The 49905-nt window shown below is 74.0% G+C and carries 40 protein-coding genes; 20 read left to right on the forward strand and 20 right to left on the reverse strand.

All coding sequences use genetic code 11. The features are described from left to right. The first annotated feature begins 536 nt into the window (after positions 1-536). Both ACIRRU_RS29050 and ptsP read left to right on the forward strand, forming a co-directional pair. Positions 537-986 (forward strand): PTS glucose transporter subunit IIA, encoded by a 450-nt coding sequence (locus ACIRRU_RS29050; protein ID WP_403685342.1) that lies wholly within the window; start codon positions 537-539, stop codon positions 984-986. Between the two features lie 76 nt (positions 987-1062). Further along, positions 1063-2733 carry a phosphoenolpyruvate--protein phosphotransferase gene (gene ptsP, locus ACIRRU_RS29055; RefSeq protein ID WP_403685392.1) on the forward strand — a complete coding sequence of 557 codons (1671 nt, stop codon included), beginning with the start codon at positions 1063-1065 and terminating at the stop codon, positions 2731-2733. 70 nt (positions 2734-2803) lie between these two features. On the opposite strand, the gene ACIRRU_RS29060 is transcribed toward ptsP, so the two are convergent. After that, complete coding sequence (locus tag ACIRRU_RS29060) at positions 2804-3730, reverse strand: hypothetical protein (protein WP_403685344.1); 927 nt, start codon at positions 3728-3730, stop codon at positions 2804-2806. A gap of 76 nt (positions 3731-3806) precedes the next feature. Next, positions 3807-5786: an acetoacetate--CoA ligase gene (locus ACIRRU_RS29065; RefSeq protein ID WP_403685345.1), complete on the reverse strand. Its 1980-nt coding sequence runs from the start codon at positions 5784-5786 to the stop codon at positions 3807-3809. A gap of 212 nt (positions 5787-5998) precedes the next feature. Between ACIRRU_RS29065 and ACIRRU_RS29070 the strand changes: the two genes are divergently transcribed. Further along, positions 5999-8353, forward strand: coding sequence for a glycoside hydrolase family 31 protein (locus ACIRRU_RS29070; protein WP_403685347.1), 2355 nt, complete (start codon positions 5999-6001; stop codon positions 8351-8353). Between the two features lie 447 nt (positions 8354-8800). Here the strand turns inward: ACIRRU_RS29070 and ACIRRU_RS29075 are convergent, their stop codons facing one another. Continuing rightward, positions 8801-9364 carry an NUDIX domain-containing protein gene (locus ACIRRU_RS29075; RefSeq protein ID WP_403685349.1) on the reverse strand — a complete coding sequence of 188 codons (564 nt, stop codon included), beginning with the start codon at positions 9362-9364 and terminating at the stop codon, positions 8801-8803. Positions 9365-9425: 61 nt separating this feature from the next. On the opposite strand from ACIRRU_RS29075, the gene ACIRRU_RS29080 reads away from it, so the two are divergent. From ACIRRU_RS29080 to ACIRRU_RS29100, 5 genes are all read left to right on the forward strand, one after another. After that, entirely contained in the window at positions 9426-10226 is an 801-nt protein-coding gene (locus tag ACIRRU_RS29080; protein ID WP_403685350.1) for a M15 family metallopeptidase, read from the forward strand. Between the two features lie 138 nt (positions 10227-10364). Continuing rightward, entirely contained in the window at positions 10365-10727 is a 363-nt protein-coding gene (locus ACIRRU_RS29085) for an Mpo1-like protein (RefSeq protein WP_403685351.1), read from the forward strand. 85 nt (positions 10728-10812) lie between these two features. Then, entirely contained in the window at positions 10813-11280 is a 468-nt protein-coding gene (locus ACIRRU_RS29090) for a Zn-ribbon domain-containing OB-fold protein (RefSeq protein ID WP_403685353.1), read from the forward strand. Further along, a complete protein-coding gene (locus ACIRRU_RS29095; RefSeq protein WP_403685355.1) occupies positions 11277-12467 on the forward strand; it encodes a lipid-transfer protein in 1191 nt (396 codons plus the stop codon). Before ACIRRU_RS29090 ends, ACIRRU_RS29095 begins: the two co-directional genes overlap by 4 nt. Before the next feature lie 70 nt (positions 12468-12537). Then, positions 12538-12918, forward strand: a complete 381-nt coding sequence (locus ACIRRU_RS29100) for an STAS domain-containing protein (protein ID WP_363202536.1) — start codon at positions 12538-12540, stop codon at positions 12916-12918. A gap of 19 nt (positions 12919-12937) precedes the next feature. Here the strand turns inward: ACIRRU_RS29100 and ACIRRU_RS29105 are convergent, their stop codons facing one another. Both ACIRRU_RS29105 and ACIRRU_RS29110 read right to left on the reverse strand, forming a co-directional pair. Further along, positions 12938-13222 (reverse strand): STAS domain-containing protein, encoded by a 285-nt coding sequence (locus ACIRRU_RS29105; RefSeq protein WP_403685357.1) that lies wholly within the window; start codon positions 13220-13222, stop codon positions 12938-12940. Beyond that, entirely contained in the window at positions 13219-17454 is a 4236-nt protein-coding gene (locus ACIRRU_RS29110; RefSeq protein ID WP_403685359.1) for a SpoIIE family protein phosphatase, read from the reverse strand. The genes ACIRRU_RS29105 and ACIRRU_RS29110 overlap by 4 nt, the downstream gene beginning before the upstream one ends. A 202-nt stretch (positions 17455-17656) precedes the next feature. On the opposite strand from ACIRRU_RS29110, the gene ACIRRU_RS29115 reads away from it, so the two are divergent. Beyond that, complete coding sequence (locus ACIRRU_RS29115; RefSeq protein WP_403685360.1) at positions 17657-18043, forward strand: STAS domain-containing protein; 387 nt, start codon at positions 17657-17659, stop codon at positions 18041-18043. Positions 18044-18158: 115 nt separating this feature from the next. After that, positions 18159-18605 carry an ATP-binding protein gene (locus ACIRRU_RS29120; RefSeq protein ID WP_403685362.1) on the forward strand — a complete coding sequence of 149 codons (447 nt, stop codon included), beginning with the start codon at positions 18159-18161 and terminating at the stop codon, positions 18603-18605. Between the two features lie 139 nt (positions 18606-18744). Here the strand turns inward: ACIRRU_RS29120 and ACIRRU_RS29125 are convergent, their stop codons facing one another. Genes ACIRRU_RS29125 through ACIRRU_RS29140 form a run of 4 tightly spaced genes read right to left on the reverse strand, consistent with a single transcriptional unit; the run spans position 18745 to position 23163 of the window. After that, the gene (locus ACIRRU_RS29125) at positions 18745-19350 is read right to left on the reverse strand and encodes a GTP-binding protein (RefSeq protein ID WP_403685364.1); all 606 of its coding nucleotides are present in this window, start codon (positions 19348-19350) and stop codon (positions 18745-18747) included. Continuing rightward, on the reverse strand, positions 19331-19768 hold the full coding sequence (locus tag ACIRRU_RS29130; RefSeq protein WP_403685365.1) for a DUF742 domain-containing protein: 438 nt from the start codon (positions 19766-19768) through the stop codon (positions 19331-19333). Before ACIRRU_RS29130 ends, ACIRRU_RS29125 begins: the two co-directional genes overlap by 20 nt. Before the next feature lie 9 nt (positions 19769-19777). Further along, positions 19778-20221, reverse strand: a complete 444-nt coding sequence (locus ACIRRU_RS29135) for a roadblock/LC7 domain-containing protein (RefSeq protein ID WP_403685366.1) — start codon at positions 20219-20221, stop codon at positions 19778-19780. After that, a complete protein-coding gene (locus tag ACIRRU_RS29140; RefSeq protein WP_403685368.1) occupies positions 20218-23163 on the reverse strand; it encodes a nitrate- and nitrite sensing domain-containing protein in 2946 nt (981 codons plus the stop codon). Before ACIRRU_RS29140 ends, ACIRRU_RS29135 begins: the two co-directional genes overlap by 4 nt. Positions 23164-23668: 505 nt before the next feature. On the opposite strand from ACIRRU_RS29140, the gene ACIRRU_RS29145 reads away from it, so the two are divergent. Then, on the forward strand, positions 23669-24154 hold the full coding sequence (locus ACIRRU_RS29145; protein ID WP_403685370.1) for a hypothetical protein: 486 nt from the start codon (positions 23669-23671) through the stop codon (positions 24152-24154). Positions 24155-24232: 78 nt separating this feature from the next. Here ACIRRU_RS29145 and ACIRRU_RS29150 read toward each other — a convergent pair whose 3' ends face one another. The 5 genes from ACIRRU_RS29150 to ACIRRU_RS29170 all read right to left on the reverse strand — a co-directional run bounded on the left by ACIRRU_RS29150 (position 24233) and on the right by ACIRRU_RS29170 (position 34131). Next, positions 24233-29011 (reverse strand): hypothetical protein, encoded by a 4779-nt coding sequence (locus tag ACIRRU_RS29150; protein WP_403685372.1) that lies wholly within the window; start codon positions 29009-29011, stop codon positions 24233-24235. Between the two features lie 93 nt (positions 29012-29104). Beyond that, positions 29105-30109: a hypothetical protein gene (locus ACIRRU_RS29155; RefSeq protein ID WP_403685373.1), complete on the reverse strand. Its 1005-nt coding sequence runs from the start codon at positions 30107-30109 to the stop codon at positions 29105-29107. 178 nt (positions 30110-30287) lie between these two features. Next, complete coding sequence (locus ACIRRU_RS29160; RefSeq protein ID WP_403685374.1) at positions 30288-31817, reverse strand: hypothetical protein; 1530 nt, start codon at positions 31815-31817, stop codon at positions 30288-30290. 213 nt (positions 31818-32030) lie between these two features. Then, positions 32031-33449 carry a HEAT repeat domain-containing protein gene (locus tag ACIRRU_RS29165; RefSeq protein WP_403685376.1) on the reverse strand — a complete coding sequence of 473 codons (1419 nt, stop codon included), beginning with the start codon at positions 33447-33449 and terminating at the stop codon, positions 32031-32033. 289 nt (positions 33450-33738) lie between these two features. Then, positions 33739-34131, reverse strand: a complete 393-nt coding sequence (locus ACIRRU_RS29170; RefSeq protein ID WP_363202522.1) for an ankyrin repeat domain-containing protein — start codon at positions 34129-34131, stop codon at positions 33739-33741. A 331-nt stretch (positions 34132-34462) separates the two neighbouring features. On the opposite strand from ACIRRU_RS29170, the gene ACIRRU_RS29175 reads away from it, so the two are divergent. Both ACIRRU_RS29175 and ACIRRU_RS29180 read left to right on the forward strand, forming a co-directional pair. Beyond that, complete coding sequence (locus tag ACIRRU_RS29175) at positions 34463-34657, forward strand: hypothetical protein (RefSeq protein ID WP_006123109.1); 195 nt, start codon at positions 34463-34465, stop codon at positions 34655-34657. Positions 34658-34694: 37 nt separating this feature from the next. Next, a complete protein-coding gene (locus tag ACIRRU_RS29180) occupies positions 34695-36326 on the forward strand; it encodes a hypothetical protein (RefSeq protein WP_403685378.1) in 1632 nt (543 codons plus the stop codon). A 66-nt stretch (positions 36327-36392) separates the two neighbouring features. On the opposite strand, the gene ACIRRU_RS29185 is transcribed toward ACIRRU_RS29180, so the two are convergent. Continuing rightward, positions 36393-37892: a PLP-dependent aminotransferase family protein gene (locus tag ACIRRU_RS29185; RefSeq protein WP_403685394.1), complete on the reverse strand. Its 1500-nt coding sequence runs from the start codon at positions 37890-37892 to the stop codon at positions 36393-36395. Positions 37893-37994: 102 nt separating this feature from the next. Between ACIRRU_RS29185 and ACIRRU_RS29190 the strand changes: the two genes are divergently transcribed. The 4 genes from ACIRRU_RS29190 (at position 37995) to ACIRRU_RS29205 (ending at position 41522) form a co-directional block, all read left to right on the forward strand. Further along, the gene (locus ACIRRU_RS29190) at positions 37995-38702 is read left to right on the forward strand and encodes a YitT family protein (protein WP_403685379.1); all 708 of its coding nucleotides are present in this window, start codon (positions 37995-37997) and stop codon (positions 38700-38702) included. Then, positions 38699-39463: a glycerophosphodiester phosphodiesterase gene (locus ACIRRU_RS29195; protein WP_403685380.1), complete on the forward strand. Its 765-nt coding sequence runs from the start codon at positions 38699-38701 to the stop codon at positions 39461-39463. The genes ACIRRU_RS29190 and ACIRRU_RS29195 overlap by 4 nt, the downstream gene beginning before the upstream one ends. A gap of 46 nt (positions 39464-39509) precedes the next feature. Further along, the gene (locus ACIRRU_RS29200; RefSeq protein WP_403685381.1) at positions 39510-40883 is read left to right on the forward strand and encodes an MFS transporter; all 1374 of its coding nucleotides are present in this window, start codon (positions 39510-39512) and stop codon (positions 40881-40883) included. Positions 40884-41147: 264 nt separating this feature from the next. Continuing rightward, complete coding sequence (locus ACIRRU_RS29205) at positions 41148-41522, forward strand: RNA polymerase-binding protein RbpA (RefSeq protein WP_003959706.1); 375 nt, start codon at positions 41148-41150, stop codon at positions 41520-41522. Positions 41523-41599: 77 nt separating this feature from the next. Here ACIRRU_RS29205 and fxsA read toward each other — a convergent pair whose 3' ends face one another. From fxsA to ACIRRU_RS29225, 4 genes are all read right to left on the reverse strand, one after another. Beyond that, positions 41600-42208, reverse strand: coding sequence for an FxsA family membrane protein (fxsA, locus tag ACIRRU_RS29210; protein WP_403685382.1), 609 nt, complete (start codon positions 42206-42208; stop codon positions 41600-41602). An 81-nt stretch (positions 42209-42289) separates the two neighbouring features. Further along, positions 42290-43057, reverse strand: a complete 768-nt coding sequence (locus ACIRRU_RS29215) for a polyprenol monophosphomannose synthase (RefSeq protein ID WP_363202516.1) — start codon at positions 43055-43057, stop codon at positions 42290-42292. 485 nt (positions 43058-43542) lie between these two features. After that, positions 43543-45192, reverse strand: coding sequence for an amidohydrolase (locus ACIRRU_RS29220; RefSeq protein WP_403685383.1), 1650 nt, complete (start codon positions 45190-45192; stop codon positions 43543-43545). Between the two features lie 46 nt (positions 45193-45238). After that, positions 45239-45679, reverse strand: coding sequence for an Lrp/AsnC family transcriptional regulator (locus ACIRRU_RS29225; protein WP_018490165.1), 441 nt, complete (start codon positions 45677-45679; stop codon positions 45239-45241). A gap of 201 nt (positions 45680-45880) precedes the next feature. Between ACIRRU_RS29225 and ACIRRU_RS29230 the strand changes: the two genes are divergently transcribed. Continuing rightward, positions 45881-46294, forward strand: coding sequence for a hypothetical protein (locus ACIRRU_RS29230; protein ID WP_403685385.1), 414 nt, complete (start codon positions 45881-45883; stop codon positions 46292-46294). A 150-nt stretch (positions 46295-46444) separates the two neighbouring features. After that, positions 46445-46783 carry a hypothetical protein gene (locus tag ACIRRU_RS29235; protein ID WP_403685387.1) on the forward strand — a complete coding sequence of 113 codons (339 nt, stop codon included), beginning with the start codon at positions 46445-46447 and terminating at the stop codon, positions 46781-46783. A gap of 46 nt (positions 46784-46829) precedes the next feature. On the opposite strand, the gene ACIRRU_RS29240 is transcribed toward ACIRRU_RS29235, so the two are convergent. Then, positions 46830-48002, reverse strand: coding sequence for an acyl-CoA dehydrogenase family protein (locus tag ACIRRU_RS29240; RefSeq protein WP_403685389.1), 1173 nt, complete (start codon positions 48000-48002; stop codon positions 46830-46832). Positions 48003-48487: 485 nt separating this feature from the next. Here ACIRRU_RS29240 and ACIRRU_RS29245 point away from each other — a divergent pair, with 485 nt between their 5' ends. Beyond that, positions 48488-49762: a glycoside hydrolase family 18 protein gene (locus ACIRRU_RS29245; RefSeq protein WP_403685390.1), complete on the forward strand. Its 1275-nt coding sequence runs from the start codon at positions 48488-48490 to the stop codon at positions 49760-49762. The last annotated feature ends 143 nt before the right edge of the window (positions 49763-49905 follow it).

Here is a 49905-nt window from a genome sequence, read left to right on the forward strand (position 1 = left end):
CATATCTGGCGTTGACTTTTGGCACGCTGTTGAGTTCTCAAGGAACGGACGCTTCCTTCGGCCCCGTATCACCGGGCCCTCCGGGCGCTTCCCTTCAGTCTTACCGTTCTTGCGTTTCCGACTCTACCAGACACTTTCCAGTGCCTGATTCCCGGTCGAAGCGGGCCGTGCAGTTTCGCTTTCCAGGTTCTTCGCTTTCGCGCTTTCCCTTTCCGGCGAGTCCGACTCTATCAGTCCTTTTCCATTTCCCTGACCACACCCTGCGGGCATGCCGAAGGAGGGATTCAGAGTGAGGATCTGGGCTGGGAAGTCGCCGCCGACCCCCGACGTGAAGTCGCGTTGGGGTCAGGCAGGGGTACGACAGTACAGGGCCGCCGGGGACCGAGGCAAATCGTTTCCCGTGCTCCCCTGGGTCCATCAAGCGGTAGGTCTCGGGCGGAACCGGGACTTCATATGACTTACGCTGCTGAGCAGTACGTCGGCCCCGATCAGCCGTGGCGACGACACCTGAATCTCCGCCCCCTGGGAGGCTCCCCATGACCAACGTGACGTCCCCTCTTGCTGGACGCGCCATCGGACTCACCGCGGTTCCCGACCCGGTCTTCTCCGGCGCGATGGTCGGTCCCGGTACCGCCATCGACCCCGCACGAGAGCCCTCCGAGGCCGTGTCCCCGGTCGACGGCATCGTCGTCTCCCTGCACCCCCACGCGTTCGTCGTCGTAGACGCGGACGGGCACGGGGTCCTGACGCACCTCGGTATCGACACCGTCCAGCTCAACGGCGAAGGCTTCGAGCTCCTCGTCAACAAGGGGGACACCGTGACCCGCGGCCAGGGCATCGTGCGCTGGGACCCCTCCGGCGTCGAGGCGGCCGGTAAGTCACCCATCTGTCCCATCGTGGCCCTGGAAGCCACCGTCGAGGCGCTCTCCGAGGTCCGCGAGGACGGCGACGTGAAGGTCGGCGACACGCTCTTCGGCTGGCAGTGACAGCGCGGACGCAGTGACAGGCAGTCGCACAACCACCGCGGTGGCACGAGTCATCGCACAACCGGAGACGGGTGAAATGGAGACAACGCTGCGAGGCGTCGGCGTGAGCCACGGTGTGGCCATCGGCGAGGTTCGGCACATGGGCACGGCGGTGCTGGAGCCGCCCGCCAAATCGATTCCCGCGGAGGAGGCCGAGCGCGAACAGGGGCGCGCCCGGCAGGCCGTCGAGGCGGTGTCGGCCGATCTGATCGCGCGCGGCAATCTGGCCGGCGGCGAGGCACAGCATGTGCTCGAGGCGCAGGCCATGATGGCGCAGGACCCCGAGCTGATGTCCGATGTCGAGCGGCGTATCGCCGTGGGCAGCACCGCCGAGCGCGCGGTGTACGACGCGTTCGCCGCGTACCGGGCGCTGCTCGCCAACGCCGGGGAGTATCTGGCGGGCCGGGTCGCGGACCTGGACGACGTACGGAACCGGATCGTGGCGCGGCTTCTCGGTGTGCCGATGCCCGGTGTGCCGGACAGTGACGAACCGTATGTCCTGATCGCTCGGGACCTGGCGCCCGCCGACACGGCGCTTCTGGATCCGGCGCTGGTGCTCGGTTTCGTCACCGAGGAGGGCGGTCCGACCAGTCACAGTGCGATTCTGGCGCGGGCGCTCGGTGTTCCGGCCGTGGTGGCGTTGCCCGGAGCGGGCGAGCTGGCCGAGGGCACGGTCGTCGCGGTGGACGGCAGCACGGGGGAGATCTTCGTCGACCCGAGCGCCGGGAAGCGGGCGGAGATGGAGAGCGCCGCTGCCGCGCGTAAGGCGGCGTTGGCCGCTTCCACCGGTCCGGGTGCCACCTCCGACGGGCACAAGGTGCCGCTGCTCGCCAATGTCGGCGGTCCGGGCGATGTGCCCGCGGCGGTCGAGGCGGGGGCCGAGGGGGTCGGGCTGTTCCGCACCGAGTTCCTTTTCCTCGACGACAGCGAGCGGGCGCCGACCGAGGAGAAGCAGGTCGCGGCCTACCGTGCGGTGCTGGAGGCGTTTCCCGAGGGGCGGGTCGTCGTGCGGGTGCTGGATGCCGGGGCGGACAAGCCACTGGACTTCCTGACGCCGGCGGATGAGCCGAACCCGGCGCTCGGCGTGCGGGGGCTGCGCAGCCTGCTGGATCACCCCGAGGTTCTGCGTACCCAGTTGACCGCGTTGGCGAAGGCCGCCGAGGGTCTGCCGGTGCACCTGGAGGTCATGGCCCCCATGGTGGCCGACCGTATCGACGCCAAGGCGTTCGCGGACGCGTGCCGTGCGGCGGGGCTGCGGGCGAAGTTCGGCGCGATGGTGGAGATTCCGTCGGCCGCGCTGCGGGCGCGGTCGATCCTCCAGGAGGTGGAGTTCCTGTCGCTGGGCACCAACGACCTGGCGCAGTACACCTTCGCGGCCGACCGTCAGGTGGGTGCGGTGTCGCGGCTCCAGGATCCGTGGCAGCCCGCCTTGCTGGATCTCGTCGCGCTGTCCGCCGAGGCGGCTCGTGCCGAGGGCAAGAGCTGTGGTGTGTGTGGGGAGGCCGCGGCCGATCCGCTGCTGGCGTGTGTGCTGACGGGGCTGGGTGTCACCTCGCTCTCGATGGGGGCCGCGTCGATTCCGTATGTGCGGGCGACGCTCGCCAAGTACACGCTGGCGCAGTGCGAGCGTGCGGCGAACGCGGCCCGTTCGGCTGATTCGGCCGAAGAGGCACGCGGTGCCGCGCAGGCGGTGCTCTCGGGCGAGTAGCCGGGGGCGGTCGGTTGTCGGAGCGGCTTTCCGCCGTGGGCGGGAAGCCCCTCCTGTTGGTGTGCGCGGGTCAGTGGTGCGGCTCGGCCGGGTCGGCCCGGATGTCGAATCCGGCGCAGTACTCCACGCCGGATTCCGGGGAGAGCGGCTCTCCGGTCTCGGCGTCGGTGCAGTAGGCGTTGAAGACCTCGCCCGCGGTGAGCGGGGCGAGGGTGCCGTGGGCGAGCCGCCAGCCGTGCACGCGGTCCGGGCTGTCGGGGGTGGTGGTGCGCAGGACCACTCCCCCGCGTGCTTCCAGGGCGACGGCGACCGCGAGCACGGTGGCGAATTCGGCGCCCTCGGCGCTGTCCATCCGTGCCGGGCCGGCGGTGTCGCGGTGGGTGTTGAGCACCGCGAGGAGTTGGTCGTTCTCCGTGGGGGTGCTGCACACCAGGTGGTGGGTGCCGGGGCCTGCTGCTTCCAGCAGGCGCATCAGGAGGTGGGAGGCCCGGTCGAAGGCCGCGCGTCCGATGTCCTGGCCGCAGTCCGCGCAGGCGCCGAGGTCGGTGAGGAGGAGGGTGGCGTACTCCCAGGTGGCCTGGCGGACCGCGCGGGAGACGAGGACGGGGATGAGGTCGCTGAGGTGTTGGCCGGTGTAGGCGACGGTGGCTCCGGCGGCGGCGATCTCCGCGGTGAAGCGGCTGCGGCTCGTGCCGGTGTCGGGCTCCAGGCCCGCCTCGGTGCAGAACTCCGCATAGTCCCCGGGGTCGAAGAGGGCGACGGTGGTGTGTACGCCCTGGGCTGTGAGTGCTTTGAGGAGGGCTTCGACCTGTTGGAGGTAGACGGTGTGGTCGTCGAAGGTGAAGGTGCGGTAGCGCCGCATGGCCGCGAAGTCCTGTTCGTCGACCAGGAGGCCGATGGTGCTGGGTGCTTCGCGGCGCAGTGTGCGTCGCATGGTGGTGGTGCCGGGCTTCCGGCCGTGTGGAGAGCGGTGCCGGGCGTGTTCGGGCTGCGCCATGTGTCCCCCTGTGCGCGGTTGATCATTGCTCACTCAGCGTAATCAGGGGGTCTGACAGTGGCGGCTGGCAGCGGTGTCAGGCGCGGCGGCGGGCGGCCAGGTCCGCGTAGAAGTGGAGGAGGTCGAGGTTGTCGACGGAGCCCGGGTTGACCGCCTTGGCCAGTTCGGTTCCCTGGAGGAGGCGTTTGACCGGGACCTCGATGCGTTTGCCGGTGAGGGTGTGCGGGATGCCGGGGACCTGGATGACCTCGTCGGGGACGTGGCGCGGGGAGAGGTTGTCGCGGATGGTCTGCTTGATCGCGGCGCGCAGGTCGTCGTCGAGGGTGGCGCCGTCGGCGAGGTGGACGAAGAGCGGCATCCAGTAGCCGCCGTCGGGCTCTTCGAGGCCGATCACGAGGGATTCGCGGATCTCGGGGAGCCGTTCGACGGCCTCGTAGATGTCGGCGGAGCCCATGCGGACGCCCTGGCGGTTGAGGGTGGAGTCGGAGCGGCCGTGGATGATGACCGAGCCGCGGTCGGTGAGGGTGATCCAGTCGCCGTGCCGCCAGACGCCGGGGTACGTGTCGAAGTAGCTGTCGTGGTAGCGGCTGCCGTCGGGGTCGTTCCAGAAACCGGTCGGCATGGACGGGAGCGGGTTGGTGACGACCAGTTCGCCGACCTCGTCGACCAGGGGGTTTCCGGACGGGTCCCAGGACTGGAGGTCGGTGCCCAGGCAGGGGGCCTGGAGTTCGCCGAGGTGGACGGGGAGGGTGGGGACGGCTCCGGCGAAGCAGGAGCAGACGTCGGTGCCGCCACTGACGGAGGCGGTCCACAGGTCGTCGGCCACCTCGTCGTGGAGCCAGCGGAAGCCGTCGGGCGGGAGCGGGGAGCCGGTGGTGGCGACGCACTGGACGCGGGAGAGGTCGAAGTCGCGGCCGGGGTGGATGCCGGCCTTGCGGCAGGCCATGACGTACGCGGCGGAGGTGCCGTAGAGGGTGGCGCCGGTCTGTTCCGCGATCCGCCACTGGGCGCTGATGTCGGGGAAGCCGGGGCTGCCGTCGTAGAGGACGACCGTGGTGCCGGTGAGGAGGCCGGAGACGAGGAAGTTCCACATCATCCAGCCGGTGGAGGTGAACCAGAAGAAGCGGTCCTCGGGGCCGAGGTCGCAGTGGAGGCCGAGCTGTTTGAAGTGTTCGAGGAGGATGCCGCCCTGGGACTGGACGATGGCCTTGGGCAGGCCGGTGGTGCCCGAGGAGTACAGGACCCACAGCGGGTGGTCGAAGGGGACCTGCTCGAAGACCGGTTCGGTGTCGGCGGAGGTGAGGGCGGCCCAGCTGAGGGCGCCTTCGGGTGCGTCGGTGCCGAGCAGCGGGATGTGGACGACGGCGCGCAGGGTGGGCAGTTCGCGGCGGAGTTCGGCGACGGTGTCCGTACGGTCGTGTTCCTTGCCGCCGTAGCGGTAGCCGTCGACGGTGAAGAGGACGACGGGTTCGATCTGCTGGAAGCGGTCCAGGACGCTGCGGGCGCCGAAGTCGGGGGCGCAGGAGGTCCAGACGGCGCCGACGGCAGCGGTGGCGAGGAAGGCGACGACGGCCTGCGGGATGTTGGGGAGGTAGCCGCTGACGCGGTCGCCGGGGGTGACGCCGAGGGCGCGCAGCTCCGCGGCCAGCGCGCCGACCTGGCGGCGCAGCTCCCCCCAGCTGACGGGTGCCTGGGTGTGGGTCTCGTCCACGTACAGGAGCGCCGGGGTGTCGGCGCGGGAGGGGTCCTCGGCGGTGCGCAGGGCGTGCTCGGCGTAGTTGAGGGTGGCGCCGGGGAACCAGGTGGCCCCGGGCATCGAGCGGTCACCGATGACGCTGTCGTACGGGGTGGCGAAGCGGACGTCGAACCACTCCGCGACGGCCTGCCAGAAGGTGTCGAGCTCGTCGACCGACCAGCGGTGCAGGGACGCGTACCCGCCCTCGGCCGGAGCTCCGAACCGCGTCGCCGCCCACTTCTGGAATCGGGTGACCGCCGCGGCCTCGATCCGGTCGGGGCTGGGCTGCCAGAGAAGCGTCTCGGGCGTGGCTTCGGTCATGGGGCGGCTCCCTGGCTGGACGGTACGCGGGTGGCGTGTCGGCGCGCACGGGCCGGGGTGTGCGCGTGGGCGGCTGACACGGACGATGCCACGTGATCGTCTTCGGCACCAGGGTGGCCCTGCCGCGAGGCGCCGGCGGGGCGGGGTGCGACCTGGGTGAACGGGAGTTGAACGGCGAGTGCCGGGGGCCGGGCGGGTGGCAGGGTTGCGCCATGGACGGTCGTGACCTGGTACGTCGGGTGAGGTTGGTCGGTTCGGTACGGGGGCTGCGCACGGTGCGCTCGGCCTGGCGGCGCCGGTCGGCGGACGCGCGCGCCCTGCCCGCGCGAGGGGCGGAGCGGGCCCGGGTGCCCGGTGCGGCGACGGGTGCGGAGCCAGGGCCGGGCGGGGGTGTGGTGCGGTTCGCCCGCTCCGAGCTGCGGATCAGGGTGTCGGTGGGCGGTGCGGTGTTCTGGGGGTGGGACGGCGCGGAGCCGCTGCCGTCGTACGGGGTGGTGGGTGAGCCGCCCGCGCCGGACGAGCGGGCGGTGCTGGAGCCGGGCAAGGACGGCGGCTGGCAGGTGGTGTCGGAGCGGGTGAGGGTGGTGGTGTCGCGTACGGGGGTGGTGGAGCTGCGGACGCCGGGCGGGGTGCTGCTGCGGCGGGAGCTGCCGCCCCGTTGGTGGGAGCCGGTGGACGGGGGGCCGGTGCGGTGGGTGCAGCGCTCGGAGGTGCCCGCGGACGCGCGGTTCTTCGGTCTGGGCGGGCGTGCGGGCGGTCCCCGGTTGCGGGACGGGGTGTACGGGCTGTGGAACACCGATCCGGGCGGGCGGTTCGGGCCGGGGGACGATCCGCTGTATCTGACAATGCCGGTGCAGGTGGTGGTGTCGGACGCGGGTACGCATCTGGCGTTCCACGACAACACCTGGGCGGGCCGGGTGGTGTTGCGGGAGGGCGAGGAGGGCGCGGGCTCGGGGCACGACCGGCCGGGGACGTCGGAGGTGCGGATGGAGGGCGGTCCGCTGCGCTGCTGGGTGGTGGCGGGGACGCCGGCCCGGGTGCTTCAGGGGTGGACGGCGCTGACGGGCGCCCCGGCGCTGCCGCCGTCCTGGGCGCTGGGGCCGCAGCACGCGCGGTGGGGGTTCGGCAGTGAGCGGGAGGTGCGGCGGGTCGTCGCCGGGTACCGGGAGCGGGGGCTTCCGCTGGCGGTCCTGCATCTGGACATCGACCACTTCGACGGGCACCGGGTGTTCACGGTGGACCGGGAGCGGTTCCCCGATCTGCCCGCGCTGGCAGCGGAGTTGCGGGCGGAGGGGGTGCGGCTGGTGTCGGTCGTGGACCCGGCGGTGACGGCCGAGCCGGGCGACGCGGTGTTCGAGGCGGGCCGGGCGGTCGGGGGGCCGGGGGCGTACGTCCGGGACGCGCAGGGGCGGGTGGTGGTCGGGGAGGTCTGGCCGGGACCTTGCGTCTATCCGGACTTCACGGATCCGGTTGTGCGGGAGTGGTGGGGATCTCTGTACGAGGAGCGGCTTGCGCAGGGCTTCTCGGGGGTCTGGCACGACATGAACGAGCCGGTGTCCTTCGCGGCGTTCGGCGATCCGTCGCTGCCGCGTTCGGCCCGGCACGTCCTGGAGAGCGCGGGCGGCGACCACCGCGAGGCGCACAACGTGTACGGGCTGGCGATGGCCCGCGCCGGGTACGAGGGGCTGCTCCGGCTGCGCCCCGAGGAGCGGCCGTTCCTGTTCTCGCGGTCGGGGTGGGTGGGGATGCAGCGGTACGGGGGTACCTGGTCGGGCGATGTGTCGACCGGGTGGCCCGGGCTGCGGGCCTCGCTCTCGCTGGTGCTGGGTCTCGGGCTGTGCGGGGTGCCGTATTCGGGGCCGGACGTGGGCGGGTTCGACGGGTTCCCGTCGCCGGAGCTGTATCTGCGGTGGTTCCAGCTGGGCGCCTACCTGCCGTTGTTCCGCACCCACGCGGCGATCGACGCGGGGCGGCGGGAGCCGTGGGAGTTCGGGGCGGAGGTGCTTGAGGGCGCGCGGGCGGCGCTGGTGGAGCGGGAGCGGCTGGGCCCGTACTTCGTGACGCTGTCGCATCTGGCGCGGTCGACCGGTGCGCCCTATGTGCGGCCGGTGTGGTGGGGTGCGCCGCGCGACCGGGCGCTGCGGGAGTGCGAGGACGCGTTCCTGCTGGGCGACGCGGTGCTGGTGGCTCCGGTGCTGGAGCCCGAGGTGCGGCGGCGGGCGGTGCGGCTGCCCCGGGGGCGGTGGTACGACGTGGAGAGCGGGCGGGCGTACGAGGGACCGGGCCAGGTGGTGCTGGACGCCCCGCTGTCCCGGGTGCCGGTGCTGGTCAGGGCCGGTGCGGTGATCCCCGTTCGCGGTGCGGACGGGAGCCTGGAGCTGGAGGCATGGGCGCCGGTCGCGGGGCGGAGCGGGAGCGGGCTGGTCGTACGGGACCCGGGGGACGGATGGGCGGCGGCGGAGGTCGAGCGGTATGTGACGCGGTGGAAGGGGGACCGCGTGGTGGTGGAGCGGGACGGAGTGAAGGGAGCCGTGGAGGCGCGGGTGCGGGGGCTGGGGCTGGGGTGAGCGGCGCTGTGTGCGGGGCGAGGTGTGCGTCGGGGGTGGTGCGCGGGTGAGGTGGACGGTCGGTGCGGGGCGGTGCCGGGTGGGGCGGGCCGTGCGCGGGGGCTCGTCGGCGGTCTGGGGTGCGGCCGGGTGGGGGTGAGGGCGGGCTGTGCGCACGGGCTCGTAAATGGTCCGCGGTGCGGCCGGGTGGGGCGGGGGCGCGCCGTGCGCGGGGGCTCGTACGCGGTCTGGGGTGCGGCCGGGTGGGGCGGGAGCGTCGTGGGCACGGGCACGGCCGGGCGGCCCGTGGGCGCGGCTCGTACGCGGTCTGGGGTGGGGCGGGGGCGGGCCGTGCGCACGGGCACGTAAACGGTCCGCGGTGCGGCCTCGTACGCGGTTCGCGGTGACGGTGCGCCGCTCCCCCGGCGACCCGCCCGGTCCGGACGGTCGGTGAGGCGGGCCTCGGCGTCAGGCGTAGCGGCCCGCGAACCAGGCGTCCGCGGCCTGCGTGTGCAGCGGGAAGGCGAGCGCGCGCGGGGCGCTCAGGATCTCGTAGCCGGAGGTCTCGGCGGTGGGCCGCGAGGGCGGGAGTGCGCTGAGGGGGCGGGGCGGCAGCAGGCCGAAGACCAGGAGGTGTCCCGCCGTGTCGCTGAGGACGTCGGCGAGGCGGACGTCCTCCTCGGCGGCCTTGATGCCGGTCTCCTCGCGGAGTTCACGGGTCACCGCGTGGCGCCAGTCCTCGGCGTGGTCGACGAAGCCGCCGGGCAGGGCGGTGCCGCCCTTGCGGGGTTCGATGGTGCGGGTGATGACGACGAGTCCGGTGGCGCTCGGGCCGGTCACCGGCAGCAGGGCGACCGCCACGGGCAGCGGGTTGCGGTAGGCCGTGGTGCCGCAGCGCGGGCAGGTCCGGGGCCAGCCGTCGGCGGGCAGGAGCACGGGGTAGGGCGCTCCGCACGTGCCGCAGTGGGAGTCCCGTACGTACCGGGGCTGCCGCGGGGCGGTCGGGGAGGGCCTGTCGCCGGATTCGGACACGGGCGGGACTGTAGCCGATCGTCCTTCCCCGCGGGCGGCCCGGCTGGTAGACGGTGTGGCCATGACCGCACCGCGTACCGCTCTTCGCGCCCTGGTGGCCGCCGCTGTCCTCGCCCTCACCGCCGCCTCGCCCGGCGCGCAGGCGGGCCCGGGACCGGGGGCGCCCGGGGAGTTCGTGACGCTGCGCTCGGTGGACCCGACGATCATCCACGAGATGCGCTACGCCACGGCGCACACGTTCGTCGGCGAGCGGGTCGACGGCTACCGGCAGCCGGTCTGCCTCCTGACCCGGCCCGCCGCCCGCGCCCTCCACCGGGCGCAGCGACGGTTGCTGCGGCAGGGGTACTCGCTGAAGGTGTACGACTGCTACCGGCCGCAGCGCGCGGTGGACCACTTCGTGCGGTGGGCCGGGGATCCGGACGACCAGTCCATGAAAGGGGAGTTCTATCCGCTGGTCGACAAGGACCGGCTTTTCGAGGACGGTTACATCGCGAAGAGGTCCGGGCACAGCCGGGGCAGTACGGTGGACCTGACGCTGGTCCGGCTCCCCGCGCGGGCGACCAGGCCGTACCGTCCGGGCGAGCGGCTGACGCCCTGCTTCGCACCGCAGGGCGAGCGGTTCCCCGACAACTCCCTGGACATGGGGACGGGTTACGACTGCTTCGACACCCTGTCCCGTACGGACGATCCCCGGATCAGGGGGGCGCAGCGCGCCAACCGGCAGTTCCTCCAGCGGACGCTGGCCGACGTGGGGTTCGTCAACCTGCCCGAGGAGTGGTGGCACTTCACCTTCGTACCGGAGCCGTTCCCGGACACCTACTTCGACTTCCCCGTCCACCGAAGGGCGGTCGCCGGGCGCTGAGAGGGCCCTGCCGGGGCCGCCCGGCCGGCGGGGTGAACGGGCGACCGGGACCACCCCCGTGGGCTCCGACCGCCCGTTCTTCCTTTCGGACGCCACCGGAGCGTTTCCGGTTGCGGATCGGGCGGCTACGGTGCCCGTATGTCACCACAGACGTTCGACACCTACGAGGACTTCTGGCCGTACTACGTGGCGATGCACTCCCGAGCCGCCACCCGCTGGGTCCATCTGACGGGCACGCTGACCGGACTCGCGACGGCCGCATACGGGCTCGCGCGCGGGCGTCCGCGCTATCTGGCGGCCCTGCCGCTGATCGGTTACGGCACCGCCTGGCCCGCGCACTTCCTGATCGAGGGGAACAACCCGGCCACGTTCGGGCATCCGGTGTGGTCGCTGCGCGGGGACGCTCGGATGATCGGGACCATGCTGGCGGGCCGGGACGCGGAGCTGGCGGAAACCGCGGCGAAGTGGCTGGCGGAGCACGGCCCGAGCGGGCGCGGCTGACACCCCCGGGCCGGGCCCCTCGCCGGGAAGGGCCGCCCGTGGCACACTTCTGACGATTCGTCAGATCAGGTGCCGGGGAGGGTCTGTGGCGCGCACACGCATACCGGTGATCGCCGGATGGTTCACCGAGGGCGCCGGGGAGGAGGACTTCCGGCTGCTGGGCACCCGCTGCCGCGGCTGCGGGTCCTTCCACTTCCCCCGCGAGGACGGCCACTGCCGCAACCCGTACTGTTCCGGCGGGGAGTTGACGGAGGTGCCGCTGTCCCGGCGCGGCACGGTGTGGTCCTGCACCGACAGCCGCTACCGCCCCCCTCCCCCGTACGTCAGCGACCCCGCCGTTCCGTGGGCACCGCGCGCGCTCGTCGCCGTCGAGCTGGCGGCCGAGCGCATGGTGGTGCTGGGGCAGGCCCCGCCCGGGGTGGGCGTGGCCGATCTGCCGGTCGGTTCGGCGGTGGAGGTGGTGGCGGGCGTGCTGGACGAGGACGCCGCGACGGGAACCGTGCACACGACCTGGCACTGGCGGCCCGTCGGGTGGCCGGGGGCGCCCTCGTGAGCGGCGACGTGGCGGTCCTGGGGGCCGGGATGCATCCGTGGGGCAAGTGGGGCCGCGGCTTCGTCACGTACGGGCGGATCGCCGCGCGGGCCGCGCTCGACGACGCGGGCCTCGGCTGGCCCGAGGTGGGGTCGGTGGTGGGCGCGGCGACGGTACGGGGTGGCTATCCGGGGTACGTGGCCGGGTCGGCGTTCGCCCGGGGGCTCGGCTGGCAGGGGGCGCGGGTCGCCTCGGTGTACGCCGCGTGCGCCTCCGGGGCCCAGGCGGTCGGCACCGCGCGGGCGCAGATCCTGGCGGGGCTGGCGGAGGTGGTGCTGGTGGTGGGGGCCGACGCGGCGCCGAAGGGGTTCTTCGCCCCGGCGGGCGGGGAGCGGCCCGACGATCCGGACTGGCTGCGCTTCCGGGTGCTGGGGGCGACGAACCCGGCGTACTTCGGGCTGTACGCCCGGCGCCGCATGGCGCTGTACGGGGACACGACGGAGGACTTCGCGCTGGTCAAGGTGAAGAACGCGGCGGCGGGCGCGTTCAACGAGAACGCCCGCTACCGCAAGCCGGTGACGGCAGGCGAGGTCGCCGCGTCGGCGGTGGTGGCCGATCCGCTGCGGCTGCTGGACATCTGCGCCACCTCCGACGGGGCCGCCGCCCTGGTGCTGTGCAGCATGGAGTTCGCGCGGCGGCGCGGGGTGAGGGATCCGGTGCGGGTACGGGCCGTGTCCACCGTGACGCCGACCTTCCCGCGGACGGTCCTGGACCTGCCGGACATCGGCACGGACTCGGCGGTGGCCGTGGCCCCCTCACCCCGGAGTTTCCGGGCCTCGATCGTCGCCGCCGCGTACGAGGAGGCGGGGATCGGGCCGGAGGACCTGTCCCTGGCCGAGGTCTACGACCTCTCCACCGCAATGGAGCTGGAGTGGTACGAGGACCTGGGGCTGTGCGCTCCGGGCGGGGGCGCGCGGCTCGTGCGGGACGGGACGACCGCGCTCGGCGGCCGTGTCCCGGTGAACGCGAGCGGTGGTCTGGCCTCGTTCGGCGAGGCGGTGCCCGCGCAGGCGATCGCGCAGGTGTGCGAGGTGACCTGGCAGTTGCGGGGGCGGTCCGGGGAGCGGCAGGTACCGGGGGCGCGGGTGGGCGTCACGGCCAACCAGGGTCTTTTCGGGCACGGGGCGGCGGTGGTGGTGGTTCGCTGAGCCCGCCCGTTCCCGGTCCCGTCGGCTCCCCGTGGCCCGTGCTGTCGTACCGGGATGGGAGGATCCCCCCATGGCATGGCGATCACGCGCGCACGTACAGGTGCGACAGGAGCGGGGGGCGTTCGTCGTCGTGGTGAGCGGCGAGTTCGACGCCGACGAGCAGGACCTGCTGGCGGCCGCGTGGGACGAGGCGGACGAGCGGGGGCTGCCGGTCACCGTGCTGGACCTGTCCGCCGTCACCTTCGCGGACAGCTCCTTCCTCAGCAACCTGCTCCAGGCCCGTCGGCGGCACCGGGCGGCCTCCCGCCGCCTGGTCCTCGTGGGCCCGTTGCAGCCCCGGGTCCACATGCTCCTGACCATGACCAAGGTGCTGGAGCACTTCGAGGTCAGCCGCTCCCTGGACGAAGCGCTCAGCTCCGGCCCGCCGGGCGGCACGTCCGACGACGGCTGAGCGGACGCCCGGCCTCCCCTCAGCGGGGCTCGGACAGGAGATCGGTCAGGCCGGACACGCTGAGCACCGGGGCGATCAGCGAGGTGGCCAGCACCTCGAGCCGCTCCGCGTGGCTGAAGAGCACGCTCAGGCCCGCGCTGTCGAGATAGGTGACACCGGTCAGGTCGAGCAGCAGCGGGCCCGGCAGGTCCTCCAGTGCGGCGGCCAGGAGGTGGCTGTTGCTCAGGTCGATCTCCCCGGTCACGGCCAGGCGGGCGGCACCGTCCGCGCTCCGGCCGGGAGTCAGGGTCAGGGGGGTGGTCATCGGACGATCCTCGTATCCATGCTGACGGTGGTACCCGCGGCCCCGGGGGTGAGGGTGACGTGGTCCATGAGCGAACGCATCAGGGGGACGCCGCGGCCGCGCACGGTGGCGCACGCCGGGTCGGGGTCCTTCCAGCGTCCGGAGTCGGCGACCTCGACGTGCAGCCGGTCGGCCGTCGCCCGGACGGAGAGGCGGACGGTGCCCTGCCCCCGGTCCGCGTAGGCGTGCTCCATGGCGTTGGCGATCGCCTCACCGCTGGCGACCAGGACGCCCTGGGCGGTGGGCTGTGGGATCAGGTGGGCGGCCAGCCAGCTCCGCAGCTCGCCCCGGGCGGCCGCGAGGCGGTCCCGGTCGGCCGGGAAGGACGCGTCCATCCGCGCCGGGTGGCGGTAGAGCAGGAGCGCGACGTCGTCGGTGTAGCCCCCGGCCGGGGCCAGCCCGGTCATGAGGTGGTCGGCGAGCTGGTCGGACGGCAGGTGCAGGGCCGATCTCAGGACCCGGTCGGCCTGGTCGATGCCGTCGGAGAGGGACAGGCCCCGGCGTTCCACCAGTCCGTCGGTGTACAGGAGCAGGACGGAGCGGCCGGGGACGACGGTGCGGGCCTCAGGGCGCGCCCGGCCGGGTCGTACGGCCAGGGGCAGCGCCCGTCCCTCCTCCAGCAGGAGGGACGAGCCGTCGGCGTGGCTGAGGATGCCCGGCGGGTGGCCCGCGCTGGAGTAGCGCAGCTCGCCGGTGGCGGGGTCCAGGACGCCGCAGAAGACCGTGGTGCACATCGCGCCGGGGACCGTCGCGGCGAAGGTGTCCAGTGCCATGAGCGCCCGTGCGGGGCTGAGGTCCTGGATCAGCAGGGCCCGGCAGGCGCTGCGCAACTGGCCCATGATGGCCGCCGCCTCCACACCGCGGCCGACGCAGTCACCGACCACGATGCCGGTGCGCCCGTCGGACAGGGCGAAGGTGTCGTACCAGTCGCCGCCCACCTCCAGCGGCCGGCCCGCCGGTTCGTAGCGCACGGCGAACCCCTCGGGCAGGTTCGAGGGGCCCAGGATGGCGCGCTGGAGGGCGATGGCGGTCTGGCGCTGCTGGTCGATGCGGCGTGCGCGGGCCAGCCCCTGGGTGAGGCGGCCCGCCAGCAGGGACAGCAGGAGCTGGTCCTCGTCGGTGAACAGGCGCCGCTCCCCCAGCTCGATCCAGAGCGCGAGCGGCCCGTCCGGGTGGTCGATGCGGATGCCCGCCCCGCCGGGGCCCGGGACGGGGGTCAGCGGCGGGGCCGACGCGAGCCGGGACAGGTCCGCGCGCCGTGCGGCGCTCAGTTCCCCCCACTCCCCGGCCCCTCCTGCGTACGCGGCCGGGCCCGCGGGTGCGTCCGGTGCGCCGGTGGAGGCGGTCAGGCGGCGGGGGGCCGTGTCGTCGCCCTGGTCGAAGCGGGCGGCCACCACGCTGTCCGCCCGCCACAGCTCGTGCAGCACGTGGAGTGAGCCGGCGAGGGCTTCCTCGACGCTGCCCGCACGGGCCAGCCGCTCGCCGATGGCCGCCAGCGCGCTCTCGCGCTGGATGGCGTAGTGCTCGGCGGTGACGTCCCGGAGCGTTCCGACGATGACCGTACGGCCGGTGTCGGGGTCCTGGACCTGGTTGAAGCTGGCGTGGACCCAGAGGCGGTGTCCGTCCCGGTGGGTGACGGGGGTGCTGAAGACGCCGTGGTCCATGCCGGTCATCCGGGCCAGGGAGCTGGACGCGTGCCGGTGGGCCTCGGGATCGGTCGCGGCGTCGGACCACCAGGGGTGCGGGGGGTGGTAGGGCAGGTCCTCGGGGCCGTAGCCGAGAATGCTGGTGAAGGCCGCGTTCGTCTCGATGACCGTGCCGTCGGCCTCGCACACGAAGAACGCGTCCTGGAGCGAGTCGACGAGGGCCCCGTGCCACCGGGTGTGGTGGCCGCGCAGCCGCGCCATCGCGACGACCGCGCGGACCCGGGCCAGCAGTTCGGGGGCGGCGAAGGGCTTGACCAGGTAGTCGTCGGCGCCCGCGTCGAACCCGTCGATGGACGCCTCCTGCCCGGCGCGGGCCGAGAGCAGCAGGACCGGCACGGTGGCGGTGCGGGCGTCCTCGCGGAGGGCGGCCACCAGCCGCAGCCCGTCCAGGCCCGGCATCATGACGTCGCTGATCACCAGCTCGGGCGCCTCGGCCCGCACCCGGTTCAGCGCCTCCAGCCCGTCGGCGACCGCCACCACCCGATGCCCGGCGCCCCGCAGGAGCCGGGTGAGGTAACCGCGCATGTCGGCGTTGTCGTCGGCGACCAGGATCCGGGCGGGGGCGGTGTCGCGGGCGGACGCCGTCGGGTAGAAGTCGGGTTCCGCCGGGGCGGCGAGGGGATCGGCTGCCCCGGCGAGGTCGTTCTCCGCGGGGTCCGCCAGCCAGCGCGTGGCCTCCGCGAGGAAGGAGTCCGCCGTGACGCCGGTGGCCGGGGCGGCGGGTTCGGGGAGCCCGTCGCGGATGGCGTCGGCGGGGAGGTGGGCGGCGCCGAAGGGCAGACGGATGGTGAAGCGGGTGCCCTGGTTCTCGACGGAGGACACGGTGACGCTTCCGCCGTGCACCCCGACCAGCTCCTTCACCAGGGCCAGGCCGATACCGCTGCCCTCGTGGGAGCGGGCGCGGACGTTCTCCACCCGGTAGAACCGCTCGAAGAGGCGTGGCACCTCCTCGGCGGGGACGCCGGTCCCGGTGTCCTCGACGGTGACCTCGGCGACGTCCTCGTGCTCCGCCACGCTCACCCGGATGCCGCCCTCGAAGGTGAACTTGAGGGCGTTGCTCAGCAGGTTGAAGACGACCTTCTCCCACAGGCCCCGGTCGATGAGGACCGGCCGGCTCAGGGCCGCGGGGACGAACTCGAAGCCGAGGGAGGCCCGTTCCACCGCCGAACGGAAGACTCCGGACAGTTCGGCGGTGACGGCGGAGAGGTCGACGGGTTCGAAGCTAGCCTGCATCCGCCCGGCCTCGATCCGGGAGAAGTCGAGCAGGGCGGTGACGAGTCTGCCGAGCCGCAGACCGCTGCGGTGGATGATCTCCAGATCCTCCCGGAACCCGGGATCGTCGCCCAGCCGCTGCCGGAGGGAGTCGACCGGTCCCTGGATCAGGGTCAGCGGGGTGCGGAACTCGTGGCTGATGTTGGAGAAGAACGCCGTCTTGGCCTGGTCCAGTTCGGCCAGGTCCTCCGCCCGGCGCTGCTGGGCCTCATGGGCCCTGGCGCTCGCCAGACCGGCGGCGAGGTGTCCCGCCACGAGGTCGACGAAGCCGCGGTAGGCGTCGTCCAGCAGCCGGAAGCGGTTCAGGCCCGCCACCAGGAACCCGGTGGGGGGTGCGCCGGGCTGGACCAGCGGCACGACGAGCGCCCGCGCGGGCGGTTCGTCCCACGGTCCGTGCGGCAGCCCCTCGAAGGGCGCGCCGTCGAGTTCGACGAGGCCGGTCCGGCCGAGCCGGGCGCTGCCGGCTGGCCACGGAGGGGTGTCGTCGGCCGCGAGTTCACCGGGGGCGGCCGGGTGCCCGGACGGCATCCCGGACGCCGCGGCGAGCCGGGCGCGGCCGTCGTCGTGGAAGAGGTAGGTCAGGGTGAAGGGCAGCACGAGGGGGTGCCGTTCCAGCTGCCGTGCGCTGAACTCCAGGAACTCCTCCTGGGTGCGCACGGCCCCGGGGTCCGATCCCAGGTCGCGCAGGGCGGCCATCCGGTGCTCGCCGATGATGCGCTGGGTCTCCTCGATGACCACGCACAGCACGCCGACCACCTGGCCGTCTTCGTCCCGCAGCGGGCTGTAGGAGAAGGTGTGGTAGCTCTCCTCCCGGAAGCCGGAGCGCTGCACCAGCAGCATCAGCCCCTCGTCCCAGGTGGACTCCCCGTCGGCCAGGACGCTGTCCACCCGGGGGCTGATGTCGTCCCAGATCTCCGGCCACACCTCGCGGAAGGGGCGGCCGAGCGCCCACGGGTACTTCTGTCCCAGGCTGTCGCGGCGGTAGGAGCCGTTGCAGAAGAACGTCAGCTCCGGTCCCCACGCCATCCACATGGAGAACCGGGACGAGAGCAGGATGCTCACGGCGGTCCGCAGGCTCTGCGGCCAGGAGTCCGGTTCGCCGAGCGGTGTGGCCGCCCAGTCGACCCGGGCCAGGTCGCCGCCGATCTCCGGGTCCGCGGCGAACAGCCCCTCGACCGGGGTCTCGCCCCTCTCACCCGCCACCGGGTCCTCCATCCGTGCACGCGGTCACCGTCCGGCCGGACCGCGACGCGCGGTGCTCACCACGGTGCGGACTCTGCCATCCGCCGGCCCTCGCCGGTCCGTCGGGGTGCTGTTACCCGGCCCGGGGGCCCCTACGTCCGGTGCCGGGGCGGTGTCCCGAGCTACGTCCGGGGCGGCGGCCGGAGGCCGCGGGGGCGCGGATAGCATGAGCCGCATGACGGAGGACAGGCAGTCTGAGCCCACGGGGATCCCGGCCGGTACGACCGTGCTGCGTCTGCGCGGTGAACTCGACTTCGAAGACGCCAGGAGCCTCACCGCGTCGGTGGAGGCGGCACTGGGCGAGGACCCCCGGGTTCTCGCCGTCGACGTGTCCGCGGTCACCTTCGCCGACTCCTCCATGCTGCGCACCCTGGTGGAGACGCAGCAGCGCATGGAGGCCAGGGAGGGCACGATGGTCCTGGTGGGGCCGCTCACGCCGCCGCTGCGGCGGCTCCTGGAGATCACGGCGACCGACGGGCACTTCACCATCGCCGACGACCTGGCCCAGGCCACGTCCGCTTCCCCGCCCGGCCGGACGGCCGGGGACGGCTCCCGGGACTGAATACGCGGCCCCGTCCGGGCGTGCCCGGCGAGCGGTCGGGCACACGTCCCTACACGGCCCCGTAAACGGCCCATGACGTCGCACCCATCGTGCTCCCAGTGATTCGAGGCCACCCATGCCCCCTGCCGAAGCCCGCTTCCCCGCCGCGGACACCTCCGGGGCGGGCCGGGCGACCCGGCTCACGGTGAAGACGGCCGCCGAGGCACGCGACGTGCTCGCCGAGCTGATGTCCGGCGTCCCGCACCACAGCCCGGCCGTGCTCATGGACGCCCAGCTGGCGGTCACCGAGCTGGTCTCCAACGCCTCGCGGCACGCGGGCGGGATGACCGGCTTCGATGCCTGTCTGGACCTCGACGGCGACCGACTGGTGGTCGACGTCGAGGACGCCGATCCGCGCCACCCGGCGGGCGAACCGCTGGCGCTGCGCGATCCGACCGCTCCGGGCGGGCGCGGCTGGGCCATGATCCTGGTCCTGGCCGACACCTCCGCCATCGACCCGCTGCCCGGCGGCGGCAAGCGCATCCGGATCACCTTCGCGCTCCGGGCCGCTCCCGGGGCCTGAGCGCGGTGGACCGTGCCCGCCGCGGGCTTGACGGATCGTCACTGCCGGAGAACACTCACAGCCCGGCCCGCCGGACGTCGTGCGGCCCGTACCCCTGTCGGCGGGGGTACGGGCCGTACGCGTGAGCGCCGGTCCGTTCTCAGGTGACGACGGGTTCGCGCTCCCCGGCCGCCCGCGCCAGGGCGTGCTCGACCACCGCGACCAGGACGTCGCGCACCGAGGGCCGGTCCCGGGCGTCGCAGGCGAGCACCGGCACCCCGGGGTCGAGGTCCAGGGCGGCCCGCACGGTCTCGGCGGGGAACAGGCCGGCGCCCTCGAAGCGGTTGACGGCGACGGCGAAGGGAATGCGCCGTCGTTCGAAGTAGTCGATCGCGGCGAAGCAGTCCTCCAGCCGTCGGGTGTCGGCGAGGACGACCGCGCCCAGGGCGCCCTGGGCCAGTTCGTCCCAGAGGAACCAGAAGCGGTCCTGGCCCGGTGTGCCGAACAGGTAGAGGACCAGGTCCTCGCGGAGGGTGATCCGGCCGAAGTCCATGGCGACCGTGGTGGTGGTCTTGGACTCGACGCCTTCGACGTCGTCGACCGGACGGCCCGCCTCGCTGAGGTCCTCCTCGGTGCGCAGCGGCCGGATCTCGCTGACCGCGCCGACGGCGGTCGTCTTCCCCACGCCGAAGCCTCCCGCCACCAGGATCTTCAGGGTGACGGGCTCGACGGGCCGCTTGCCGCGGCTAGAGCGCCCGAAGGCCATTGATTACCTCGCGGAGAATGTTCACGTCCGGCAGCTCGGCCGGCGGGACGGGGCGGGTGACATGGACCAGCGCGTCCTCGACAAGATCGCCGACCAGGACCCGTACCACCCCGACGGGAAGGTCGAGATCGGCGGCCAGCTCGGCGATCGACTGGGGTCTGTCGCTGCACAGTTCGACAATCGTGACGTGCTCGGGGGCGAGCGTCTGGTCCCGGCCGGGGTCGTCGGCGGCCGGTTCCGGCACGACGAGCGCGATCAGGTCGAGCCGTTGGCGGGAGGCGCTGATGGTACGGCCCCGGGTCATCGCGTACGGACGGACCACGGGGCCCGCCTCCGCGTCGTACCACCGCGAGGACTGCGGGTCTGCGGGCCCGTCCGGGGTCCCGGGGTCCCTGCCCCGGCGAGGATCAGCGCTCATGCCCTCCCCTCACCCTCCGGCGGCCGGACCGGTCGTCCGGGGGGCGTTGGCCAGATGGGCCCCCACGCGCTTGACCATCAGCGTCATCTCGTACGCCACCTGGCCGACGTCGGAGTCGGAGTCGGCCAGGACGGCCAGACAGCTGCCGTCACCGGCGGCGGTGACGAAGAGGAACGCCTCGTCCAGTTCCACGACGGTCTGGCGTACCCGGCCCGCGTCGAAGTGGTGGCCGACTCCCTTGGCGAGGCTGTGGAACCCGGAGGCCACCGCGGCCAGGTGTTCGCCGTCCTCCCGGGTCAGGTCCTGCGAGGCGCCGGTGGCGAGCCCGTCGCTGGAGAGCACCAGCGCCTTGCGGATGCTGGCGACGCGCTGGACGAGTTCGTCGAGCAGCCAGTTCAGTTCGCCCGAGCCCTCGCGTGCGGGGTTGGGTGCTGCGGCGTTCGGTGCGGTCATCGACCGTCCCCTCCCGGAGTGGTTCCTGGTGCCGTGCCACCGGGGCCGGCTGTGCCCTCGGTGTTCGCGGTGGTCTGGGGGTGCTCCGCGGCCCTGGCGTTCTCCCGGCGGCCGCGCTGCCAGCCCCGTTGGAGCGAGGCCATCCGGTCGCGGACCTCGTCCGCGTCGCGCTCGTCGTCGGCCGCGGTCTCCACGGGTGCCCGCGTCGGAGCGCGGTACTCCAGGTCCTCACGGAGCTGGGGGGCGAGGCTGGCCTGCCGGACCCGTCGGGGCAGGCCGCCCACCGTGCCGGAGGACCGCGGGGCGTCGGCGGCGCGCGGCGGCCCCGGGGCGGCGGGCTCCTGGGCGTCCCGGGGTGCGGCTCGGACGTTCCAGGGGGCCTCGGCGGGGCGGGGTGCCGCCGGGGCCTGGCGCGCGACCGGGCCCCTCGGCACCGGGGAGGGCCCGGTGGGCGACGCGGCCGGATCCCCGGCCCCGGAGCCGTCGGCCACCCGGCGGCCCCGGTCGGTCACCAGGGTCGGCGGGGTGCGGCGGGGCAGCGGGGCGGGGCCGGCGGGGCGCATCGGGCGGATGTCCGCCGTCGACTCGTCGCCGAGGTCCCGGGCCTTCTGGTGCTGGTCGCGCTCGGTGTCCCGGCGCGGGCCCCGGCCGGTGTCCCGGCGCGCGTCACGGGCGGTGTCCCGGGCGGTGTCACGGCGTACGTCGCGGGCGCGGAAGATGCCGCCGCGTTCGCTCTCGGTGTCCTCCAGGTCGGAGACTCCGTCGAGTACGGGCCCCAGGGCCGGATCGAGGGCCGGGTCCGGGGTGCGGTCCAGCGGGTCGGCGTCGAAGTCCATTGGCCCGACCGGGGATTCCAGCTCGACCGGGCCGTCGAGGACGGGAGGGCCGGTCAGCCCGGTCGGGACCGGGGAGAGCGCGGCGGACCTGCCGTTGACGCGGTGTTCCCCGCCCGGCGGCGAGCCTTCCGGGCCCCGCGCCGGGCCGCCCCGGCCGCCGATCGCCCGCTCGGACCGGCGGTCCAGGCGGAATCCGGTGCCGTGGGTGTCGGGGGCCTCGGTGAGGAGGGCCGCGGGGATGAAGACGACCGCGGTGGTGCCCCCGTACGGCGACTTCTGGAGGGAGACCCGGACGCTCTGGCGCTGGGCGAGGCGGCTGACCACGAACAGGCCGAGGCGGTCGGTGTCGGACAGCTCGAAGTCGGGGGTCTCCGCGAGCCGGAGGTTGGCGTCGAGGAGGACTTCGGGGGGCATGCCGAGACCGCGGTCGTGGATTTCGAGGGTGAAGCCGTTGGAGACGCGTTCGCCGTGCACCTGGACCGCGGTGTGCGGGGGCGAGAAGACGGTGGCGTTCTCCAGGAGTTCCGCGATGAGGTGGGTGAGGTCGGCGACGGCGGGGCCGCCCACGCCGATCCGGGGCAGCCGCCGGACCTCGACGCGTTCGTAGTCCTCGACCTCGGCGACGGCGGCCCGTACGACGTCCATCAGCTGGATGGGCTTGCGCCACTGGCGGGAGGGGGCGGCGCCGGAGAGGATCACGAGCCCTTCGGCGTGCCGCCGCATACGCGTGGTGAGGTGGTCGAGGCGGAACAGGTCGGCGAGTTCGTCGCTGTTCTCGGTGCGGCGTTCCATCGCGTCCAGCAGGGTCAGCTGGCGGTGCAGGAGGACCTGGTTGCGGCGGGCGAGGTTGACGAAGACCTCGGAGACCCCGCGCCGCATGTCCGCCTGCTTGACCGCTGCCTCGACGGCGGCCCGCTGGAGGGTGTTGAGGGCCTGGCCGACCTGGCCGATCTCGTCGGGTCCGTACTCCAGGTGCGGGGCCTCCGTCCCGACGTCCACCTGTTCGCCCGCGGCGAGGCGGCGCATCACGCTCGGCAGCCGGACTCCGGAGACCTCGTGGGCGTCCTTGCGCAGCCGGGACAGATCGCGGACGAGTTGACGGCCGATACGCACGGAGACGAAGACCGAGACGATCAGGGCCAGGAAGCCGACGACTCCGGCGACTCCGGCCTGGGCGAGGACCCGGAGGGCGGCCGGTTCGGCGCGGCCCTGGAAGCGGTCGCCCATCGCCGTGGAGTCGTCGGCCAGCCGGTTCAGGACGGGTCCGGCCGCCCCCTCCCAGCGCTCGGGGTCGACGGCGCCGGGCCGTTTCCCCGCTTCGGTGGCCGCCAGCGCGTCCTCCGCGGTCCGCAGGGGCTCGGTGCCGGGGCTGTCCCAGAACTGTTCGACGCGGCGGCGCTCGTCGCCGGGGAGGTCTTCGATGCTGATCTCGTAGAGCAGTTGGCGCTGGGCCACCAGCCGGGATATCTGGCGGAGTTCATTGGCGGTGAACCGGCCCGCGGCGAGCCCGGAGGCGACCAGGGCGTCCTCGCGCGACAGCATCTCCCGGGCCCGGGACATTCCCACCAGGGCCCGCATCTGCTGGTCCATCGACGCGTTCTCCAGCGAGTGGAGTGCGTTGAGGAAACGGTAGGAGGGGTCGACGAGGCTGTTGTAGAAGTCCATCGCCCTCGCCCGGCCGATGGTGCGCTGCTCCACGGAGTCCCGCAGGGCGTCGAGTCCGTCGACGGCACCGAGGATCGCGTCCAGGCGGCCGAGGTCCTGGGCGTTCAGCGCGTCGCGGACGTCGCTGTGCCGGGCGTTCTCCTTGACCTCGGCCACGACGCGGTCGGTCGCGGCGCGTTGGCCGAGGAGGAGGGGCAGGGCGTCGGAGGCCCGGGGGTCGGCGAGGTAGACCAGAGTCTGGCGCCGCTCGTCCTGGACGGCGCGGACGGCGTCCTCCAGGGGCTGGGCGACCTTGTCCACGGTGGCCCCGGCGTTCATCAGCTCGCTCGCCTGACGGCCGGTGATGTACGTCGCGAAGACCCAGAGGCCGGTGAGGGAGACGAGCGGCACCAGCAGCAACGCCACGATCTTCCTGCGGATGGACTTCCCGCGAAAGCGCATGGCCTCCCCCAGATCGGCCCCGCGTCGCGGGGGTCTTCTCCCTGTGGCCCCTTCGCCCCGGCCCGGTCAGCGCCGTGCGGACACCGGTGCGCATCGGGCGGACGCGGGCGAGGGTTTCCTCCTGCGTCAATAAACGGCGCGAGCCTACTACTGACACAGAGACAACTCGAAGACACGTCCGGATGATTTTCAGCCGTCCACCTGGAGCTTGATCATGAGTTGCCCCGGTATTTCTCGGAGATGAAATTCGCGAAAGCGACAGAGGCTCACGTCCGGACCGGTCGGTACCGGCACGTATCAGTTGGCTGGAATTTTTCGTTCTGTGGCGTTCCGTGCCGCGCGGGCGCTTTCCAGGGGAATCTTCGGGACGGGTGGTTCGTCCACTTGTACGGGGTAGGCGCGCGTGGGGGCGTACGCGGCAGGGTGGACATCGTCCGCCCGCGTAGAACCGGCGCGAGCCGGGCAGCCACCCTGAAGTCGGACGGCGGTGGGGAGTTGAAGGGCCTTGAGCACGCAGGAGCGCGGGGGTGCCGGAGTGACGGCGGCCGCGGAGCAGGACACGGCGCGGCCGGGCGCCGGGAACGGGGCACGTGTCCCCCGGCAGTTGTGGGTGGAGGAGGCGGCGTCGAAGCGGCGCATGCCGGACGCGGTGCGGACGGCCGCGGTGCGCGCCGTTCTCATCATGTCGCTGACGATCATCCAGGCGATGGTCGCCTTTCTGAGCACCCTGACCGGCTCCTGGCTGGCCTTCCCGATGGTGCTGAGCAGTGTGGCCAGTACGGTCGTCGCCACCTGGGCGGTGCTGGACGTCTGGGTGACCCGGCAGGTGTGGAACCAACGCCATGGCGTGGTGTCCGTGCCGAGCAGCACGGCCCGGCGGATACGCCGTGAGCGGCGCCGGTCCCGGCGCGCCGAGCGGGCCGCCCAGCGGGACGGCACGAGCGGTGGCATACAGGGCGGCCCGCACGCGGGGAGCCTGTCCCGCGCCTGACCGGCCGGGCGTTGGCGGTCGGCCGGGCGCGGTGCGGGGCGGTCCCTCGGGCTCCGGGGGCCGCTCCCCGAACCGCGGTTACGGGGTGTCGGCGCCGCTCTGCTGGTCGCCGCGCTTGAACATCCGGGTGGCCGTGATCTCGCCGTGGACCGTCTCGCCGTCCGGGTCCTGCTGCGGCAGACCGGGCCGCAGGTGCTCCTCCACGCTGATGTACTTCAGCCCGGCCCGCAGATCGGCGTCGTTGCGCAACCGGATGACCAGCGGGAATTCGGCGAGCGCGGTCGTGTCGAACAGTCCGGTCGTGTAGAGCAGCTGGACGCCGAGGGCGTCGGAAACCGCACGCTGGAGCTCCAGCAGATAGGTGGCGTTGGCGCGGCCGATGGGGTTGTCCAGGAACAGGGTGCCCGCGTGCCGGTGGCGGTCGCGGCCCCGGTCGTTGCTGCGCAGCGCCGCCATCGTGCAGTAGAGGGCGATGGCGGCGGTGAGCAGCTGGCCGCCGGAGAAGACGTCGCCCATCTGTCCGACCGGGACCCGCTCGGCGCGCAGCACGGCGTCCGGTTTCAGGATCTCCACGGCGATGCCCTTGGGCCGCAGAGCTGCCTCGACGCCCCGCAGCAGCAGGGACATGCCGTCGCGACGCAGATCGGAGTTCTTCTTGAGGGCGGCGCTGGTCGCCTCGTCGACGACCTCACCGAGGCGTTCGGTGAGGGTGGCCTGGTCGGGCTCCTCGAAGCGGATGCGCAGGAACTCCTGCCCGGACCACTCCCCCAGTCCTTCGGGGAGCTGGGAGAGCCGCTGGGCGGAGCGCAGGGTGGTGAGCGCCGACTCCACGAGACCGCGCAGCCGGTCGACGATCGAGTCGCGGTTGCGTTCCAGCTGGGCCAGCTCGTCGGTGAGGACGCGCAGCCGGGGGGCGAAGGCGTCGGCCCACTTCTGGGCGTGCTCGGGCAGCGCGGAGGCGGGCAGCTCCCGGATCTGCTGACGGGCGGGGGTGCGGACCTGCTCGTAGCGGGTGGAGTTGGCATGCCGGACGAGGATGTCGCTCGCCTCGCGGACGGCGCTCTCGGCCGCCGAGAGGTCGGCGTTGCAGCCGCGCAGGGAGCGGCGGGCCTCGGCGGCGGAGTGCCGGGCCTCCTCCAGGGTCCCCGGGTACGGGCCGGGGTCCTCGGCGCCCTCCTCCGAGCCGTGGTCGCGCAGCAGGTCGCGCAGGAGGGCCGCGGTCTCGTCGAAGCCGCCCGCGGAGTCCTCGGCGGTGCGGTGGGCGCGGAGCAGTTCGCCGTGGGCGGCGCGGGCGGTGTCCAGGGCGCCGGTGGCATCCGCCAGCTCGGCGGTGGCGGTGCGCAGGAGAGCCTGGGCGCCGTCGGCGTCGGCCGGGACCAGCTGGTCGGGCAGCTCGGTGTGGTGGGGGCGGTCGTCGTCGGGGGCGAGCCGTTCGGCCTCGCCGCGCAGCCGCCCCAGGTGCTCGCTGGCGGTGGAGGCGCGGGTCTCCAGCAGCTGGACGTGGGACTCGGCTCGGGCGACGGCGGCCTGGCGGGACGGGCCGTCCGCGCCGTCGGTGCCCTCCAGCAGCTGGGCGGCCCGGATGCGGACCTTGTTGGTGAGGCGGTCCAGCTCGGCGAGGGCGGCGCTCTCGTCGCTCTCCGCGCGGGCCTGCTCGGCGCGCAGGTCGGCGCCGACGCCGACCTTCTCGTACAGCTGGGAGGCGGCGCGGTAGGCCTCCCGCAGGGTGGGCAGGGCGGTACGGCCCCTGGTCTCGTCGGCCTCGGGGAGGACTTCGGGGACCCCGGCGATCTCGGCGCGCTCGGCCCGCAGGGCGCGGGCGGTGCGGCGGGCGTCGTCCCCGGCGCGCTGGGCGGCACGGCGGTCCTCGTCGGCGGCGCGGGCGAGGTCGAGGCATACGGCGGCGCGGGCCTCGGACTCGGCGGCCTCGTCGGCCAGTTCGCGCAGCCGGGTCCCCCAGCCCGCCCTCTCCCGCAGCCGGAAGGCGAGTCCCGCGAGGGCGTCGGCGGCGCGGCGGGCCCGCTGGGCGGTTTCCTGGCGTTCGTCGCGGACCCGGGCGGTGTCGGCGGCGGCCTCGTCGGCCTCAACGCGGGCGGTACGGGCCTCGGCGAGCGCCCCTTCGGCGTTCTCGGCCCCCGTACGGGCGGTCGCGGCGGCCTCGGCCAGTTCGGCCAGCGTCCCGGGCGGGCAGTCGGCGCGCCAGGAACCGATCCGGGAGGCGAGAGCGCGGTCCCCGGAGAGGCGGGAGGCGAGGGTGCGGATGTCCTCGTCGCGGGCGGCGGCCCGGCCGCGCAGTGCCTGGCGCTCCTCGTCGGCGGCGTGTTCGTCGTGCATGGCCGGGTTCGGCGGGACGAGGAAGACGCCGTCGCTCTGCGCGTCGGGCGCGGCTCCGGGGCCCGGGACGGGCGCGAGGAGGGCGGCGGCGGTGCCGACGGCGACGGCCGAGCGGGGCAGCAGGGCCGCGGAGCCGAGGACGTCGCGGGCGCGGGTGTGGGCGTCGGGGTCGGTGATGACGACACCGTCGACCAGCTCCGGGCGGGCGGCGAGGACGGCGGCGTGGTCGGCCGGGTCGACGGCCTGGGCGAGGTAGCGCCAGCCGGGGAGGGCGGGGATGCCGTTCTCGCCCAGGTACTCCACGGTGGCGAGGACGTCGGGGCCGGGGGGCAGCAACCCGCCCTCGCCGAGCGCGCCGAGGATGCGGGCGTCGTCGGCGGCCGCGGTGCGCAGGTCGAAGAGGCGGCGTTCGGCGGCGGTGACGGACTGGTCGAGGAGCTCGCGCAGTTCGTCGGCGCCGCGGTCGAACTCCTCGACGCTCAGCGGCTGCTGGGTGGCGGGCTGATCGGCCAGGGCCACGGCGCTGTCCGGGGCGGCACCGGACGCGGCGGACGTGCGCTCGCCCTGGGAACCGGTCGCCGTGCCGTCGTCCCCGGCCGGGGTGGTGCGGGCGGTGCCCCGGTCCGGGCCCGGCGGCTCGTCGGCGGCTCCGTTGCGGGGGTGCGGGACTCCGGTGCCCGAGGGCAGGCCCAGCAGGTCCGCGAGGCGGGGGTCGGCCGCGATGGAGGCGGCGGCGAGGCGCTCGTCGTCATAGGCCTGCTCCGCCGCCCTGGCTCCGTCGGCGGCGCGGGCGGCGGCCAGGTCGGCGCGGCTCTCCGCGGCGGTGGCCTCCCGGGCGGTGTCGGCGGCGGTGCGGGCCGCTTCGCGCGCGGTGTCCCAGGCGGCTACGGCGGACTGTTCGGCGTCGTTCGCGGCGAGCGCGGCGCGGGCCGGGTCGGCGTCGGGGGCGGCGTCGTCGAGCCAGCCCGCCCGGACGGCTTCGGCCGTCTCCTGTTCGACCTCGGCGAGACGCTGGCGCAGGTGTCCGGCCTCGCTGCGAGCGCGCTGGGCCTCGGTGGCGGCGGCCGTGGCGTCGCGGTGGGCGCGTTCACCGGTGGCCTGGAGGGTGTCGGAGCGCTCCTCCTCCTCGTTGGCGACGCGCTCGCCCTCCTCGGCCGCGGTGTGCAGGGCGCGGACGAGGTCGGCGGCGGCGGCGCCCCGGGCGGCGAGGGCGGGGGCGGCGTCGCGTTCGGCCTCGCGGATGGCGGCGGCGACCCTGGCGGAGCGGTCGGCGGCGGCGCGGTGGCGCAGGACGGCTTCGGCGGCCTGCCAGGCGGCGTGCAGGGTGCGGGCCTCGGCCAGTTCCCGGCGTCCGGCGGCGGCGCTCTTCTCGGCGGCTGCCAGGGCCAGCGAGGCGTGCCGGTAGGCCAGTTCGGCGGCGATCAGGGCGCGGCGGCCGCGGGTGGTCTCGGCGTCGGTGACGGTGTGGGAGGTGGCGGTGACCTGCTCGGCCAGCTCGGCGGTGCGGCCGCGCTCCTCGGCGGCGCGGGCGGAGAGGCGGCGGGCCAGGGTGCGGGTGCGGCGTTCGGCGGCGGCGTGGATGTCGCGGGTGCGGGCGCGGGTGGCGGTGGCTTCCACGATCCGGCCGAGGAGGTCCACGGAACCGGCGGTGAAGTCGCGTTCGGCGGTGAGTTCGGCGCGGCGGCCCAGTTTGCTGCCGAAACCGCTCACCAGGTCGGCGAGGCCGTCGGTGTCGCGGGTGTCGGTGACCGCGCGCAGCAGCAGGTCGGTGAAGTCGGAGTCCTTCTTCACCGCGAAGAGCCCGGCGGCCTCACCCTCGTCGGCGTTCATCTCGCGCTGGTAGCGGAAGAGTTCGGGGTCGAGACCGAGGTCGCCGAGGTGTTCGTTCCAGCGGTCGTGGATCTCCTCCCAGTGCACGTCCAGGTGGGCGTAGAACTTGCCCGCGTCCACCAGCGCGTCGCGGAACCCCTTCATGGTGCGCCGCCTGCCGCGCGCCCCGGAGACGCCTTCGGCGGGGCGGCCGACGGCGGTGGCCTCCGCGACGGGCAGGCTGTCCAGGCCGAGCCCCGGGCCGGGCCGGAAGGAGTACCAGGCCTCGGCGAACTTCCGGGGGTCGTTGGAGACCTGCCGTCCCCGCCACTCGCTGACCTTGCCCACGACGACGCACTCGCCGGTGAGGGTGTGCTGCCACTCCAGGGCGACATGCCCGCAGTCGTCGGCGAGCAGGAACTTGCGCAGCACGCCGGAGCTGGCCCCGCCGAGGGTGTTGCGGTGGCCGGGGAGCATCACCGAGAAGATCAGCTTGAGCAGGACGGACTTGCCGCCGCCGTTCTCCAGGAAGAGGACGCCTGCCGGGGCGGGGCGGCGGGGCGGGCCGACCGGCTCGTCCTCGAAGAACTCGGCCTGGGCGGGGGCCGGGCTGGGGACCGGGGCGCCGACGCCGCGCAGGTCGAGGACGGTGTCGGCGTAGCGCGCACCGGCCGGCCCGATGGAGTAGAGGCGGACGCGGGACAACTCGTACATGGCGGCGGACTCTCGTCGTTCGGTGAGCGGGGGCGGAGCGTTGCGGTGCGGCGGGTTCGGTGGTGGCGGCGAGGGCGGGCGGGCGTGGGCCGGTCAGGAGTGGAAGGGCAGGCCCGCGTCGGCGGCCAGCTCCAGGTCGTCGGGGTCGGAGGGCGGCACCAGCGTGGCGGAGCCGTCGGTGACGGGGACGACGCCCAGCTCCAGCAGTTCGGCCATGGCGGCGCTGCCCGCCATGTCGCGGACCTGGAGCTGGTAGCGGGCGGTGGTGCGGTAGGCGCCGCCCGCGTCGTCGCCGGTGCGCTGGAGGAAGCCGGAGTCGGTGAGGAAGGCGACGGCCTTGCCGATGATGCCGGTGGTGGACCCGGCGAGGCGGCGGGCGTCCTTAGTGGCGCCGGTGGAGCTGCGGCGGGTGTAGATCCGCCAGCCCGCTTCGAGGCCGGGGGTGTCGGTGGCCGGGTCGGTGTTGTCGCCCTGTTCCTCGGCGCGCTCCTCCAGTCGGCGGCAGGCCTGGCGTACGAAGGCGTCGACGCCGTTGACCGTGATGCGGCCGATGTAGGCGTCGTCCGCGAGGTCCTCGGGGCGGGGGAAGGCGAGGGCGGCGACGGCGAGGTGGGCCAGGCCGTGCAGGAAGCGGTCGGCGGCGTCGGAGGAGGCGCGGCGGGCGTAGTCGCCCATGCGAACGGCGAAGACCGAGTCCTCGGCGGCGGTCACGGCCATCCCGGCGCGCGGGGAGACCTCCAACACGATGAGGCCGAGTCCGGTGGCCACGGCGTCGGCGAGCCGGGCGAAGGAGTTCTCCTCGCGGTAGCGGCGGAGCAGGTCGGCGTATTCGGCGTCCCGGGCGGGCAGCAGCTTGGGCTGGAGCCCGAAGGAGACCAGCCGGGCGGCGTCGGCGGCGTCGGCCGGGGTGACGGGCGCCGGGCCGGTGGGCTCGCCGCCGGGCGGGGGCGGGGAGTCGGCGGCGTAGAGGGCGGCGCCCGCGTACGGAACGGGGGAAGCGGCCTGCGCGGCCGCCGTCCCGGCGGGGGCCGTGGCCGGACCGGCGTACGCGGAGGGGCGGTTCCACGCGTCGGGGCGCTCGGCGTCGTGGTCGCTCACGGCTGGGACTCCTCGGTACGGGACGGCGCGGTGCGATGTGGCTGGATGGGGAAGGGCGCAATACGGGACGGCGTGACGCGCGCCGGCGTGATGCCGGAAGGGGCGGTAGGGGACGGCGCGGTGCGGCAACGCGCGGTACGGACAGGGCCGTCGCGGTGCGGAGCGGGCCCGGGGCCGGTCATGACGCCTCCTGGCGGTCGGCCGCCATGCCGGCCGCGTCCAGCAGGGCGGTGCCGACGATGAGGTCGGCGCCGCCGAACTCCGGGTCGTCCAGCTCGGTGCCGTCGTCGACCGCGAACAGCAGCCGCCGCTCGCCCTGGCGGTAGGCGGTGCCGACCGGGGGGCTGGCGGCGTGCACGGCGAGCAGGGCGACCAGGTAGGGCAGATCGGCGTCGCCGCCGCGGCGGGCCTCGGCGAGCAGGCCGGAGAGGCGGCGCGGGGCGTCGTGCTCCAGATCGAGCAGGGTCATGGCGCGGGTCAGCTGCTCCTCGCTGAAGCGGCTGTCGTCCGGGGTGGCGATCAGGTCGGGCTCGGGCATCTCCACGCCCAGGTGCTCCCGTTCCAGCGGCGGGGTGAGGAGCAGGTCCACCAGGTCCCCGACGCGTACGGAGACGGGGGTGCGCAGTCCGGTGCCGTGGGCGAAGAAGGCGTCGGTGGCCCGGGTGGACCGCTCGACGGGCAGCGGGAGGAGCGGGGCGAGGAGCTGCCCGTACAGATCGAGGCCCGCGTGGGCGGCGGGGGGCGCGAACGCCTGGCGGTCCTGCTCCGCGCGGAAGAGGGGGCCCGCTTCCAGCAGCCGCGACTGGAGCTGGGTGTGGCGGCGGATGCAGTCCTTGACGATGTCGACCAGCTCGGCGGCGCGGCGCTTGTGCTCGGGGTCCTCGGCCTCGTCGCGCGCCTTGCGGATGTTGGTGAGGATCGCGTTCTCGTGGCGGTAGCGGTCGGCCACGTGCTCCAGGGCTTCGGCGATCATGTCCGGGACGGTGTGCAGCCAGTCGACGGCGCGCACGTTGCGCCGGGTGGCCTCCAGGGTCCGGCGCAGCGTCTCGGCGTACTGCACGGTGCGGTAGCGGGCCTGTTCGGCGGCGAGCTGGGCGTCCGCGAGGCGGCCCCGGCTGATGAGGACCTCCAGCTTGACCTCGGCGGCGATCTGGGCGCTGGTGACGTCGGTGTCGAGCGCGCCGACGAGGACGTTGACCGCTTCGTCGGTGGCGCGGAGGTAGACCGTGCCGCCGTGGCCCGGGACCTCCTCGATGAGCTTGAAGTCGTAGTCCCGGCGGACGTAGACGCCGTCGGGGCCGAAGGTGCCGTAGACCGCGCGGAAGCCGCGGTCGACGCTGCCGACGTTGATCAGGTTCTCCAGGACCCAGCGGGCGACCCGTTCGTGCTCGGCGACGGGGCGGCCGGGTGCCTGGGCGCCCACGCGGGGCAGCAGTCTGGCCACTATCTGGTCGTGGTCGGCCCCGGTGTCGAAGTCCATGTTGAGCGTGACGTGGTCGATCGCGGCGAGGGCGATCTCCGCCATGGCGTAGACCGTGTACTCACCGGCCAGGTTCGCCTTGCGCACGTCGAGGTCGTGCAGCGGCGCCGTGCACGCGAGCGCGCGCAGCCGCCGCGAGAGCCCCTCGTCGGCGGCCGGGCCCGGGGCGGGGCGGGGCCCCGCGCTGAGCTGCGGCGCAGCGGTGTCCGTGTCGGCAGGCGAAGTCACGTGGGACAGATTAGGTCCTCGCACTGACAACGGTCGAAACGGCGTTTATGCGACCGGTTCCCTCCGGCCTCCCAGGAGCGGACGGCCCGACCTCCCGCCCCCGTCGACGCCGCGCCCGCCCCGGCCGTCCTCCCTAGGAGTCCACTGCGGGGAACCCGGGAGGAGGGGCCAGGGCCGTGGCCCCTCCTCCTGGAGCACGGCCCTGATTCCCCGTCAGGCCGCCGAGGCGTCCGGCCCGATGCGGCTGCGTACCGCCGTCTGGACCTCGGCCTCCTCGGCCGGGTCGGCGGCGAGTCGGCGCAGGCGTTCGGCGACGCGGATGTCCCCGGTCTCGGCGTGCAGCGCGGCCACCTCGCGGGTGGTCTCCTCGCAGTCCCAGAGGCACTCCACCGCGAACCCGGTGGGGAAGGACGGGTCGGTGGCGGCCAGGGCGCGGGCGGACCGGCCCCGCAGGTGCGAGGAGGACGTCTCGCGGTAGACGTGGCGCAGTACGGGGGCGGCGCAGGCGATGCCGAGGCGTCCGGCGCCGTCGACGAGGGTCCAGAGGCGGGGGGCGTCGGGGCCGTCGCCGCGTACGGTCTCCCGCAGGGCGCCGAGCACCTGGGGAGCGTCCTGGGCGGTGCCGCGGCAAGCGAGGACTCCGGCGGCCGAGGCGCCGAGGGCGTCGGGCCGGCGGGCCCAGCGCCGGGCGCGCTCGACGGCGGCGTCGCAGGTCATCCGCTCGAAGGCGGCGACGGCCGTGTCGGCGACGGTCCGGGCGGGGCTGCTCGCGGCGGCCTCGATGAGGTCCAGGGCGGCGGGGTCGCCGGTCTCCGCGAGGTAGTGCAGGGCGGCGCAGCGGGCGCCTTCGGCGCCGTCGCGGGCGGCCTCGACGATCAGCGGCAGGTCGTCGGGTCCGGCGACGGCGGTGAGGCAGCGGGCGGCGGGGAGGTGCAGTTCGCTGCCGCGTTCCAGCGCCTGCTGGGCCCAGTCGAAGACGGCCTGGACGCTCCAGCCGGGCCGGGGTCCCCCGGGGCGCAGCTGCCGCTGCCACCGGTCGAAGGAGCCCTGTTCGGTGGCGGTCCGGACCCGGGCGCCCACCTCGTCGCGGGGGTCGTCGGCCCACAGCCGCCAGGGGCGCGGTTCGAAGGAGTCGCGGACGGCGGCGGCGAGGTGGGCGGCGCCGTCCTCGGTGGCCGGGAACCGGCGGAGGACGGGCAGCGCGAGGGAGCGCAGGCCCGCGTCGTCGTCGCGCAGGGCGAGTTCGTCCAGGGCCCAGGCCCAGTTGGCGCCGGTCGCGGCGTAGCGGCGGAGCAGGGCCAGGGCGTCCTCGCGTCCGTAGGAGGCGAGGTGGCCGAGGACGGAGAGCGCGAGCCCGGTGCGGGAGTCGTCGGTGTCGGTGTGGTCGTCGGGATCGGCGAGGTGGCGCTCGATCTCCTCGACACCACCGTCGAGGTCCAAATACAGGCGGGCGTAGTAGAGGGAGCGGTTCTCCACCTGCCAGTCGTGGCGGGGGTCGCTCACGACGCAGTGGTTGAGGGCCGCGAGGGCCTCGGGGCGGGGTGCGGCGAGCGCGTGGAGCGTGCCGTCGCCGCGGCCCCGCTGCAACAGGCCGAGCAGGGTGCCGCTCGGCGCTATGAACGGATCGAACATGGAAGAGAGCCTCACATCAAGCTGTCGACGCGACCGGGACCGTGCGGTGCCCCGTGCCTCTCGGCACGAGCGGGTGTCCGGGGGACACCGCTACGCCGCGCCGGTACATGATCGGCCGCCCGTCGTCCTTCGCCTGGTGTAGAGCATCTTCCTCTGCCTCTCGTCGGTGGCCCTGAGCGGGCCCGCGACGTCATGATGACCCAGCCATTTCGCCACCGCGACCACATTTCCGACGGACCGGTCAGCTGGCCGTGCGGCGGACGCGCCCGCGGGCGGGGCCGCCGGTGCCTCACCGGGCACCGAAGCGCTCCAGCAGCTCGGACTTGCCGAACATCCGGGCCGTCTCCAGCGCGGACGGGGTACCGGCGGCCGGATCGGCGCCCGCGGTGAGCAGGGCGTCGAGAACGGCGTCCTCGCCCTTGAAGACGGCTCCGGCCAGCGGGGTCTGGCCGCGGTCGTTGGCCCGGTCCGGGTCGGCGCCGCGGGCGAGGAGGGCGGTGACCGCCTCGGCGTGCCCGTGGTAGGCGGCGAGCATCAGCAGCGTGTCCCCCCGGTCGTTGGTGAGGTTGGCGGGGACGCCCGCGTCGACGTAGGCGGCGAGCGTCTCGGTCGCGCCGGTGCGGGCCAGGTCGAAGACCTTGGTCGCCAGCTCGACCACCTCGGGGTCGGGGGTTGCGCTCATCGGTCGGGGCCGCCTTCCTTGACTGCTGCCGCGGCGGTGACCGCCGCGTCGGCCGGGTGGGGAGGGGTGCCGCACGAGGCCGTACGAGTGAATCGACAGGGTACTGCTCCCGGGCCGACATGACCGGGCCCGGATACGGCAAGGGATCACCGGGGCTGATCCCTGCCCGGCACGGACGCACCGATGCCGCTCCCTGGGAACCGACTTTCGTGGGCCAGTCAAGTGAAAGCGCGGGATATTCACTCGATTGCACCTTTTGTCGTATAGATACTTCCCGTGATCCTGGAAGGACTCATGGTGACTGTCCCCCTCATCCAGGAGAGAACCGCTCATGATCCTTTCCATCTCGGGCGTGGTCCTGCTCGCGATCATCGTCTTCCTGTTCTTCAAGAAGGACGGGCTCAAGGCCTCCCACGCCATCGTCTGCGCCCTGTTCGGCTTCTACCTGGCCGGCACCGCCATCGCCCCGAGCATCACCGCGGGCGGGGCGAGCCTCGCCGGCCTGCTGGGCGGGATCAAGTTCTGACCCTCCGCGACCGCTTCCACCCCTTCAGGAGACCGACGTGGCCCGGCGACCACTCCCCCGCGTTCTGAGCAGCGGCAGCGCTTCGATCACTCGCAGCAGAGAGATCGCGCGCACGGCCGCCGACAACGCCACCGACGTGCTCCATCCGCTGATCACGGTGGTCCGCGGTCTGCGGCTGCTGGCCGTCTCCGGCCGGCAGAAGTGGGCCGCGACACCCAAGGAACGGCGTGGTCCCAAGCTGTTCCTCGCCGCGGCCTGCGTGCTCGTGGTGGCGCTCGTCCCGTACGGGCCGATCCTGGCCCTGGTCACGGTGATGGGCGCCGCCGCCTGGAAGGGGCGGGAGCGGACCCCGGTGAAGACCGGTCCCGACGAGGCGGAGACCTCCCGCCTGCGCGCCCTGTACGAGGGGCTCGTACCGTACTTCTCGGTACCGGAGGACCCCAGTCCGCTGTTCGCCCACGGCGGCGACTGGGAGGCGGCCTTCACGGGCCACGCCTTCGACGAGGCCGGGCGGATCACCCGCCTGGAGATCTCCTACCCCGCCTACTTCCCCGACGGCGAGGCCGCCGCCCGCTCCCGGATCGAGCAGTTGCTGCACGCCAAGTCCGGGCGGGACCGCGAGTACCGCTTCCACTGGGACGAGGAGGCGGGCCGCCTGGTCATGACCGTGCTGGACACGCTGCCCGCCACGGTCGTCGCCCAGCGCTTCGTCACCGCCCCGGGCGAGACGGTCCTCGGCTTCACCGACCCGGACGCGGTCGACCGTACGGTCCCGGTGCGCGACGGCGACGGGACGGTCGACGCCTCCCCGGTCGTCTGGCGGACCGGGGGCCGCTCCACCGAACCGCATCTGCTGGCCGTCGGGCAGCCCGGCGGCGGCACCACCACGCTCCTGCGCTCGATCGCCCTCCAGGCCCTCCAGCACGGCGACGTCCTCCTCGTCGACGGCAGCGGGACCGGCGAATACGGGGCGCTCGCCGGGCGCACCGGCGTCCTCGCCCTGGAGTCCGGGCTCGGCGGGGCCCTGGCCACGCTGGAGTGGGCGGCGCACGAGACCGAGCGGCGCCTGATCACCGCCAACCGGGCCCGCCAGAGCGGCCACCCGGTCCCCGACGACGTACGACGGCCGCTGTGGATCCTGCTGGACCGCCCGAGCGCCCTCGGCCACCTCGCGGCGTCCGACGACAGACCCGATCCGCAGGAACTGCTCCGGATCCCGCTGCGGCACGGGCGGGCGGCCCAGGTCACCGTCGTCCTGGCCGAGCAGTTCGACGCGCTGGACGGCCTGACCGAGACGGTACGCACGCACACCCGCGCCCGTGCGGTCCTCGGCCCGGCCACCGCCGAGCAGATCGCCGCCGTGCTGGGCGCCGGACCCAGCACCACGCCGCCGCCCGCGTTCCCCCCGGGCCGCGGCTACGCCCGCCTGGGCACCGGCCCGGTCCTGCGCGTCCAGGTCCCGGCCACCCCCGACCCGTACGACGACGACACCAGCGACGCGGACCGGCAGGCGGTCCTCGACCTGCTGCCCGCCCGGCCCGCCGCCGAGGAGACAGCGCCGGAGGGACCTGCCACCGAGCCGGTCCCCGTGGCGGTCGAGGCGGTCGTCGCCGAGGCGAGGCCCTCCGAGCCGCTGGCGAAGGCCCAGCCGGCGGGCGCCGAGAGCTGACCCCGACGCACCGAGGGCGGGGAGCGGGCCCGATGGCCCGCTCCCCGCCCTCTGCCGTGCCCGCGCTCAGGCCACGAAGCTGCGCGGGGCGTCGGCCCCCGCGCCCGCCCCGGAGCGCACCAGCTCCACGGCCGCCGCCAGCCGCACGGCCGCCTCGTCGGCCACCGGACCGGCCACCGTGAACGGCAGGCGTACGTACCCCTCGAAGGCACCGTCCACCCCGAAGCGGGGGCCCGAGGGCACCCGGACGCCGACGCGTTCGCCCGCCACGGCCAGCCGGGAGCCGGACAGGCCGCCGGTGCGCACCCAGAGCGTCAGTCCGCCGCGCGGCACCGTGAACTCCCAGTCCGGCAGCTCCCGGCGCACCGCCGCGACCAGGGCGTCGCGGTTCTCGCGGGCCTGAAGGCGCCGGACCTCGACGGCCTCCTCCCAGCCGCCGGTGCTCATCAGCCAGTTGATCGCGAGCTGTTCCAGGACCGGGGTGCCCATGTCGGCGTAGGCACGGGCGGCGACCAGGCTGCGGATGACGTCGGGGGCGGCCCGGACCCAGCCGATCCGCATCCCCGCCCAGAACGCCTTGCTGGCCGAGCCGACGGTGAGGACCGTGCTGCCCGCCGGGTCGAAGGCGCACACCCGGCGCGGCATGGCGAGGCCGGGGTCCAGGCGGAGTTCGTTCATCGTCTCGTCCACCACCAGGACCGTTCCGGCGGACCGGGCGGCGTCGACCAGTTCGCGGCGCTGCTGCTCGTCGGCGAGCGCCCCGGTCGGGTTGTGGAAGTCGGCCACCACGTAGGCGAGCCGGGGCGCCGCGTCGCGCAGCACCTGCCGCCAGCGGTTCATGTCCCAGCCCGTCAGGCCGTCCCCCATCGCGACGGGGACGAGCCGGGCGCCCGCCTCCCGCATCAGCTGGAGGATGTTGGCGTAACTGGGCGACTCGACCGCGATCCGTTCACCACGGCCCGCGAAGAGATGGCAGATCGCGTCGATGGCGCCCATCGCGCCGGTGGTGACCATGATCTGCTCCGGCATGGTGGGGATGCCGAGCGCGGTGTAGCGGTCGGCGATCATCCGCCGCAGCGCGGGCAGCCCGGCCGGGTAGTCGCCGTGCGTGTGGGCATACGGAGGCAGCTCCTCCAGCGCCCCCTGGACCGCGCGGGTCAGCCAGGGTTCGGGGGCGGGCAGGGCCGCGCAGCCCAGGTCGATCATCGAGCCGAGCGACTCCGGAGGCAGCGGCTCCAGGCCCCGGGCGGGCAGCGGGTTGCCCGCCGGGACGGCAGTCCAGCTGCCGGCGCCGCGCCGCGACTCCAGGAACCCTTCGGTGCGCAGCGCCTCGTAGGCGGCGGCGACCGTGGTGCGGCTGACCGAGAGGGCGAGGGCCAGTTCGCGTTCGGCGGGCAGCCGGGCGGCGACCGGGACCCGGCCCTCCAGCACCAGGAGCCGTACGCCGTCGGCGAGCGCGCGGTAGGCGGGGGACTTGCGGCCACCGGGCCCGGTGGGCCGGGGCTGCTGGGAGCCGAGCTGCCGGGCGAGCTGGGCCGCCCCCACGGTCGAAGTCCACTGCGCCATCGACATCAGTCCACCTTCCTCAAATTGGCCATACTCGGCGGCCTGCCCCCTGCCACAGAGTGCCATGGAGCAGTCCACCAGCACGACGTCAGGAGGCACGACGTGGTCAGGACCACCGGCCGGAGCACCATCCGTCTCACCCGGCGGCTGGTCCAGCTGTACGCCGGGCTGGCGCTGTACGGGGCGAGTTCGGCGCTCCTGGTACGGGCCGGGCTCGGTCTGGAGCCGTGGGGGGTGCTCCACCAGGGGCTCGCGGAGCTGACCGGGATCTCCATCGGCGTGGTCTCCATCGGCGTCGGCGCGGTCGTCCTGCTGCTGTGGATCCCGCTGCGCCAGCGTCCGGGGCTGGGCACGGTCTCGAACGTGTTCGTGGTCGGCCTCGCGATGGACGGGACGCTGGCCGTGCTCGGCGATTTCGACGGCCTCGGCCTCCGCGTTCCCGCGATGGTGCTGGGGGTGGTGCTGAACGGGGCGGCGACCGGCCTGTACATCAGCGCCCGGTTCGGCCCGGGGCCGCGCGACGGGCTGATGACCGGACTGAACCAGGTCACCGGCCGCTCCATCCGGCTGGTCCGGACAGTGATCGAGGTGGCGGTCGTGGTGACAGGCTTCGCGCTGGGCGGCTCGCTGGGGGCGGGCACCGTGCTGTACGCCCTGGCGATCGGTCCGCTGGCCCAGTTCTTCCTGCGGGTCTTCGCGGTCCGCGAGGCCGTGAGCACCGCTTCGGGCGAACCGTCCACCCCCGCGCCACCCGGGAGCCCCGGCCCCGTTGCCGCCCCGGCGTCCGGACAGGACATACTGCCGCGGTGACAGCGAGCCGCCACCCCTACCTGGACCACTCGACGCCGATCCCCTTCGCCCACCGCGGCGGGGCGGCGGACGGCGTGGAGAACACCGTGACCGCCTTCCGCCGGGCGGCCGCGGCGGGCTACCGCTACTTCGAGACCGATGTGCACACCACGGCGGACGGCAGGCTGGTCGCCTTCCACGACGCGACCCTGGACCGGGTCACCGACGCCCGGGGCCGGATCTCCGAGCTGCCCTGGAGCGAGGTGCGCCGGGCCAGGGTCGCGGGCGCCGAACCGCTCCCGCTCTTCGAGGAGTTGCTGGAGGAGTTCCCCGGGGCCCGGTGGAACGTGGATCTCAAGGCGGAGTCCGCCCTGGAGCCGCTGCTCACCCTGATCCGCCGGACCGACGCCTGGGACCGGATCTGCGTCGGCTCGTTCTCCGAGGCCCGGGTGGCCCGCGCGCACCGACTGGCCGGGCCGCGGCTGGCCACCTCCTACGGGGTGGGCGGCGTCCTCGCCCTGCGGCTGCGCTCGTGGGGGGTCCCGGCGCCGCTGCGCGCGGGCGCGGTCTGCGCGCAGGTGCCCCAGCGGCAGGGCCCCGTCCCGGTGGTGGACGCCCGGTTCGTGCGGACGGCGCACGCGCTGGGGCTCCAGGTGCACGTGTGGACGGTGAACGAGCCGGAACGGATGGCGGCGCTCCTGGACCTCGGCGTGGATGGCATCATGACCGATCACATCGAGACGCTGCGGACGGTGCTGAGCGGGCGGGGGGCCTGGTCCTGATGCCCGCTCAGGCCGCGGCCGCGGGGACGACACAGGGGGCGCGGGGTTGAGCAGCGGGACCACGGGGAAAGCCGATCCGGCCGGACAGCCTCCGGGCGGGGGGTCCGCGGCGGCGCGGCGGCGCGAACAGCGCGGCTGGTATTTCTACGACTTCGCCTGCTCCGTCTACTCCACGAGCGTGCTGACCGTCTTCCTCGGTCCGTATCTGACGTCGGTCGCCAAGGCTGCGGCCGGTCCCGACGGGTTCGTGCATCCGCTGGGCATACCCGTGCGCGCGGGCTCACTGTTCGCGTACTCCGTCTCGGCCTCCATCGTGGTGGCCGTGATCCTGATGCCGCTGGTGGGCGCGGCGGCGGACCGTACCGGGCGCAAGAAGCCGCTGCTGGCGGCGGCCGCTTACACCGGGGCGGCGGCGACGGCCGGGATGTTCTTCCTGGACGGCCACCGCTATCTGCTGGGCGCGTTCCTGCTGATCCTCGCCAACGCGTCGATCTCCGTGTCGATGGTGCTGTACAACGCCTATCTGCCGCAGATCTCCACCCCCGAGGAGCGCGACGCGGTCTCCTCGCGCGGCTGGGCCTTCGGCTACACCTCGGGCGCCCTGGTCCTCGTACTGAACCTGATCCTGTACACCGGCCACGACTCCTTCGGTCTCACGGAGTCCGACGCGGTGCGGATCTGTCTGGCGTCGGCCGGTGTGTGGTGGGGCGCGTTCACGCTCGTCCCGCTGCGGCGGCTGCGCGACCGGCGGGTCCCGCCCGGCGGCGAGGGGGCGGTCGGCTCCGGCTGGAAGCAGCTGATGGCAACCCTCAGGGACATGCGGCGCCACCCGTTGACGCTCTCGTTCCTGCTCGCGTATCTCGTCTACAACGACGGCATCCAGACGGTGATCTCGCAGGCCTCGCTGTACGGCTCCGAGGAGCTGGGCCTGGACCAGACGACGCTGATCGTCGCCGTCCTGCTGGTGCAGGTCCTGGCGGTGGCCGGGGCCCTCGGGATGGGGCGGCTCGCGCGGACGTACGGCGCCAAGCGCACGATTCTGGGGTCGCTGGTGGTCTGGACCGCGATCCTGGTCTGCGCCTATCTGCTGCCCGCCGACGCGCCCGTCTTCTTCTTCGTTCTCGCGGCGGCCATCGGACTGGTGCTGGGCGGCAGCCAGGCGCTCTCGCGGTCGCTGTTCTCGCATCTGGTGCCGCGCGGCAAGGAGGCGGAGTACTTCTCCGCGTACGAGATGAGCGACCGGGGTCTGAGCTGGCTGGGGCCCCTGGTGTTCGGTCTGGCGTACCAGCTGACGGGCAGCTACCGGGAGGCGATCATCTCGCTGATCGTGTTCTTCGCACTCGGCGCGGTGCTCCTCGCGCGGGTCCCCGTACGGCGTGCGGTTCAGGCCGCGGGCAACCCCGTGCCGGACCGGATTTAGACGTTGAAGTCAAAGGCCGGTAGTGTACGTCTTTGGCCTGCCCGGAGGACCGTTACTGCGAGTGGAAGCAGCTCATCGTTGAGTGACAACATCCGCCAGAGGTGACAAACCGGGCATGGGCGGGTATCCAACCCAGACAAAGCAGCGGCACGACGGGCGACGCATGACCGGCAACGGGAATCTTTGCCGCCGACCGGACGTTGACCGGATGACGACGACAGCGACAATTTGTCCTGTGGGCGACAAGCCCGGGAGGCACGATTCATGAGTGAGCGAGCTCTCCGCGGCACGCGACTTGTGGTTACCAGCTACGAGACGGACCGCGGCATCGATCTGGCCCCGCGCCAGGCGGTGGAGTACGCATGCCAGAACGGACATCGATTCGAGATGCCGTTCTCGGTGGAGGCGGAGATTCCGCCGGAGTGGGAGTGCAAGGCGTGCGGCGCCCAGGCACTCCTGGTGGACGGTGACGGCCCCGAGGAGAAGAAGGGCAAGCCCGCGCGCACGCACTGGGACATGCTCATGGAGCGGCGCACCCGCGAGGAGCTGGAGGAGGTGCTGGCCGAGCGGCTGGCCGTCCTGCGTTCCGGAGCCATGAACATCGCCGTGCACCCGCGGGACAGCAGGAAGTCCGCCTGACCGCGTAACACCGCACAGCGCTACAGCCACACAACAGCACCAGCACCAAGAGCCGGATCTCCTGTGCGGCGGGAGGCTCAGGGAGTGAGCGGCGGACGGGGGTCCTCGTCCCGGCGGGAGGAGTCCGAGGGGGCCTGGGTGCCGTCCTCGCGGATCACCTCGCCCGGGACGACCTTGCCGTCCGGCCGGTGGATACGGGCCTGCTGGAAGGCATCGGAGAAGCCGCCCGGCGACGCCTCCCGCATCCGGCGCTCCAGCGACCGCTCCGCGCGGCGGCTGATCAGGGCGCGGACCGGCGGCACCAGCAGGAGGAGTCCGGCCGCGTCCGAGACCAGGCCGGGGATGAGCAGCAGCAGCCCGCCCAGCATCAGCAGGCCGTTGCCCCGGGTGCCCTTCTCGCCCCCGGGGGCGAGCGGCGGGGCGTCGGTCGCGCCGGGCTGCCCCGGCATCCGCTGGAGGGTCTCGGTCAGGTTCTTGAACGCGCGTCGGCCGGCGCCCTTGATGACCGCGGCGCCGAGCACCGCCCCGGCCACCAGAACCAGGAAGACGGTGAGACCGCCCGCGGCCGACGCGACCACGGTGAGCAGCCAGATCTCCAGCACCAGCCAGGCGGCCAGAGCCAGGGGCAGGAATCTGCGGACGCGCGAGCGCCGGGGACGGGTCGGGGGCGGAGTGCCGGTCGTCATGCCCCCAGTGTGCCCGTAACGGCGTGCGAACGGGATAAGGGGGTGATCATGGACCGGGGCTTTCCGCGCCCGCCGCTCCGGTCAGGGGTTCCCGCGGCCCAGGATCTTGTTCGCGCGGGAGGTGATGCCCCAGCCGGTGACCCGCCACAGCGCCTCGACGAGGATGTCCCGGCTCATCTTGGAGTCGCCGACCTCGCGGTCCACGAAGGTGATGGGCACCTCGACCACGTGGTAGCCCGCCTCGACGGCGCGGCGGGCCAGGTCCACCTGGAAGCAGTAGCCCTGGGAGGCGACGGCGTCGAGGCCGAGGCCCTGGAGGGTGCCGGTGCGGAAGGCTCGGTAGCCGCCGGTGACGTCGCGCACCGAGAGGCCGAGCGCCAAGCGGGAGTAGAGGCTGCCGCCCCGGGAGATGACCTCACGGCTCCTGGGCCAGTTGACCACCCGGCCGCCGGGCACCCAGCGCGAGCCGAGGACCAGGTCGGCGCCCTTGAGCGCGGTGAGCAGCCGGGGCAGTTCCTCGGGCTGGTGGGAGCCGTCGGCGTCCATCTCGACGAGCACGCCGTAGCCGTGCTCGGAGCCCCAGGCGAAGCCCGCGAGGTACGCGGCGCCGAGCCCCTCCTTGCCCTTGCGGTGCAGGACGTGGACCTGGTCGTCGGCGGCGGCGATCTCGTCGGCCGCCTTGCCGGTGCCGTCGGGGCTGTTGTCGTCGGCCACCAGGATGTCGGCGTCCGGGACGGCGGAGCGCACCCGGCCGACGATCGGTCCGATGTTCTCGACCTCGTTGTAGGTCGGGATGATCACCAGAACCTTGCCGAGCGGGCCGAACTGCCTCTGACCGCCGTCGTTCACTACTGCCCCTTAGAGTCCGTGCACAGAGGGACACCATATCCAGCGCACGGGGCCCTGGGACCCGCACCCACGGCACTGAACTGCGGATCGGGGCCCGGCGCCCTTCGGGCCGACCTGGGACCCGCTGGCTGCGGGTCGACCGAAAGCCGTTGTCTACTGAGCGTCCGGGCCCCACCCGGGTCCCACCCTCCGTCCGGCTGAAACCTTCCCTCGCCCCGAGGCGCGGGCGCTGAACCTGGCTGTCGGCGGTGGTGCGCCGGTGCGGCACACCCCCTCATGACCCAGCGGCGTTCGACGACTGCGTGGAGGTCCAACCGGTCGGACGTCCTGTGGTGGACCCGGCCGAACCTACCGGCCCCCGGGCGCTTTCTGTCAACACCTGTGCGACCTGCGCCTTTTGATCAAACTGCCTGGTCAGTGCGGAGGACCCCCGGGCGCCGGGGCGGCCCGGGGGCCATCGATCGGCGGTACGAAATGTCCCGACGTCACTCGTTCGGTCGTACGTAGACCGTCTGTCCGAGGACCACCGTGCGCAGGCAGACGGGCAGCTCCGCCCCGGGCGTGAGGTCCGGCAGGCCGGGTGTGCCGGACCGGGGGTCGGTGGACCAGCGGGCGACCCGGTCGTCGGGGGCCTGGACCAGCAGGTCGGCGCCCCGCCAGAGCGCGTAGTCGGCCGGGGCGCCGGGGACCAGGAGCCCCGCGTCGTCCCGGCCCGCGGCCCGCCAGCCGCCCCGGGTGTGGGCGGTGAAACCGGCGCGGACCGAGACGCGGTGCTCCGGGGTGCGGTGGTGGGCGGCGGCCCGGACGGCCCCCCAGGGGTCGAGCGGGGTGACCGGGCTGTCGGAGCCGAAGGCGAGCGGCACTCCGGCGCGCAGGAGCGCGGCGTACGGGTTGAGGGTGGCGGCCCGTTCCGCGCCGAGGCGTTCGGCGTACATGCCCTCCGGACCGCCCCAGGCGGCGTCGAAGGCGGGCTGCACGGAGGCGGTGAGGCCCAGCTCGGCGAAGGCGGCGACGGTGGCGGGGGTGAGCATCTCGGCGTGCTCGACCCGGTGGCGGGCGGCCCGCACCCGGGCGAGGCCGACCGTCTCGGCGGCGGCCCGCACCCCGGCCACGACGGCGGACAGGGCGGCGTCGCCGATGGCGTGGAAGCCCGCCTGGAGGCCCGCCTCGGTGCAGGCGGTGACATGGGCGGCGATTTCCGCGGCGTCCAGGTGCGCGGTGCCGGTGCTGTGCGGGTGGTCCGCGTAGGGCTCGTGCAGGCAGGCGGTGTGCGAGCCGAGGGAGCCGTCCACGAAGAGGTCGCCCGCCGCACCGGCCGCCCCCAGCTCCCGGATCCGCCGGGCGCCCTTCTCGTCGCTGATCCCCTCGGCCCAGAGACCGAGGACCCGGGGGCCCGGCCGCTCGGCGGCGAGCGCCAGCAGGGAGGTGAAGTCCTCCTCGTCGGAGATCTCCGGACCGCCGCACTCGTGCACGGTGCCGATCCCCAGCGAGGCGGCGTGATCGAGGGCGGCGCGCTGGGCGGCGGCCCGCTGGGCCGGGGTCACCGCGGCGTGCGCGGCGGCCCGGACGGCGTGGTGGGCGTCGCCGGTGAGCGGCGCGTCCGGGTGGTAGCCGGTCATCGCGGTGATGCCCGGGACCCGGTCGAGGAGGGCGGTGGTGACGACGGCGGAGTGCACGTCGATCCGGGGCAGGTACAGCGCCCGCCCGCCGGTCGCCTCGTCCAGCTCGGCGCGTGAGGGGTGGCGCCGTTCCGGCCAGCGGGCTGCGTCCCAGCCGTGGCCGAGCAGGACGTCCCCGGCGGCGCGCCCGCGCGCGTAGGCGCGGATCAGGCCGAGGGCCTCGGTGAGCGTACCGGCGGCGGACAGGTCGAGCCCGGTCAGCGCCAGGCCGGTCGCGGTGGTGTGCACATGGGCGTCGGTGAACGCCGGGGTGACCAGGGCGCCTTCCAGGTCGACCACCTCGTCGACGCCGCTCGCGAAGGCGTCGGCGGCCCCTTCGGACCCCACCCAGGCGACATGTCCGGCTTCCACGACCATCGCGGTGGCGAACGGGTCGGCCGGGCTGTGGACGTCACCGCCGCGCAGCAGCACGGTGCGGTGTCCGGGGGCGCTTCGGGGGGCGGTGCTCTGGCTCATGGGACCAGTCTCGCGCCTGGCGGCGGCCGCCCGGACCCCGGCCCCCTCAGACGCGTGGGGGGCGGGCCTCGTACGGGGTGGAGAGGACGACCGTGGTCCGGGTGGAGACGCCCGCGAGCGAGCGGATCCGGGTGAGCAGGTGTTCCAGCTCCAGCGGGGTCGCCACCCGCACCTTGAGGATGTAGTTCTCGTCCCCGGCGACGCTGTGACAGGCCTCCAGCTCCGGCACTCCGGCGAGCCGTTCGGCGATGTCGTCGGGGGCGCTCGGGTCGAACGGCTTCACCGAGATGAACGCGGTGAGGGGCAGCCCGACGGCCTCGGGGTCGACGACGGCGGCGTAGCCGCGGATCACCCCGCGCTGCTCCAGCCGGCGGACGCGCTGATGAACGGCCGAGGTGGACAGGCCCGTGGCCTTGCCCAGGTCGGTGTAGCTCATCCGCCCGTCCTTGACGAGCAACTCAACGATCTGACGGTCCAGCTCCTCCATGCGGATCAACCTATGGCCCCGGACGCCCGTCGGCACAGCCGCGCGCCGCCCCGGACCGGCGCCTGCGGGCGCGGTGTGACCAATGCCACAGGTTTACGGACCGGTAGCGGGTGGCCCCGCGGTTATCGGCCACGCCTCGCGGGAAGTGCTTGCTGTGGTCGAGGCCGTGGCGCCTTGTGACCCACCCGAGGGGGACATTCCATGCAGAGCCTGAAGCTCACCGGACGTACCGAACCGGAGCCTGTCGATCCGGAGCCCGTCGACCCGGACGAGGACTCCACCGCGGACGTGTACGACATGTTCGAGATGGTCCGGGTGGTCTGCCCGGACTGCGCCCAGTCGATCGGACTGCCGGACGAGGAGGACGTCCTCCCCCAGCACGCCCGCTGCCTCACGCCGTGGAACCCGTTCGTCCTCACCGTCTGCGCCGGGACCGGCCGCCGCGTGACGGACGCCCTGCCCGCGGACGAGTTCCCGGAGCTCCAGGAACAGGAGACGGGGCTGCTGCTGACGCTCCCCCAGGGCCTGGACTGGCGGATGCAGCCCTTCTCGCACGCCGGAGGCCCCGGCTCCCGCCCGCTGCGCGTGCCGCGGCTGCGGCGCGAGGCCGCCTGACCCACTCCGTAAGGACGGCACCACGGCGGCCGCCCGTCGTGGTGACCGTGGCGGCGCGCCCGTTCGCCACCGCCCTTCCTGGTCCCCGGCGAACGGGCTCTCGAATCGGCGGGGCAGTGTCTCCGGCCCGGCCCGCCGCGTTGGCCTCGTATGACCACGCTGCATTCACCAGCCGGTACGGGTCGCCGCCGCCTCGCCGCCCCCGCCGCCGAAGAATCGGTTCCGCAGCCGAGTGCACACGCCCCGCGGCAGGGCGCGCCCGCGGGCCGGCGGGCCGCCCCGCAGCCCGCGCCCCAGCCGGTGCCGCAGCCGGTCGCCCCGTCGGCGTCCGGCGACCGCGCCTTCTCCGGGGCGCCCGCCCAGCCGCTGCCCCGCCCGGCCGGGGACTCGCCCCTGGGTTCGCCCGTCGACCCGCCGATCTACAGCGCGCTGCTGCGGCACTGGGAGAGTGCCGGCCGGACCCTGCCGGGCCGTCACGACCCGGAGTGAAACCAGGCCGCCGCGCTGCCCGTACCGTCCGGCCGGCCGCCGTGGGTCAGCGGGTCTCAGGACCCGCGAGGTGGCGTGCGATGACCATGCGCTGGATCTGATTGGTGCCCTCCACGATCTGGAGCACCTTCGCCTCGCGCATCAGCCGCTCGACCGGGAAGTCGAGCGTGTAGCCGTAGCCGCCGAGGACCTGGACGGCGTCGGTGGTGACGCGCATGGCCGCGTCCGTGCAGAACAGCTTCGCCATGGCCGCCTGCCGGGAGAAGGACTCCCCCGCGTCCCGCAGACGGGCCGCCTCCAGGTAGAGCGAGCGGCCCGCCTCGATCTGGGTGGCCATGTCCGCGAGCATGAACCGCAGTCCCTGGAAGTCCGCGACGGGGCGGCCGAACTGGTGCCGGTCGGTGGCGTAGCGGACGGCCTCGTCCAGGGCCGCCTGGGCCACCCCGACGGCGCAGGCGGCGATACCCAGGCGCCCGGAGTCGAGGGCGGACAGGGCGATGGCGAAGCCCTGGCCCTCCTCCCCGAGGCGGCGGTCGTCCCCGACGCGTACGCCGTCGAAGTGGAGCTGGGCGGTGGGCGAGCCCTTCATCCCCATCTTCTTCTCGGGGAGCGCCGCGCTCAGCCCCTCGGCGTCGCCGGGGACGAGGAAGGCCGTGATGCCACGCGGGCCTTCGGCGCCGGTGCGGGCGAGAACGGTGTAGAAGTCGGCGATGCCGCCGTGGGTGATCCAGGCCTTGGTTCCGGTGAGCACCCAGTCGTCGCCGTCGCGTACGGCCTTGGTGCGCAGGGACGCCGCGTCGGAGCCGGAGGCGGGCTCGGAGAGGCAGTACGCGCCGAGCAGTCCGCCGGAGAGCATCCCCGTCAGGTGCGCCGCGCGCTGCCCGTCGGTGCCGTATCCGGCGAGCGCGTGGCAGGCGAGGGAGTGGACGCTGACGCCGAGTCCCACCGTGAGCCGGGCGGCGGCCAGTTCCTCCAGGACCTGGAGGTAGACCTCGTAGGGCTGGTCACCGCCGCCGTGGGCGGAGCCGTACGGGAGTCCGAGGAGTCCGGACTCGGACAGGAGGGTGAAGACCTCGCGGGGAAAGACGCCCGCTTCCTCCTCCTCGGCCGCCCGGGGAGCGATCTCCTTGGACACGATGTCGCGGACGAGCGCGACGAGCTGCCGGGACTCCTCGGTGGGCAGACGGCGTTCCACCGGCTGCGGGGCACGGTCGGACATGACGGCGCTCTCCTCCCTGTCGGGCGTTGCGGCGGTCGCGCGCTCGGGGTGGGAGAGGCGCCGCCGGGTGGTCTCCCGGACGGACCCGGGAAAAAGCGAACTGCCCGGCCGATCCTGCCCTCCCGGGTCACGGGGGGCGCGGGGCTGTACGGCTGTGGCGGGTCGAGTATGCCCGATCGGGTGCCTGCCGTCACGGGGCAACAAGCCGGTCAGAGCGGTGCCGCGGCCCTCCGACGAGCGCTGTCCCGGCCCGGCCGGTGATCTCCGGAACGCCCCGGACCGTGATCACCGGGCAGGCCCGAACCATTGACCCACCTGGTCTAGTCCTTCTACGGTGCCACGGAACGGCTGACCGCCGCCGCGCCAAACCGGGCCCTGCCGACCGGAGTTCGGCCCGCACCCCCACGTACGAGCACGCACCGGGCGTCGCACGGCGGGCGGCAGTCGGACGAGACGACCTCAGCCCTCCCCCACGAGGAGCCACGATGACCGGACCGAATCGTTCCCGCGCCCGGCTCCGGGCGCTCGCCGCGGCCGCCTGTACGGCGGCGCTCGGCGCCACCCTGCTCGGCGTCACGGGCGCGTCCCCGGCCGGCGCGAGCGCCGCCGCCCAGCCCGCCGCCGCCACCGCACAGGAGGCCGCCCCCACGGCCGCCGCGGGTGGCAAGGTGATCGGATACTTCACCAACTGGGGCACGTACGACCGCGATTACCACGTCAAGGACATCGAGGCGTCGGGGTCCGCGGACAAGCTGACCCACATCAACTACGCCTTCGGCAACGTGACCGGCGGCAAGTGCGAGATCGGCGACGCCTACGCCGACCACGAGCGGGCCTACACCGCGGAGGAGTCCGTCGACGGGAAGGCCGACGCCGAGGACCAGGAACTGCGGGGCAACTTCAACCAGTTGCGCAAGCTGAAGAAGCTCCACCCCGACCTCAAGATCCTCTGGTCCTTCGGCGGGTGGAGCTGGTCGGGCGGCTTCGGTGAGGCGGCGAAGGACCCGGCCGCGTTCGCCCGGTCCTGCTACGACCTGGTCGAGGACCCGCGCTGGGCCGATGTCTTCGACGGCATCGACATCGACTGGGAGTACCCCAACGCCTGCGGCCTGACCTGCGACACCAGCGGCCGCGACGCGTACGGGAACCTGCTGGGCGAACTGCGCGAGGTCTTCGGGAGCGACAACCTGATCACCTCGGCGATCACCGCGGACGCCTCGGACGGGGGCAGGATCGACGCGGTGGACTACGCGGGGGCGGCGAAGCACCTCGATTGGTATCTGCCGATGACCTACGACTTCTTCGGCGCGTTCACGCCGCAGGGCCCGACGGCCCCGCACTCCCCCCTGACCTCCTACCCGGGCATCCCGTCGGAGGGGTCCAACTCCGACGCCACGATCTCCAAGCTGGCCTCGCTCGGCATCCCCGCGGAGAAGCTGCTGCTGGGGATCGGCTTCTACGGCCGGGGCTGGACCGGCGTCACCCAGTCCGAGCCGGGCGGCAGCGCGACGGGCGCCGCGCCGGGCACGTACGAGGCGGGCGTCGAGGACTACAAGGTGCTCAAGGACAGCTGCCCGGTCACGGGCAAGGTCGCGGGCACGACGTACGCCCACTGCGGGAACGACTGGTGGAGCTACGACACCCCGGAGACCATCGGCGCCAAGATGGACTACAAGAACGAGCAGGGCCTGGCGGGAACGTTCTTCTGGGAGCTGAGCGGTGACACGGCGGACGGCGAGCTGATCAAGGCGATCGACTGACCGTCCGCGCGGGCTGTGGGGGGGGGCGGCGGGCCCCCCCCCCCCCCCGGGGGGGGGCCGCCACCCCCCCCCGGCGGGGGCGCCCCCCCCCGCCCCCCACCCACACCCCCCCCCCCCCCCCCGGCGCGCCCCGCCGCGCGCCC

The organism is Streptomyces sp. NPDC101181, assembly GCF_044767975.1.
In the GTDB taxonomy this organism is placed as follows: domain Bacteria; phylum Actinomycetota; class Actinomycetes; order Streptomycetales; family Streptomycetaceae; genus Streptomyces.

What these genes read in the sequence shown, in the direction of transcription:
- ACIRRU_RS29105 (WP_403685357.1), bottom strand. Translation starts at nt 13,222, where the DNA reads ATGACCACCCCCCTGACCCTGACTCCCGGCCGGAGCGCGGACGGTGCC.
- ACIRRU_RS29235 (WP_403685387.1), top strand. Translation starts at nt 46,445, where the DNA reads ATGACCACGCTGCATTCACCAGCCGGTACGGGTCGCCGCCGCCTCGCC.
- ACIRRU_RS29085 (WP_403685351.1), top strand. Translation starts at nt 10,365, where the DNA reads ATGTCACCACAGACGTTCGACACCTACGAGGACTTCTGGCCGTACTAC.
- ACIRRU_RS29185 (WP_403685394.1), bottom strand. Translation starts at nt 37,892, where the DNA reads ATGGCGCAGTGGACTTCGACCGTGGGGGCGGCCCAGCTCGCCCGGCAG.
- ACIRRU_RS29220 (WP_403685383.1), bottom strand. Translation starts at nt 45,192, where the DNA reads ATGAGCCAGAGCACCGCCCCCCGAAGCGCCCCCGGACACCGCACCGTG.
- ACIRRU_RS29140 (WP_403685368.1), bottom strand. Translation starts at nt 23,163, where the DNA reads ATGCGCTTTCGCGGGAAGTCCATCCGCAGGAAGATCGTGGCGTTGCTG.
- ACIRRU_RS29070 (WP_403685347.1), top strand. Translation starts at nt 5,999, where the DNA reads ATGGACGGTCGTGACCTGGTACGTCGGGTGAGGTTGGTCGGTTCGGTA.
- ACIRRU_RS29230 (WP_403685385.1), top strand. Translation starts at nt 45,881, where the DNA reads ATGCAGAGCCTGAAGCTCACCGGACGTACCGAACCGGAGCCTGTCGAT.
- ACIRRU_RS29065 (WP_403685345.1), bottom strand. Translation starts at nt 5,786, where the DNA reads ATGACCGAAGCCACGCCCGAGACGCTTCTCTGGCAGCCCAGCCCCGAC.
- ACIRRU_RS29205 (WP_003959706.1), top strand. Translation starts at nt 41,148, where the DNA reads ATGAGTGAGCGAGCTCTCCGCGGCACGCGACTTGTGGTTACCAGCTAC.
- ACIRRU_RS29120 (WP_403685362.1), top strand. Translation starts at nt 18,159, where the DNA reads ATGCCCCCTGCCGAAGCCCGCTTCCCCGCCGCGGACACCTCCGGGGCG.
- ACIRRU_RS29240 (WP_403685389.1), bottom strand. Translation starts at nt 48,002, where the DNA reads ATGTCCGACCGTGCCCCGCAGCCGGTGGAACGCCGTCTGCCCACCGAG.
- ptsP (WP_403685392.1), top strand. Translation starts at nt 1,063, where the DNA reads ATGGAGACAACGCTGCGAGGCGTCGGCGTGAGCCACGGTGTGGCCATC.
- ACIRRU_RS29175 (WP_006123109.1), top strand. Translation starts at nt 34,463, where the DNA reads ATGATCCTTTCCATCTCGGGCGTGGTCCTGCTCGCGATCATCGTCTTC.
- ACIRRU_RS29060 (WP_403685344.1), bottom strand. Translation starts at nt 3,730, where the DNA reads ATGGCGCAGCCCGAACACGCCCGGCACCGCTCTCCACACGGCCGGAAG.
- ACIRRU_RS29130 (WP_403685365.1), bottom strand. Translation starts at nt 19,768, where the DNA reads ATGAGCGCTGATCCTCGCCGGGGCAGGGACCCCGGGACCCCGGACGGG.
- ACIRRU_RS29170 (WP_363202522.1), bottom strand. Translation starts at nt 34,131, where the DNA reads ATGAGCGCAACCCCCGACCCCGAGGTGGTCGAGCTGGCGACCAAGGTC.
- fxsA (WP_403685382.1), bottom strand. Translation starts at nt 42,208, where the DNA reads ATGACGACCGGCACTCCGCCCCCGACCCGTCCCCGGCGCTCGCGCGTC.
- ACIRRU_RS29225 (WP_018490165.1), bottom strand. Translation starts at nt 45,679, where the DNA reads ATGGAGGAGCTGGACCGTCAGATCGTTGAGTTGCTCGTCAAGGACGGG.
- ACIRRU_RS29150 (WP_403685372.1), bottom strand. Translation starts at nt 29,011, where the DNA reads ATGTACGAGTTGTCCCGCGTCCGCCTCTACTCCATCGGGCCGGCCGGT.
- ACIRRU_RS29100 (WP_363202536.1), top strand. Translation starts at nt 12,538, where the DNA reads ATGGCATGGCGATCACGCGCGCACGTACAGGTGCGACAGGAGCGGGGG.
- ACIRRU_RS29050 (WP_403685342.1), top strand. Translation starts at nt 537, where the DNA reads ATGACCAACGTGACGTCCCCTCTTGCTGGACGCGCCATCGGACTCACC.
- ACIRRU_RS29110 (WP_403685359.1), bottom strand. Translation starts at nt 17,454, where the DNA reads ATGGAGGACCCGGTGGCGGGTGAGAGGGGCGAGACCCCGGTCGAGGGG.
- ACIRRU_RS29115 (WP_403685360.1), top strand. Translation starts at nt 17,657, where the DNA reads ATGACGGAGGACAGGCAGTCTGAGCCCACGGGGATCCCGGCCGGTACG.
- ACIRRU_RS29135 (WP_403685366.1), bottom strand. Translation starts at nt 20,221, where the DNA reads ATGACCGCACCGAACGCCGCAGCACCCAACCCCGCACGCGAGGGCTCG.
- ACIRRU_RS29245 (WP_403685390.1), top strand. Translation starts at nt 48,488, where the DNA reads ATGACCGGACCGAATCGTTCCCGCGCCCGGCTCCGGGCGCTCGCCGCG.
- ACIRRU_RS29080 (WP_403685350.1), top strand. Translation starts at nt 9,426, where the DNA reads ATGACCGCACCGCGTACCGCTCTTCGCGCCCTGGTGGCCGCCGCTGTC.
- ACIRRU_RS29125 (WP_403685364.1), bottom strand. Translation starts at nt 19,350, where the DNA reads ATGGCCTTCGGGCGCTCTAGCCGCGGCAAGCGGCCCGTCGAGCCCGTC.
- ACIRRU_RS29165 (WP_403685376.1), bottom strand. Translation starts at nt 33,449, where the DNA reads ATGTTCGATCCGTTCATAGCGCCGAGCGGCACCCTGCTCGGCCTGTTG.